This window comes from Embleya sp. NPDC001921 (assembly GCF_053594475.1).
In genome coordinates, this window is record NZ_JBSFEO010000023.1 from 55962 (window position 1) to 113632 (window position 57671).

Here is a 57671-nt window from a genome sequence, read left to right on the forward strand (position 1 = left end):
GTGGGCCGTGATGGCGCTGCTCGTGGTCTGGACGGCGGTGACCGCGTACGGCTTCCGCAGTCCCGCCTTCCGCGAGCCCCCGCTGCTGATCCTGGACCTGTGCGTGGCCGTCGGGTGCCTGGTCGCGACCCGGTGGCTGGACGATCCCGAGCGGGTCGCCCAGGGCACGATGACGCTGCCCACGGTGTGGGCCTCGGCACCGGTGCTGGCGTGCGCGATCAAGGGCGGTTGGCGGACCGGCTCGGCGGCGGCGCTGACGATAGGCGCCGCCGACATCTTCGAACGCAGCGCGCTCACCGCCGACAACCAGCACAACATCGTGCTGTTGCTGCTCGCGGGCGGCGCGGTCGGCTACGTCGTGGAGATCGCCCGGGTGAGCGAACAGGCGTTGACCCGCGCGCTGCAACTGGAGGCGGCCACACGCGAACGCGAGCGGCTGGCCCGGGACATCCACGACAGCGTGCTCCAGGTGCTCGCGCTGGTGCAACGGCGCGGGGCCGAGATCGGCGGGGACGCCGCGGGCCTGGGCAAGTTGGCCGGTGAGCAGGAGGTGGCGCTGCGGCAGTTGATCTCCGCGACGCCCGCCCGGGTCGAGTCGGCCGACCTGCCCGGATCCGGAGAGGACGGCGACCCGGCCCGGCAGGATCTGCGGGTGCTGCTGGGCGGCTTCGCCGGCGCGCGCGTGACGGTGTCCTCGCCGGGTACGCCGGTATTGCTGCCGACCCCGGCGGCGCGCGAGGTGGCCGCGGCGGTCGCGGCGGCGCTGGACAACGTGCGCCGGCACGCCGGCGAGCAGGCCAACGCGTGGATCCTGGTGGAGGACGAGCCGGACGAGATCGTGGTCAGCGTCCGGGACGACGGTTCGGGGATGGCTCCGGGCCGGTTGGAGGCGGCCCGGGCCCAGGGCCGGTTGGGCGTGGCCCAGTCGATCGAGGGCCGGGTGCGTGATCTCGGCGGCAGTGTGGTGTGGTCGTCGGTGACGGGAGAAGGCACCGAGCTGGAGTTCCGGGTGCCGAGGCAGGGGAGCGGATGAGCGAGACGAGTACACCCACACCGGAGGCCGAGTCGGCCCCGACGCCGCTGAAGGTCCTGGTCGTCGACGATCACCCGATGTGGCGCGAGGCGGTGGCCCGCGACCTCGCGGCGGCGGGCCACGACGTGGTCGCCACTGCCGGCGACGGTCCCGAGGCGGTCCGGCGGGCCCGGGCCACCTCGCCGAACGTGGTGATCCTGGACCTGCACCTGCCCAAACTGCCCGGCGTCGAGGTGGCGCGGGAACTGGTCCGGCACGACCCGTCGGTGCGGATCCTGGTGTTGTCCGCCAGCGGCGAGCAGGAGGACGTCCTGGAGGCGGTCAAGGCGGGCGCGACCGGATACCTGGTCAAGTCGGCGAGCCGCGAGGAACTGGTGGACGCGGTGGGCCGGACCGCGATCGGGGACCCGGTGTTCACCCCCGGGCTGGCCGGTCTGGTGCTCGGTGAGTTCCGTCGGATGGCCACCGACCCGCCGCGCAAGGACGCGACCGGCGGCCCGGCGGCGCCGCGGCTGACCGACCGCGAGACCGAGGTGCTGCGGATGGTCGCCAAGGGCCTGTCCTACAAGCAGATCGCCCAGCGCCTGTTCCTGTCCCACCGCACGGTGCAGAACCACGTACAAAACACCTTGAACAAGCTGCAGTTGCACAACCGGGTGGAACTCGTGCGCTACGCCATCGAGAAGGGCCTGGACGACTAGTCGTCGGTCCGGATCCCCATCGACATCCGGCGCTGCTCGATCCGATCAAGTCGGGTACCTCGAACGGGTGGTGGGAAGAGTCGAGGTGGCTTCTCGCACCGGTAGCGTGGGCCGCGAATCGTGCCGGACGGAAGAAATCGGAGATTTCGATGCGTGTCGGAGTACTGACCGGCGGCGGCGACTGCCCGGGCCTGAACGCGGTGATCCGGGCGGTCGTCCGCAAGGGCGTCCAGGACTACGGGTACGACTTCATCGGCTTTCGGGACGGCTGGCGCGGGCCGCTCGAGGGCGACACCATGGCGCTCGACATCAAGGCCGTACGCGGCATCCTGCCGCGCGGCGGGACCATCCTGGGCTCGTCCCGGACCAACCCGATCAAGGTCGACCGCGGCATCGAGCGGATCCGGGAGAACCTGGCCAAGCTCGAGGTGGACGCGCTCGTGGCGATCGGCGGCGAGGACACCCTCGGCGTCGCGACCCGCCTGCACGAGCACGACGTCAAGGTCGTCGGCGTGCCCAAGACCATCGACAACGACCTGAACGCGACCGACTACACGTTCGGCTTCGACACCGCGGTCAACATCGCCACCGAGGCGATCGACCGCCTGCACACCACCGCCGAGTCGCACCGCCGGGTGCTGATCGTCGAGGTGATGGGCCGGCACGCGGGCTGGATCGCGATCCACTCCGGGATGGCCGGCGGCGCGAACGTGATCCTGATCCCGGAGCAGAACTTCGACGTCGAAGAGGTCTGCGCCTGGGTGGACAGCCGTTTCCGCACCAACTACGCGCCGATCATCGTGGTCGCCGAGGGCGCCATCCCGCTGGCCGGTCAGATGGTCACCAAGGACCAGACGCTGGACGCGTTCGGCCACGTCAAGCTGTCCGGCATCGGCGACTGGCTGGCCTCGGAGATCGAGAAGCGCACCGGCCACGAGGCGCGCACCACGGTGCTCGGCCACGTGCAGCGCGGCGGCACTCCCACCGCGTTCGACCGGTGGTTGGCCACCCGGTTCGGCTTCCACGCGATCGACGCGGTGCACGCGGGCGACTGGGGCAAGATGGTCGCGCTGCGCGGGACGGACGTGGTGACCGTGCCGCTGGAGGCGGCGACCCGCGAGCTCAAGACCGTGCCGCCGGCCCTGTACGAGGAGGCCAAGGTGTTGTTCGGCTGATCCCTCGCCGAACCCCCGCGCGTTCTCCGCGGATCCGCCGCCGCACCGCCGCGTGCCACCGCCCGCCCGTCGCCCGCCCGTCGCGCGGGCGTCGCGACGGGCGGGTTTTCGGTCAGGCGCCGGGATCGGGCTCGATTCCGGCGCCCTGCCGGCGGTTCCTGCGGGCGAAGTACACGATCGTCGCCCCGACGCCGGCCAGGACGACCCAGATCGCGACGGTGGCGAGGGTGGACGAGTCGTTCTCGTCCTCCTCGCGCTGCCCGGCCGCCGAGTCCGGTGCGGTCGGCGGCAGTTCCGGGCGCAGCTTGGGCGGGTGCGGCGGCACTCCGGCGTTGGGTACGTGGAACACCCGGAAGTCGCTGCGCGAGGCGAGCGCGCGGTCGGTTCCCTCCGGGGCGCCGCCGCCGACCAGCACCGCGAGGTCGCCGCCCGCCACCGGCGAGCCGGTCGGGATCGACACGCGCACCGTGATCGCGGTGAGCTCGCCCGGCGGCAGCGGCCGGCGGCCGTCCCACGGCTTGGGCGTCAACTCGCCGACCAGGTGCGCGTCGCGTCCGTTGGCGGGGTCGGTGAGCACCGCGAGCGGCACCGGGAACCAGCTCCGGTCGCGGTCGTCGTACGCCTCGACCACCAACTGCTGCGGGGTGATCGGGGACTGCCCGCTGGTGAACACCAGTTCCGGACGCACCGCGGGGATGATCCGGTCGGTGTCGTTGCCGAAGGTGACTCGGAACTCGGCGGCGCCGGCGCCCGCGCGCAGCCAGCCGGGCACGCCCACCAGGTCGAACGTCGGCCCGTCGGAGCGCCGCGCGGTCGGCACCACCTTGGCGGTGCCGCCGAGGTGCTCCGTGCCCGCGTCCGGCACCGACGGGGCGCGGGTCCCACCGGGATCCGGCGGACGCGTGGGCATGGCCCCGTCCGGTCCCAGCAGCGCGGTGTCGGCGATGTAGCCGCTCACGAAGCGCGGCTCGTCGCCGGCGCCCGGGGACACGGGTCGGCCGCCCACCAGCACCTGCACGAACTGCGCGGGCACGTTCGCGGCGATGGTGAAGCGCACCCGGAACTCGACCGAGGCGCCGGGCGCCAGGCGACCGGAGGTCGCGTCGATCGCGCCCGGACCCGGGAAGGGCAGTCGTGCGCCGCCCCGCGGGTCCAGTGGGGTCGGGGTCCAGCCCGCGTGCACGGGATCCGGTATCTCCAGGCGCACCTGCTCGGGGGCCAGGTGCCCGGTGGCGCCGGTGATCTCCACCCGCGGTTCCAGCAGCAGCGGGACCTCGCCGGTGTTGCGCGCGCTCGCGGTGAGTTCGACGGGAGTCGCGGGTCGGATCCGGTCCGGCATCCCGCGCACCTCGACCACCTGCCCGATCGGCGGTTCCGCCACGGGCGTGGGGTCGGGGACCGGCGCCGCGTGCCCGGTCGGCGACCCGAGAAGCACGAGGAGGGCCGTCGAGGCGAGACAGCGGCGCAGGCGCATGCGGGGTACCCGTCGTAGGAAGGAGCTTGCTCGACCGTAGGTTCGAACGGCCGGAGCCTACCGGGCGGTACGGGCCGGGCCACACCGATATAGCGATGCCGGCCGGCCATCGGTTCCCGGCATCGGGGCCGCGGCTCGGGAGCCGTGTGGATCGCGGTTGCGGCGCGGCCGGCTCACCGGTTCGCGGGGCCGGTCGTCGCGCCGGGCTCGGGCGTGCGTGCGCGCGTTGGAGTTCGGGGGATCCGAGTCACTCCGCCGTCCGGTGGGCGGGGGATCGCGCCGTGCGCGGTGGGCACGCGCGCAGGTGGGTGCGGGCCGCGCGGGCCTCGGCCAGCGCGGTCAACCGGGCGTTCCACGGGGCCGCGTGGGCGGCGCCGATCCCGCGCGAGCACTGGTTGGTGGCGGCGAACACGAAGGTCTCCATCGCCTCCCGGGAGACCGTGCGCCAGCAGGCGAACCGATCCGCCCAGGAGGCCGCCTGTTCGGCGGTGTGTCCCTCGTCCATCAGCCGGCTGGCCACCAAGGTGACCTCGATCCAGGCGGGGCCCCGGGCGGGCTGAGCCCAGTCGACCAGGTAGGCCCGGGGGCCGCGATCGTTGATCAGCACGTTGTGCGGGTGCAGATCGGTGTGCAACAGGCTCTCGCCGCGCAGGAGTTCGAGCTGACGACTGGTGAGCAGCGGACGCCAGCGCTCCTCGATCCGCGGCAGCGGCAGATCGCGGACGGCGACCCGGCCGAGTCGGCGCAACGCGTCCGCGACCAGCGGCAGATCCGCCGTGCCCGGTGCGAAGTCGGCGTGTCGGCCGACGATGTGGTCGAAGCCCAGGAGCACCCAGTCGTCGAGCCGGACCTCCCAGCGCAACCTCGGCGACACGGCGCCCACGTGCGGCGCGATCCGGGCCTCGACGCGCTGTTGCGACACCGCGGGGTGATCGCGCGGGACGCCCTTGACGAAGTAGCGGGAGTGTTCGGTGGTCACGGTCGCGGCGAACTCGCAGTTGAATCCGGCCCACACGGTGGCGACGGCCAGCACGCGTCCCGCACACCGTTCGACCGCGGCGCGCGCGTCCGTGGGCAGTTCGTCCCACAAAGTACGCGGCGCCGTATGGAAGTTCGGCGGCGGAAGCGGCGGATCAGCCATCGGCTTCCGGTGGGGACGGTGGCAGCGGGCGCGGCCCGCCGAAGGTCACTCCGCATTTGCGGCAACGTTTGCGACCGCTCCAGTCGACGGGGTCGTGCGGCGGACAATCGGAGCCCACGGGAACCCCCTCCACTGGTAAACCGGTCAACGAACGGGGTCGAGCATCCTCCGTCGTACCGCGGCGAGCAACGCGATTATGGTCGCACGCCGGTGCGACGAAGGGGCCGAGCCCGGTCGGTTGGCGACCCCTCCGAGCGCGTTCCCGACCGACCTCGACCGACCTCGACCCGACCGCCTCGGACCACCTTCGACCGCGGGGCCCGGCCGCGCCCCCGCGCCCGGCCGTCGCGGGCCGGGCGCCTCGGGCGGGCGCGACCGCGCGTGCGGACCGGACCTCACAGCCCGGCGAGCAACTCCCGCACGATGCCCAGGCCGTTGTGGGTGAGCACCGACTCCGGGTGGAACTGCACGCCCGCGAGCCGCATCCGGCTCGACCGCAGCGCGTGCACCTGTCCGCTCTCCGGGTCCGCGGCGAACTCGACGTTGGGTACGCCGCCGGCCGGCCGCACCGCCGCGAACGCGTTGTAGAAGCCGACCCGCTCCGGCCGGCCGAACAGGTCGATCTCGACCTGCTTGCCCTGATACGGCCGCGGCTTGCGGACCAGGTCCAGACCCAGCTCGTGTGCCAGGAGCTGATGCCCCAGGCAGACCGCGAGCAGCGGTCCGCCCGCGTCCAGGCGGGTGCGCAGCAGTGCTCCCATCAGCCGGATCTTGCGGTGTGCGGTGTCCCTGGGGTCGCCCGGGCCCGGGCCGAGCACGACCAGTTCGGCGGCGCGCACCCGGCGCGAGGTGACGTCGTCGTACGAGCGCGGTTCCACGTCCAGGCCGAGGGTGCGCAGCACGTGCGCGAGCATCGCGGTGAAGGTGTCCTCGCCGTCCACCACCAGCACCCGGCGGCCGGCCAGTTCCGGGGCGCGCAGCGCGCGCTCGTCCCGGGGCCGGAGCCAGAACGGCGCGAGCGCGCTGTTGCGCGCGGCCAACAGCGCGCCCACCTCGGGATCGGCCGCGAGCGCCGGGCCCGGCGCCCGCTCGGCGGCCGGCACCACACCGAGCGCGGCCAGCACCCCGGCCGCCTTGGCGTGCGTCTCGGCGACCTCGTCCTCGGGCCTGGAGTGCCGGACCAGGGTGGCGCCGGCGGGCACCCGCAGGCCGCCGTCGGGGGTGATGTACGCGGTCCGGATCAGGATCGGCGCGTCCAGCGTGCGCCGCCCCGCGTCGTCGCGCCCGATCAGCGCGAGCACGCCGGAGTAGTAGCCGCGCCCGGTCGGCTCGTGCCGGCGGATCACCCGGCACGCGTTCTCCAGCGGGCTCCCGGTCACCGTCGGCGCGAACATGGTGCCGCGCAGCACCGCGGCGACGTCGTGCGAGGTGATCCCGCGCAGCAGGTACTCGGTGTGCGTCAGGTGCCCCATCGGCTTGAGGAACGGGCCCTCGACCGCGCCGCCGAGGTCGCACACCGCGCTCATCATCTTGAGTTCCTCGTCGACGACCATGAACAGCTCGTCGATCTCCTTGGGATCGCGCAGGAACGCCATCAGCCCCTCGCGCGAGGGGCCCTCGGCCGGATGCCGGTAGGTCCCGCTGATCGGGTTCATCACCACCTCGCCGCCCACCGAGCTGACGTGCCGCTCGGGACTGGCGCCGAGCAGGGTGAGGTCGCCGGTGTGGATCAGGTAGGTCCAGTACGCGCCGCTCTCCCGGGTCAGCAGCCGGTGCAGCAGGGTGCCCGCGGAGGCCGGCGTGTACCCCTGGATGTGATCGCGGTAGTCGCGCCGGATGACGAAGTTGGCGCCCTCGCCGCGGCCGATCTCGTCCTCGATCACCCGCTTGACGATGGTGGCGTACGTCTCGTCGTCCACGTCGAAGCCGCCGCCGCGCAGTTCGACCGGCACCCGAGGCAGGGCCGCCAGCACCTCGTCCAGGGGGAGCAGGCGCTGCTCGGTGATCTTGAGGCAGCGCAGCGGCGTGCCGTCCTCGTGGTGCTCGAACCCGCGCTCGCGGATCTGCGCGTAGGGCACCAGGGCGAGCAGTTCGTGGCCGGGCCCGCCGGCGGCCGGCAGCGGCAGGTCGTCGAGGTCTCGGACGTCGACGATCTCGCCGGTGAGCAGTTCGACCTCGGCCGAGTGCTCGCGCCGGATCAGCGCGAAGGGCGGCGGGGCGTCGCGGAACAGCGGGGACAGGGCGTCGGCGGTGCGCATGGGTGCTCCTCGGTGGGGAAGAGACGCCCTCCCGACCGGGCGATCCGCCGGTTGTCCGCCCCGGCCGGGGAGGAGGTCCGCCCGGTCCGGGAAAAACGAAGGGCCGCCCTGCCGGGCGGCCGTCGGATCGTCAAGGTGATCGCGAAGTCAGTGGGCCGCCGCAGGGACGGGCCACCAGGAGCTCCGATGGAGATCGATCGTGATCACGGCCTCACCATATCGGGCGGGCCGAGTCGGCGTCTCGCTCTCCGGGCGGTGGAGTCAATCGGGTTGCCTCTCCGCTTAGTCTTGAGCGGTGACCCTGAACGACATCGAATCCTGGCGTACCCTCCCGGCGGCCCAACAGCCCGAGTGGCCGGACAACGAGGCCCTGGGCTCCGCCCTCGCGGACCTCCGCTCCTATCCGCCGCTCGTCTTCGCCGGCGAGTGCGACCAGCTTCGTGGTCGGCTCGCGTCGGTGGCGAAGGGCGAAGCGTTCCTGCTCCAGGGCGGCGACTGCGCGGAGACCTTCGTCGGCAACACCGCCGACGCGATCAAGAACAAGCTCAAGACGCTGCTCCAGATGGCCGTCGTGCTGACCTACGCGGCCTCGGTGCCGGTGGTCAAGGTCGGTCGCATGGCCGGTCAGTACTCCAAGCCGCGCTCCAGCGGCATGGAGACCCGCGACGGGGTGACCCTGCCCTCCTACCGGGGCGACGCGGTCAACGAGCTGGCCTTCACCGAGGCCGCGCGCACGCCGGACCCCGAGCGGCTCAAGCGCATGTACCACTCGTCCTCCGCGACGCTGAACCTGGTCCGCGCGTTCACCACGGGCGGTTACGCGGACCTGCGCCAGGTGCACGCGTGGAACCAGGACTTCGTCGCGCTCTCGCCCTCGGGCGAGCGCTACGAGCGGCTCGCGGCCGAGATCGACGGCGCGATGCGGTTCATGCACGCGTGCGGGACCGACCCCGAGGAATTCCGCACCGTGGAGTTCTACGCCAGCCACGAGGCGCTGATCCTGGACTACGAGGACGCGCTGACCCGGGTGGACTCGCGCACCGGCGACCTGTACGACGTCTCCGGTCACATGGTCTGGATCGGCGAGCGGACCCGGCAGCTCGACGGCGCGCACGTCGAGTTCGCCTCCCGGATCCGCAACCCGATCGGCGTCAAGCTCGGCCCGACCACCTCGCCCGAGGACGCGCTCGCGCTGATCGACAAGCTGGACCCGAACCGCGAGCCGGGCCGACTGACCTTCATCGTGCGGATGGGCGCGGGCAAGGTCCGGGACAACCTCCCGGCCCTGGTGGAGAAGGTGGCCGCGGCCGGCGCCCATCCGGTGTGGGTGTCCGATCCGATGCACGGCAACACGTTCGAGGCGTCCAGCGGGCACAAGACCCGTCGCTTCGACGACGTCCTCGACGAGGTCAAGGGCTTCTTCGAGGTGCACCGGGCGCTCGGTACCCACCCGGGCGGCATCCACGTCGAGCTCACCGGTGACGACGTCACCGAGTGCGTGGGCGGCGGCGACGAGATCTTCGTCGACGACCTGCACCAGCGCTACGAGACGGCGTGCGACCCGCGGCTGAACCGCAGCCAGTCGCTCGACCTGGCGTTCCTGGTCGCGGAGATGTACCGCAAGAGCTGACCGCGCGCGGATCACCACGATCGCCGAAGGGCGGACCCTCCCGGGGGTTCGCCCTTCGGCGCGTCTGTAATGCTGCCGCCATGACCTTCACGGACCTGCGCAGCGACACCGTCACCAAGCCCGGCCCCGCGATGCGCGCGGCGATGGCGAACGCCGAGGTCGGCGACGACGTGTACGCCGAGGACCCGACCGTCCGGGCGCTGGAGGAGTACGTCGCGGACCTGTTCGGGCACTCCTTCGCGCTGTTCGCCCCGACCGGGGTGATGGCCAATCAGCTCGCCGTGCGGCTGGCCGTGCCGCCGGGCGGCGAACTCGTCCTGGACGCCGACGCGCACATCGTCGCGCACGAGGACGCCGCGGCGTCCTGGCACGGCGGCGTGCAGACCCGGACCACGCTCAGCCCGCGCGGCCTGCTGGAGGTCGCCGACCTGGCCCGGCTGATCCGGATGGACAACCTGTACACCGTCGGCACCCGCATGGTCGCGGTCGAGCAGACGCACAACCGGGGCGGCGGCTCGGTGTACCCGCTGGATCGGCTGACCGCGATCCGCGACCTGGTGCGCGGGTACGAGCTGCCGCTGCACTGCGACGGCGCGCGGATCTGGAACGCGCACGTGGCGACCGGTACGCCGCTGCGGGCCTACGGGGCGCTGTTCGACACGCTCAGCGTGTGTCTGTCCAAGGGGTTGGGCGCGCCGGCCGGTTCGGTGGTGCTGCTGCCCGCCGGGTACGAGGCCGAGGCGCGCCGGATGCGGCACCGGATGGGCGGCGGGCTGCGCCAGGCGGGCATCCTGGCGGCGGGCGGCCTGTACGCGCTGAGGCACCACGTCGAGCGGCTGGCCGAGGACCACGAGCACGCGCGGGGGTTGGCCGGTCTGCTGCGGGACGCGGGCTTCGCGGTGGTCGACCCGGAGACCAACATCGTGCTGGTCGAACTGGGGGAGGGGCAGCCGGACGCGGCCGCGGTGGCGGAGCGCTGCCGTGCGGAGGGTGTGCTGGTGTCGGCGTTCGGGCCTCGGCTGCTCCGGCTGGTCACGCACATGGACGTGGACGCGGCCGGTTGCGCGCGTGCCGCGACGGCGATCGCGCAGGCGGCGAAGGGCTGAGCGGGGGGGCCGTCGATCAGGCGGCGGTGTGCCGGCGCAGCGGGACCACGTTGTCCGGCATGGCCGAGGCGGCGACCGTGGGCATCGGCAGGGGGACCGGCTCGGGGGCCGGGCCGGTCGCGCAGGGGGTCGCGCACGTCTCGGTCTCGCCGCACGATTCGCGCCGCCGGCGGCGCGACTCGTCGCGCGGCAACATCGCGGTGATGCTCTTGACGCAACGCCCGCAGTCGGTGCCGGCGCCGCCGCAGGACTGGGCTATCTCACGCATCGTGCGCGCGCCATCGGCAATCCGGTCGTTCACCTGTTTGTCGGTGACACCGAAACACATGCAGACGTACACGGAGATTTCCCCCCAGCGGCGAGGTTACTTAGGTAAGGGTAACCTCAGCGTTCGCCGGGGGGAATACCGGGTGATCGGTAACACAATCCGATCGGTTGCCCGATCGCATCCGGGAATGTCCCGAGCCGCCGGTCAGCTCTCGTTCGGCTGCTTGAGCAGGCCCGCGATGTAGAGCTGTTCGCCCACCTCGGAGAGCAGGGCGAGCTGAGTCTCCAGGTAGTCGACGTGCTCTTCCTCGTCGGCCAGGATGTCCTCGAAGATGTTGGCCGAGGTCACGTCGCCCTTCTCGCGCATCAACGGGATGCCGCGCCGCAGCCGCTCGACGGCCTCCATCTCCACCGCCAGGTCGGCGCGGAACATCTCCTCCAGGTTCTGGCCGATGCGCAGCGCGTTCAGTCGCTGGTAGTTCGGCAGGCCCTCGAGCATCAGGATGCGGTCGGTGAGCTTCTCGGCGTGCTTCATCTCGTCGATGGACTCGTGTCGGGTCCAGGCCGCGAGCTTGATGTAGCCCCGGTGCTCCTGCATCTTCGCGTGCAGGAAGTACTGGTTGATCGCGGTGAGCTCCGCCGTGAGCTGTTCGTTCAGGAGCTCGATGATCTGCGGGTCACTGTGCATCGCGACGCACCTTCCGGTGTGGGTGGGACACGGGGGAACCCCGAGCGCGCATGAGGCGGTTTTCCCTCGAATCCTGTCACTTTTGGTAGCTCATCCGCCACGAAGGGCAGCCTTGCCTTGCAATGTCGAACATGTCCCACCACGATCGGCCGGCCCGGCGTTCCCCCAGCACAGGACCGGATCGCACCCCGCACGCGGGGTGCGGGGCGCGCGGGGGCGGTCGTGAGTTGGTCGGGGCGTCTGGGACCATGTGAGGTATGGGGCATACGGAAGCGGCACAAGGTGGAACCGAGGCTCCGGACCGCGATCCGCGACTTCCGCCGGGCCAGCGAATCCAGCGCGGATGGCCCGTTCTGCACTACGGACCGGTCCCTCGGTTCAAGCCCGAGATATGGGACTTCCGCGTCTTCGGCGCGACCGCCTCGGGGGACAAGCACTGCTGGAACTACGACGAGTTCTCGGCGCTGCCGCACGACACCGTCGTCGCCGACTTCCACTGCGTGACCAAGTTCAGCATGCTCGGCAACGAGTGGAGCGGGCTGACCGTCGCCAAGCTGCTGGAGATCGCCCCGCCGGCGCCCGAGGTCACCCACGCGATGGTGTGGGCGGAGTACGGCTTCAGCTCGAACCTGCGCATGTTCGACTTCACGAACGACCAGACCATCCTGGCCACCCACCACAACGGCGAGCCGCTCACCGCCGAGCACGGGTTCCCGGTCCGGCTGATCGTGCCGCACCTGTACGCCTGGAAGGGCCCCAAGTGGGTGCGCGGGATCGAGTACATGGTGGCCGACAAGCGCGGCTTCTGGGAGGAGCGGGGCTACCACAACATCGGCGACCCGTGGCGGGAGCAGCGCTACTCCTATCAGGAGGAGAGCGGCGAGGGCCCGGCGCTGACCTGAGCCGTGCCCGCGGGCGAACGACCGAAGGCCCCGCTTCCCCGACGACGTGTCGGGGAAGCGGGGCCTTCGCGGTGCCGGGCTAGAAGTTCGAGATGAAGACCTCGCTGTTGCGCTTGACCATCGAACCCGCCGCCGGATCCTGCTTGCCGACGTTGGCCGGGATCAGCGGGATCATCCGGTTGTTCACCCGCAGCCCGACGGCCTGCAGCGCCCGGGCCGCGTCGTCCGGGTTCATCCCGGTCACCGGCGGCACCTGGACCAGGTCCGGCCCCTTGGACAACACCACGGTGATCCGGGTGCCGAAGGGCACGGTCGCGTTCGTACCCGGGGCGAAGGACATGATCCGGCCGACCGGCACGGTGTCCGAGAACTGCTGGGTCGGATCCACCTCGACGCTCACCCCGGTGGCCGGCTGGAACCTGGCCTTGGCCTCGTCCACGCTGAGCCCGGTCAGGTCCGGCACCACGGTGTCCGGGCCGCGACTGACCACCAGGGCCACCACGCTGTCCCGCTGGAGCTGCTCGCCGGCGGCCGGTTGGCTGCTCACCACGGTGCCGGGCGGCTTGCTGCTCGCGGTCTTGGTCTCGGTGCCGGGCTTGAGGCTCGCGTCGGCGAGCGCCTTCTTGGCGTCCTCGAGCTTCAGGTTCGCCAGCGCGGGCACCACGTGCCGCTCCGGGCCCTTGGACAGCTTGACCTTGACCTTCGAGCCGCTGAGCACGTTCTTGCCCGGGGCCGGATCGGTGGACAACACCGAGCCCTTGGCGATGATCTCGCTGAACTCCCCGTCGCCGACGTACTCGACCTTCAGGCCCGCGGACTTGAGTTTGCGCTCGGCGTCGGCCTGGGTCATGTTCAGCACACCCGGCACGTCGGAGTAGCGACCCGAGCCGTACCACCACGCACCGCCGCCGATCGCGGCGGCGACGAGCAGCACCACCGCGAGCACGATCATCCCGCGCGAGGGCCCGCGCCGGCGGCGCCGACCGGGCAGCTTGGGCTGCTGCGGATAGCCGCCGCCGGGAGTCTCGGTCGGGGGCGCGGCGGCCGGGGCGTACTCGTGGTGCTCCGCCGAATAGGGCTCGTCGTACGCGCTGCCGCCGTAGCGCGCCTGCTCGTCCTCCATCGAGTCCACGCTCAGTCCGAGCGGTGCCAGGTGCGGCGGCAACATCACCTCGGCCGCCCGGAACACGCTCGTGGCGTTGTCGTGGATCGGCTCGGGCGGCGGCGGCAGGCGCAGCGCCGCGCCGAAGTCCAGCTCCGCGTCCGGCATCGCGTGCCGGGTCCGGCGGACCAGGCCCAGCAGCGTCTCGGCGTCGTTCGGCCGCTGCTCCGGGTCGCGCACGGTGGCGGTACGCACCAGCGTGTCCAGCGCGTGCGACAGGCCCGGCACCGCGAGCGAGGGTGCCGGCACGTCCGCGTGCACATGCTTGTAGATCACCTCGACCGCCGTGGCGCCGTGGTGCGGCTGCCGGCCGGTGAGCATCTCATAGAGCACCACGCCCGCCGCGTACACGTCCGAGCGCGGGGTGGACTCGCCTCGCTCGACCTGCTCCGGCGCGAGGTAGGCGACCGTGCCGACCAGGACCTTGCCGGTCGCGGCGGTGGCGGTGGTGCTGGTCGCCCGGGCCAGCCCGAAGTCGCCGAGCTTGATCCCGCCGTCGTCGGAGATCAGCACGTTCTCCGGCTTGACGTCGCGGTGCACGAAGCCCGCCCGGTGCGCCGCGGACAGCGCCGCCAGCATCGGCTCCAGCACGCCGAACGCCTCACGCGGCGTCATGTTGCCCAGGTCCTGGAGCAATTCGCGCAGCGTGCGGCCCTCGACGTACTCCATCGCCAGATACGCGATCGCACCGTCGGTGCCCTGGTCGAAGACGTTGACCACGTTGGGATGCGACAACCGCGCCGCGGCCTTCGCCTCCAGGATGAACCGGCGGGTGAACTCCGGGTCCTGGGCAAGCCCGGCGTGCATCACCTTGAGGGCGACGGTGCGGTCGAGACGGGTGTCGAGAGCCCGGTACACAGTGGCCATGCCACCCGCGGCAACTCGGGCATCGACCCGGTATCGACCGTCGAGCAGCCGCCCGACGAGCGGATCGTTCAAGGTCGTGTCCATGTTCAGGAGTGTAGGGTCCACTGCCTTGTGGACGCCGACGGTCTTCCCCATGGTTCCCCGTCCGAGAAAAGCCGCACCGATCGTGCGGCCGGATCAGAAGGCGGGGTGCTCGGGGCTCGCCTCCAGCATGCCGGCCATCGGTGACGACGCGTGCGCGTGGTGTCGCATCGGGATCCGCCCGGCGCGGTACGCGAGCCGGCCGCCGTCCACCGCGTGCCGCATCGCCTCGGCCATCAACCGCGGCGACTGCGCCCGGGTGACCGCCGTGGCGAGCATCACCGCGTCGCAGCCCAGCTCCATCGCGAGCGCCGCGTCGGAGGCGGTGCCCAGGCCCGCGTCCAGCACCACCGGGACCTTGGCCTGCTCGGTGATCAGCCGGATGTTGTGCGGGTTGCGGATGCCCAGACCCGAACCGATCGGCGACCCGAGCGGCATCACCGCCACGCAGCCCACCTGCTCGAGCCGGCGCGCGAGCACCGGATCGTCGTTGGTGTACGCCAGCACCCGGAAGCCGTCGTCGACCAACCGTTCGGCGGCGTCCACGAGTTCCACCCCGTCCGGCAGCAACGTGCGCTCGTCGGCGACCACTTCGAGCTTGACCCAGTCGGTCTCCAGCGCCTCCCGGGCCAACCGCGCGGTCAGCACCGCCTCGCCCGAGGTGAAGCACCCGGCGGTATTCGGCAACACCCGGATTCCCAACCGGCGCAGCACGTCCAGCACCGAGCCCGCGGTGCCCGGATCCACCCGGCGCATCGCCACCGTGGTGATCTCGGTGCCGGACGCGATCAGCGCCTGCTCCAGGATCTCCAGGCTCGGCGCGCCACCGGTCCCGGTGATCAGCCGCGACGTGAAGGACTCGCCGCCGATCACCAGCTTGTCGTCGGCCATGCGGTCATCCTCCCTGGACGGCGGTCAGCACCTCGACGCGGCTGCCCGCGTCGAGCACGGTCTCGGCCCACGCGCCGCGCGGCACCACCGACTCGTCCACCGCGACCGCGACGCCCTTGGCGGCGGTGGTCAGCGTGGCCACGAGGTCGGCGACGGTGGTGCCGTCCGCGACGCGGCGCCGGTCGCCGTTGACGGAGACCTCGATGTCGTTCATGCCATCACCTCTCGGGCGGCGCTCGCGAAGCGGTCGGGCCCGAAGGGCTCGATGAGTTCGGGGGTGGTGCCGTGCGCGAGCGCCTCGGCCACGGTGTCGGCGGTGATCGGGGTGAGCAGGATGCCGTGCCGGTAGTGGCCGGTGGCCACCACCAGGCCGGCCAGCGCGGAGCGGCCCAGGATCGGCGCGTTGTCCGGGCTGCCGGGACGCAGCCCGGCGAGCGTCTCCACCAGCGGCAGTTCGGTGATGCCGGGGACGAGTTCGTGCGCGTCGCGCAGGAGTTCGTACACGCCGCCGGCGGTGACCTCGGTGTCGTGCCCGAGTTCGTGCTCGGTCGCGCCGATCACCAGTTCGCCGTCCGCGCGCGGCACCAGGTACATGCTGCCGCCCTTGACCACGCCCCGGACGTTGCGGGACAGCAGCGGCAGCAGGGCCGGCGGCACCCTCAGCCGCAGGATCTCGCCCTTGACCGGGCGCACCGGCGGGACCGCCTCCGGCGGCAGGCCGGGAATCAGCGCCGAACGGGCGCCCGCCGCGAGCAGCACCTGATCCGCGATCAGGTCGCGCCCGTCGGGCAACCGCACGCCGTACGCGCGCTCGTCGGCGACCAGGACACGCTCGACGCGCTCGCGGACGAAGCCGACGCCGGCCCGCGCGCAGGCCGCGAGCAGCGCCGCGACCAGCAGGCGGTTGTCGATCTGGTGGTCGTCCTCGACGTGCAGGCCGCCGGTGATCGCCGGGGACAACATCGGCTCGAGCCGGCGGCACTCGCGGCTGGTGAGCCAGGACGAGTGCAGGCCCAGCCGCCGCTGGTGGGCGTGCAGGTCCTTGAGGACGGCCCGGTCGTCCGCGTCCAGCGCGACCGCGATCGTGCCGCACGCGCGATAGCCCGAGGGCAGGCCCGCGGCCTCGGCCAGCTCGGCCGCGAACTCGGGGTAGCGCCGGGCCGATTCGATGCTCAGCCGGAGCAGGCTCTCCTCGCCGTACTGGAGTTCGGAGACGGGGGTGAGCATGCCGGCCGCGGCGTGCGAGGCGCCCGCACCGGGGGTCGGGTCGACCACGGTGACGGTCAGCCCGTACCGGGTGCGCGCGCGCCACGCGACGGACAGCCCGGCGACGCCCGCGCCGACCACCACGACGTCGGTGGTGGGGATGGTGGACATGGTGAGGGGAACTCCCTTCGCCGGTATGACCCGGATCAGGTTCGGACGGTCGGGGGCTCGCAGCCCCCCTCTCAGCCCGGTCTCACCGGGCTCCCGTGACCTCTCCACACTACGACACCGGTTTCGCGTGCCCCGGGGTGCCCGAGTGCGCCCGAGATGTCCTTGACTGAGTCAAGACCCTGCTCGTCGGCCGCGCCGGGTCGCGTCGTAGGGTGCCCCGCATGGACAACGTGCTCGTCGTGGGTGCCGGCATGGCCGGCCTGCAAACCGTGGTGGCGCTGCGGGACCAGGGGTACGCCGGGCGCGTCACCCTGCTCGGCGCCGAGGCGCACGCGCCGTACGACCGGCCGCCGTTGTCGAAGGAGGTGCTCGCGGGCAAGACCGACGACACGTCCTTCGAGGCGGACTGGGCCGCGCTGGAGACCGAGGTGCTGTTCGGCCGGACCGCGACGGGACTGCGCCCGGGCGCGGTGGACACCGACGCGGGACCGGTCGCCTTCGACCGGCTGGTGATCGCGACCGGCTCGCGCGTGCTCGACCTGCCCGGCGCGGGCGAGGTGCCCGGCGTGCACGTGCTGCGCACCATCGACGACGCCCGCGCGCTGCGCGCCGCGCTGGTGCCCGGCGCGCACGTGGTGATCGTCGGCGCGGGCTGGATCGGCGCCGAGGTGGCCACCGCCGCGGCCGCCGCCGGCTGCCCGACCACCGTGGTCGAGGCCCTGCACACCCCGCTCGCCGGCCCCTTCCCCGACGCCATCGGCGAACGGTTCGTGCCGTGGTACGCCGAGGCCGGCGTGGAACTGCTGCTGGGCGCGCGGGTGGATCGCCTGGAGCCGGGCGCGGTACACCTGACCGACGGCCGCCGGCTGCGCGCGGACGCGATCGTGGTCGGCATCGGGGTGCGCCCGGCCACCGAGTGGCTGGCCGGCTCCGGCGTGGCCGTCAACGACCGCGGCTTCGTCGAGGTGGACGACCACCTGGCCACCTCGGTGCCCGGGGTGTACGCGGTCGGCGACTGCGTGGACTTCCCGTCCGCCCGCTACGGCACCCGGATGAACGTCGAGCACTGGGACAACGCGCTCCAGGCACCGCGCGTGCTGGTGGCCAACCTGCTCGGCGGCGACCAGGCGTACGACCCGGTCCCGTACTTCTGGTCCGACCAGTTCGGCCGGATGGTCCAGTACGTCGGCCGGCACGGCGCGGGCGACGAGCTGGTCTTCCGCGGCGCGGGCGAGGACGGCAAGTGGGCCGCGGGCTGGTTCGCCGGCGACCGGCTGACGGCGCTGCTCGCCGTCGCCCGGCCGCGTGACCTGGCCCAGGGCCGCAAGCTCGTGCAACTGGGCACACCGGTGGACCGGGAGCGGTTCGCCGACCCCGAGAACCCGCTCAAGTCGGTGGCGCGCTGACCGCGGCCGGGCCACGCGGTGCCGCGCCGGGCCGGGCGCCGGGCGTCCGGCCCGGGCGCGGAACCTAAACTTGGCCGGGTGAGTGAGATCGACGCCAAAACAGAAGCCCTCGTCCCCGCCTGGGTGACACTCCCCGACATCGCCGAGATCCTCGGCGTGGACATCCTGAAGGTCCGGCAGCAACTCAAGGAGCGCAAGTTCCTGGCCGTGCGCCGCGGCGAGCACCGGGCCCTCCAGGTACCCGCCGACTTCTTCCAGGACGGCAACATCGTCAAGGGCCTGGTCGGCACGCTGACCCTGCTCGCGGACTCCGGCTTCACCGACGAGGAGGCGCTGGAGTGGCTGTTCACCGCGGACGACACGCTCCCGGGCACGCCGGTGCAGGCGCTCCAGGAGAACCGGATGACCGAGGTGCGTCGCCGCGCCCAGGCGCTGGCGATCTGAGGCCGGGCCGATGACGAGCCGACAGGAACGGCTGGCCGCCGCACGCCTGTACCTGTGCACCGACGCGCGCGAGCGCCAGGGCGACCTGCCCGAGTTCCTGGACGCGGTCCTGGGCGCGGGCGTGGACATCGTGCAACTGCGGCAGAAGGGTCTGGAGGCCCGACCCGAACTCGAATACCTCCAGGTGTTCGCGGACGCGTGCCGCCGACACGGCACACTGCTCGCGGTCAACGACCGCGCGGACGTCGCGCACGCGATCGGCCCCGACGTGCTGCACCTGGGACAGGACGACCTGCCCGTCCCGGCGGCCCGCGCGATCGTCGGCGGCGACGTGCTGATCGGCCGGTCCACACACGCCGAGGCCGAGGTGGACGCGGCGATCTCCGAGCCCGGGGTGGACTACTTCTGCACCGGGCCGGTCTGGCCCACCCCGACCAAGCCGGGCCGACCCGCGCCGGGCCTGGACCTGGTCCGCTACACCGCCGCGCTGCGCCCGACCCGGCCGTGGTTCGCGATCGGCGGCATCGACCCGGACAACCTGGACGAGGTGCTGGCCGCGGGCGCCGACCGCGTGGTGGTCGTACGCGCGATCACCGAGGCCGCGGACCCGGCGAAGGCGACGGCGGAGTTCGTTCGGCGACTCGCCGAGCGCTGACCCCGGCGCGCGCGAGACGGCGTGACAATATCCGGCTATGTCCGGTTCCCGGCGGCGCGGCCTCGTCGTCGTCACGCTGCTCGCGCTCGTCGCCGCGCTCGCGTTGGCCTTCGCGCTCACCCGGGACGACGGCGACGGCGACGGCGGCACCCGCGCGAGCGCGCCGCCCACCACGGCGACCATCCGCACCGGCGCGACCGCCTTCCCACCGGTCGAGTCCACCTCCGCGCGCCCCGACTGGGTGCCCGCCGGGATGCGCACCGTCGCCGCGGCGCGGCTGCCGGCCGAGGCCCGCGAGACGCTGCGCCTGATCGCGGCGGGCGGGCCGTTCCCGTACAGCCGCGACGGCGTCGTCTTCGGCAACCGGGAGAAACTGCTGCCGGCCGAGCCCGACGGGTACTACCGCGAGTACACGGTCCGCACGCCGGGCGCCGCCGATCGCGGCGCGCGCCGGATCGTCGCGGGCAAGAACACCGAGCGCTTCTACAGCGACGACCACTACGCGAGCTTCGCGGCCGTGCTGCCCTGAGCGGGTGCGCGGCGGCTCGGACGGGTGGGTCGGACGGGTGGGTCGGCTCGGACGGGTGGGCGCCGGCACCGGCCCTGGGCCGATCGGGTGGTTGGCCTCGCGGATGGCGTATTCCGGCCGGACCGGGCGGAGCGAGCGGCCAGACTGCCGAGATGGACACACCCGACGTTCGATGTCGTCCGGGGTCCGCAGAGGATGCCCACGACCACGACCTGCCGCACCCCGCGACGGCGCCGACCACCTCGACGACGCCGGCCACCTCGACGGACCCGGCGAAGCCGTCGGTCCCCGGGCCCAGAGTCGCCGCCGAACACGCGCGGTCGCGCCCGGGCGCGACACCCGACGGCGGCGCCGCGCTGCTGTTCCCGCTGTTCGTGCTCGCCGCGATGATCGGCGGGATCTACCTGCTCGGCCGCAACCCGCCACAGGCACTGCTCGAGGCCGACGAGACGCACGGCCCGCACCCCTCCCGGGGCCGGGCGGCCGAGCCGGAGCGGCCCCGCCCCGCGGCGCTGGGCTCCCCGTTCGCGGTCGGCGCCGCGGCGCACGCCGAACTAGACGCTGCGCACGGTGGCGGCGTCGGCCAGCTCCCGCAGCACTTCGCGCGCGTCGCCGGCGATCGGCGCGACGGCCAGGGCGGCGAGGGCCCGCTCGGTCAGCTCGGTGATCATCGTCTCCACGTCGGCGAGCGCGCCGGTGTCCTCGATCACCGCGCGCAATTCCTTGACCCCGGTGTCGCTCAACGCGGGATCCCCGAGCAGCGCGGTCAATATCTCGGCCTGCGCGGCGTCGGCCCGCTCGCCGGCGAGCGCCAGCAGCACGGTGCGCTTGCCCTCGCGCAGGTCGTCGCCGGCGGGCTTGCCGGTCCGCTCGGGGTCACCGAAGACGCCGAGCACGTCGTCGCGGAGCTGGAACGCCTCACCGAGCGGGAGCCCGTACGCGGAGTAGGCGTCCAGGGCGGCCCGGTCGGCTCCGGCCAGCGCGGCACCCACGTGCAGGGGCCGCTCGATCGTGTACTTGGCGGACTTGAACCGCATCACGCGCCGTGAGCGCTCGACCGAGCCGCCGCCCATCGCCTGCTCCAGCACGTCGAGGTACTGGCCCGCCATCACCTCGGTGCGCATCACGTCGAACAACGGCTTGGCCGCGCGCAGCGCCCGGTCGTCCACGCCGCTCGCGCCGAACATCTCGTCGCACCAGGACAGACACAGGTCGCCGAGCAGGATCGCCGCCGCCGAGCCGAACGACTCGCCCGAGCCGACCCAGCCGCTCGCCGCGTGCAGGCCCTCGAACCGGCGGTGCACCGCGGGCTTGCCGCGCCGGGTGTCGCTGCTGTCCATCAGGTCGTCGTGGATCAGCGCGCTGGCCTGGAGCAGTTCCAGCGCGGTGGCCGCGCGCACGATCGCGGCGTCCTCCGCGTCCGGTCCCGCGATACCGCGCCAGCCCCAGTAGCAAAAGCCCGGCCGCAGCCGCTTGCCGCCGTCGAGCACGAAGTCGCTCAGCGCCGCGGTGACCGGGACCATGCCCTCGCCCACGTCGGCGAGCACCTCGGCCTGACGGTCCATGAACTCGCCCAGCGCGGCATTGACGCGCTGCCGCAGGCCGTCCCGGTCCAGGGGGTGTACGGGGAAGGAATCGGCAGCCATGGAGTCTTCCGTCGAGGGCGATGAAACGGTGGGGAAGTACGGGGCAGCCTAACTTGCGCCCGGTCCGGCCATCCGGAGCAGCCCGGCCGTCTCGCGGAGTGGGAAGCCGTTCTCGCCCGCGGGACCGCCGGATAACCTGCGTACATGTCTCTCGGTGCCGCATCCACTCGGATCAGTCGAACCCCCGCCATTCGCGATCTGCTCGCGAGCGGCACCCGGTCCTTCTCGTTCGAGTTCATGCCACCCAGGAGCGAGAAGGGCACCCGCACACTGTGGGAGGCCATCCGTCGGGTCGAGGCGCTGGCGCCGACCTTCGTCTCGGTCACCTACGGCGCGGGCGGCTCCAGCCGGGGCATGACCGTGGACACCACCGAGCGGATCGCCACCGAGACCACGCTCACCCCCGTGGGCCACCTGACCGCGGTCGGGCACACCCGCGCCGAGCTGCGCAACATCATCGGGCAGTACGCCGACGCGGGCGTGCGCAACGTGCTCGCGCTGCGCGGCGACCCGCCCGGCGACCCGAAGGGCGAGTGGGTCGCCCACCCGGACGGCTTCACCTACGCGATCGAGCTGGTCGAGCTGCTGCGCGCGTCCGGCGACTTCTGCGTGGGCGTCGCGGCTTTCCCGGAGATGCACCCGCGTTCGACGAACTGGGAAGAGGACATCCGGCACTTCGTGGCCAAGTGCCGGGCCGGCGCCGACTACGCGATCACCCAGATGTTCTTCTCGGTCGAGGACTACCTGCGGCTGCGCGACCGGGTCGCGGCGGCCGGCTGCGAGATCCCGATCATTCCCGAGGTGATGCCGGTCACCAGCCCGACCACGCTGGTGCGGGCGGACGAGCTGAGCGGCTGCAGGGTGCCGGCCGAGCTGGCGGCGGCGGTCGAGGCGGTCGCCGACGACCGGGCCGCGGTGCGCGCGATCGGCGTGGAGTACGCGACCCGGATGTCCGAGCGGCTGCTCGCCGAGGGCGCGCCGGGACTGCACTTCATCACCCTCAACCGATCCACGGCGACCACCGAGATCTACCAGAACCTCGGGCTTCACGAAGGCGGCTGATCCGGTTCGGCCCCAACGACCGGTTCACCCTTTAGGGTGAGACAACGCGCCGGTAACGAAGGGATCTACCGTGCAGCTCGGCCTGGTGGTGCTCTACATCCTGTTCGTGCCGATCGGGCTGTGGTTGCTGACCGAGGTGCTGTGGCAGCACGGCGCGCCGTTCCGCTACCGCGTGCTCGCCTTCGTCGGCTTCGTCGGCGTGGCCGCGGGCGTGGGGATCAAGAACCCGGTGCTGGTCGGCATCGGCGTGTTCTGCTTCGCCGTCGGCCAGTTCCTGACCACGCGCTACGTGCGCAAGGCCTACCACCACGGCTGGACGGTCAGCGGCCGGCGCCCGAAGGGTCGCCGCGCCAAGGCCCGCTGACGCCTCACGCGCGCCCGATCAGCTCCGCCACCAGTGCCGCGGACATGCCGACCCGGGTCAGACCGCCGCCCGGGTGGGCGCTCGCGCCGACCGAGAACAGTCCCGGTACGGCCGACCGGTTCGGTACCCGGCGCGGCGCGTTGCGCGGACCGTCGGCGCCCGCGCCCGGCACCTCGCCGCCCGGGGCGCCGGTCTGCTCCGCCAGGTCGGCGGGCGTGCGCAGCTCGGACCACAACACCCGGTCGCGGACGTCCAGACCGCGACGGGCCATCAGGTCGAGCACGGTCGCCGGGTAGGCGTCCCGGACGGCGGCCGAGTCCCAGTCCACCACACCGTGCCGGGGCACCCGCAGTTGTACCGTCCACGCGCTGTGCCCCTCGGGGGCCAGCGCCGGGTCGTCGGGGGCCAGCACGCACAGCGTGGGATCGACCGGCGGCGCCGCGCGGTGCGCGAACAGCGCGTCCGGCTCGTGCCCGGGGTCGTCCGCGAACAGGTAGGTGCGGTGCGGCGTCCCGGCGGCGCCGCCGCGCAGCGCGAGATGCAGTTCGAGCATCGCCGAGGAGGCCGGCACCCGGCCCACCCGGCCGGTCCTCGCGGCCGGCAGCAGCCCGGCGCTTTTGGGGTCGATGGGCAGGTCGGTGATCACGACGTCGGCGTCGAGCCGGCCGCCGTCGGCCAGCAGTACGCCGGCGACCCGCCCGCCCGCGCGTTCGATCGAGACCACCTCGGTGTCGGTGCGCACCTTCACCTTCCGCTGCACGCAGCGCGCGTGCAGCGCCTGGGTCATCCGGTGCAGACCGCCGCGCACCCACCACACCCCGAAGGTCTCCTCCAGGTACGGCAGCGTCGCCAGCGTCGCGGGCGCCTTGCCGGGATGGCAGCCCGCCTCGGCGGCGAAGCGCTCCAGGTGGGCGCGCAGTCGCAGGTCGCCCAGGTGGGTCCGGCCGAGCGAGCGCAGCGAGCGCCACGGCGCGGTCACCCGCAGGTCGGCCCGCCCGCCCGCGCTGCGCAGCCGCTCGGCGCGCCGCGCGGGATCGGCCAGGAGCGGCGCCTCGAAGAAGCTCTTGCGCGTGACGCCCCACATCTCGCCGGCCCGGTGCAGCAGCCGCTGCCAGTCCGCGCCCGCGCCCGGCCCGAACCCGGACTCGAACGCCTCGTGGGTCCCGGACCGGGACGCGTTGGGGATGTCCACGACGGTGCGCGCGCCGCTCGCGGCGGCGAACGACTCGCGGGTGGGTGTGGCGATCGGGACCAGATCCACGACTTCCTCGATCGCGGCGCCGGTTTTGAGGAACAGGTCGCGGTAGACGGCCGGCAGCGTGAGCAGCCCGGGACCGGTGGTGAAGGTGAAGCCGTCCCGGACGATCGAGCCGGAGAGTCCGCCGGTCGCCGACGACCGTTCGCAGATCGTCACCTCGTGCCGAAGCGTGGCCAGCCGAGCGGCCACCGCCAACCCACCCATACCTGCGCCGACAACCACAATGCGAGCCACGGTGGCACAGCGTATATGCGAGTGAGGGGGATCAGGCCCGCCCCCCGGGCCTGATCCCCCTCACCGTCCCGCGACCGCTCCCCACGGTCCACGGGCCCACCCCCCAGCGGGTCACGATTGGTAAGACTCGCGACCCGGGCAGAGGGTTGTACGCGTGGGGAAGATTTCTTTCCACCGCAAGCGACCCGGGTCGAAAGTCGTGATCAAGGCGGATATGGGCGGTGATACTCATGCCCGCCACTGAGTATTCGTACGGATGTTCCGCCGCCGGGCCGACCGGCACAGTGGTCGGCACGGGGAAGCGCCCATACCAACCTCGGGGGAGGGCCGTTCGGGGGGACGGCGGGGCGCGGCGAGATCGGGACGGACGACGGGGGCGTCGGTCGGTCCCGGTGGGTGACGGCCGGCACGGGGGCGCCGGGTCGTTCGAGGCGTCGGTACCGCCGCGGGGGGCGGCGGGACCGACGCCTTTCGCATGCGCGCGTCGCGGGGCCGGGCCGCGGATCGGGGCCGCCGGCGGTTCGGGCCTGCGGTTCGGGCTCAGCCGGTTCGGGCTCAGCCGGTGACCACCGCGACCAGTCGGGTGCCCGGGGCGAACGTGCCGCGCTCGGCGAGGGCGAACAGGCCGAACAACATCTTGCCGACGTAGATCGGCTCGGGCGCGAAGTCGTGTCGGGCCGCGAAGTCGGCGAGGAAGGCGTCCAGCTCCGGGCCGCGCCGCGCGTAGCCGCCGTGGTGGAAGTCGTGCTCCACGTGCCAGTTGTCGGTCGGCGCCCCGTACGTTCGGCGCTGGAGGTCGGCCACCTCGTCGGCGAGGAAGCCGCCCCCCAGCGCCGCGAAGCCGATCGCGCGCCGCCCGGGCGGCAGGCCCGCCGCGATGCCGGCCAGCGTGCCGCCGGTGCCCACCGCGACGCAGACCGTGCCGAAGTCGTCGCCGAGCTCGGCCGGGAGTTCCGCGCAGCCGCGCACGGCGGCCTCGTTGCTGCCGCCTTCCGGGAGCACGTACGCGGGGCCGTGTGCGGCGAGCAGCCGATCGAGCACGCGCGGCGTGTGCTTGGCGCGGTAGGTCGCACGGTCGATGAACACCAGCCGCATGCCGTGTTCGACGGCGAAGGCGAGGGACGGGTTGAGCGGGCGGTCGGCGAGTTCCTCGCCGCGCACCACGCCCACCGTGGCCAGTCCGTACGCGCGGCCGGCGGCGGCGGTGGCCCGCAGGTGGTTGGAGTAGGCGCCGCCGAAGGTCAACAACGCGCGCTGCCCCTGCTCGCGGGCCGCCGCCAGGTTGTACTTCAGCTTTCGCCACTTGTTGCCCGGTACCTCGGGATGGATCAGGTCGTCCCGTTTGAGCGCGAGCCGCAGGCCGCGGGCGGTCAGCCGGGGATCGGACAGTTCGCACAGCGGCGAGGGCAGACGTGGGCGCACCCGGACAAGGGTGGCACGCCGGGTCGGTCCGCCGGGGCTGTCGGTGTCGCCTGTCACGGTGGAGGACGTGGGGGCGAGCGCTCTCGACGGCGGATCACGCGGACTCGAACATGCTCGAACATCGCTCGAACGCGACGGTTCGCCCGGGACTGCGGCAATGACGTTGACGTGGGTGGGGGAGCGAGCTTTACTGGCAAACGAGATCGAACTTTTGTTCGAAAGAAGAGTTCGACTCGAACGGCACGGGGCAACCGGATGGGTAGCCCGGGTCGGCGGTGCGTGGGGAAGCGCATCGCCGATCCCCCGGCAGAGGAGGAGCTGTATGACGCGTCTGCACACCGACCCGGTGGAGGTGCTGCGCAGTGGTGGGGACCCCGCGCGGTTCCTGTGGCACGACCGGCTCTACGTGGTCCGGGAGGTGCTCGGGCACTGGGTCGAGACCGGCGAGTGGTGGCAGCACGCGCGCTCGCGCACCGCCGTCGTGGCGACGGGGGAGCGCGAGGTGTGGCGCGTGGAGGCCGGTGCCGGTCGCAGTGCGCCGTTGGGTGTGTACGACCTCAGCCTGGACGCCGGCGCCGGGACCTGGACGCTGGCGCGGACCGCCGATTGAGGAGGTGGCTTCGTGAGCCCGAGCGCGAGTCTGAACCAGTCCGCCCACATACCCGAGCCGCCGCCGATCCGACGGGCGCCCGTGCGCTGGTCGTCCGCCCCGCGCGGCGCGCTCGATCTGCTGGCCCAGGCTCGGCGCGGGCTCACCGAGGCCGCCGTCAACCGCGACGCCGCGGAGCGGTACGCCACCGCCCACCTGGCCGCGCTGCGCGTGGCCGCGGCCGTGCTGGCCGCTCGGGCACAGGCCGACGACGAGCGCCCGGGCCGGCGCCGGCGGGCCCCGCGCAGCGCGTGGGAACTGCTGCCGAAGGTGGCGCCCGAGCTGACCGAATGGGCCGCCTTCTTCGCGTCCGGCGCCCGCAAGCGCGCCGCCGCCGAGGCGGGGCTGCCCGGCGCGGTCACCGGCCGCGAGGCGGACGACCTGATCCGCGACGTGGAGACCTTCTTCCGCCTGGTGGTGCGACTGCTCGCGCTGCCCCCGATCCCGGCCCCACCCCCTCCTACCGATTGAACGCACCACCCATGAACCGACCGAGCCGTGCGCACGAGCGGCTTCCGGATCTCCCCGTACGCCGACCCGCGCCCGGCCGGCGACCCCGCCGAGCAGCCCCCGCGCAAGCTCCGGAACGCCGGCCCCAAGAGCGCGGGACGACTTCGCTCGACGCCCTAAGGTGGAACCCGACCAGTTCCGGAGGAGGGTGTCCGTGTCCGACCAGACGCGCAGGCGCAGCTCGATGCGTACCGCCGTCGTGTGGCAGGTGCTGCGCGAGGCGTTGGACCGACGGGCCCGGGCGGCCGGACGGGACGTCCTGGACGTGCTCGACGCCGGTGGCGGAACCGGCAACCTCGCCGTGCCCATCGCCCGACTCGGCCACCGGGTCACCGTCGTCGACCCCAGCCCGGACGCGCTCGCCGCGTTCGAACGCCGGGCCGCCGAGGCCGGGGTCACCGACCTGGTCCGGGCCTACCAGGGCGACACGCACGGCCTGTTCGACGTGGTCGAGCCGGACGCCGCCGACGTGGTGTTGTGCCACGGCGTGCTCGAGGTGGTCGACGACCCCTCGGCCGACCTCGCGCACATCGTCCGCGCCCTGCGCGCCGGCGGCACGCTCAGCCTGCTCGCGGCCAACCGCACCGGCGCGGTCCTGGCACGCGCCCTCGCCGGGCACTTCGACCAGGCCCGCGACCTGCTCGTCGACCCCGCGGGCCGGTACGGCCCGACCGATCCGCTGCCGCGCCGGTTCACCGTCGCCGACCTCACCGGCCTGGTCGCCAAGGCCGGCCTCGAAGCCGGCCCCGTGCACGCGATCCGGGTCTTCGCCGACCTGGTCCCGGGTGTCCTGGTCGACGACCCGGGCTCCTTCGACGCCCTCCTGGACCTGGAGCGGGCCGCGGCCGAACAGCCCGAGTACCGCGCACTGGCCACCCAACTGCACCTGCTGGCGAGCAAGCCGACGGGCTGACCCCAGGCACCCCGGTCGGGTCCACCCCGACCGGGCCCCCGGTCCGGGCGGTGCCGGATGAGCACCGCCCGACCCGCCTCGCCGGCGATCATGCACGTGGACATGGACGCCTTCTACGCGTCCGTCGAGATCCGCCGCAACCCCGCGCTGCGGGACACCCCCCTGGTGGTGGCCGGCCAGGGCCCGCGCGGCGTGGTGCTCTCCGCCACCTACGACGTGCGCGCGCTGGGCGTACACGCCGGCCAGGCCACCTCCCGGGCCCGCCGGCTCGCCCCGCACGCGGTGTTCCTGTCGCCGGACCACGACGACTACGGGCTGATCTCCGGCGGCGTCATGGAGGTGCTCCGCTCGATCACCTCGCGGGTGGAGCCGCTGTCCCTGGACGAGGCGTTCCTGGACCTGACCGGCGTCACCCGCCGACTGGGCCCGCCGGAGACGGTCGGCGAGAGCGTCCGCGCCCGGATCCTGGACGAACAGGGCATCACCTGCTCGGTCGGGATCGCCGACAACAAGTTCACCGCCAAGCTGGCCGGCGCCCTGGCCAAGCCGAACGGCCTGCGCGTGGTCCGCCCCGAGGAGGTGGTGGACTTCCTGCACCCGCTCCCGGTGGACCGACTGTGGGGCGTCGGCGAACGCACCGGCGCGCTGCTCACCGATCTGGGCCTGACCACCATCGGTGACGTCGCACACACCCCGGTCGAGACGTTGAGCCGCGCGCTCGGTCCGGCCGCCGGTCGCGGACTGCACGAACTCGCGTGGGGGCGGGACCGGCGTCCGGTGATCCCGTCCGAACCCGAACGCAGTATCGGCGCCGAGGAGACTTTCCCCACCGACGTGGACGATCCGGTGGTGATCCGCCGCACACTGCTGGACCTGGCGCACCGCACCGCGAGCCGGCTGCGCCGGGCGAAGGCGGCCGGGCGGACCGTCACGATCAAGATCCGATTCGCCGACTTCACCACGCTCACCCGGGCCAGGACGCTGCGCGAGGCCACCGACGTGGGCCACGAGATCTACGGCGTGGCCTGCGTGCTGCACGGCGCGCTGGGCCTGGAACGGGCCCGGCTGCGGCTGGTGGGCATCCGGGTGGAGGGCTTGGTCGGCGGCGCCCATCCGCGCCAACTGGTGCTCGGGGAAAGGGTTCTGGGCCGACGCGAGGCGGAGCGCGCGGCCGACGCGGTGCGCGGCCGTTTCGGCGACGCGGCGCTCACCTCGGCCGCGCTGCTGGCCCCCGGACCCCGCTCCCGGGGGCGTTCGGGGCGCTGAGCCCGACTCCCGGCAACGGCCTCGGCGACCGGGCGCGACCCGCGCGGCCCCGCCCCTCAGCGCGAACCCGCTCCGGCCGCATATCATCGAAGCCCTGACCGGGGGACATGAGCGTGCGCCGGACAGGGCAGGAGTGTCGACAGGGGCGGGAATCGACGTGGTGACCCATCATCCGGAAGCGGGCTTCGAGCCGGTGCCGAGGGTGGCTTTCACGACAGCGATTACCTGCCTATCCTGAAAGGGCCGCAAGGTCGCGTCGCGGCCGACGAAGGAGGACGCCGTGCCGCTCTCAGAGCACGAGCAGCGCATGCTTGAGCAGATGGAGCGAGCGCTCTACGCCGAAGATCCCAAATTCGCGACAGCGCTCGAAGCAGCCGGCATGCGCCGGCACACCCGGCGACGCACCGTTCAGGCGATCCTCGGATTCCTGCTCGGCATCGTCTTGTTGATGACCGGCATGATGGTCCAACAGATCTGGGTGAGCGTCATCGGCTTTCTGGCGATGCTCGGTGGGGCGCTCCTCGCGGTCACCGGCTGGCGCCGGGGACCCGCGACGGCCAACGCGGGCGAAGGCGGCGGCGCTCCCGGGCGCGCACCGCGCCGGCGCAAGGCCAAGGTGATGAACCGCATCGAGGACCGCTGGCGCCGGCGGCGCGAGGAGAACGGCGGCTGAGCGGAGTACGGCGGCCGACTCGTCCGATGCCCGCGGGCACGGTGCGGGACTCGGCCACCGTCCGGTCGGGGCCGACCCGAGCCGACGATTGTCGGTACGGGCGCGTCGATACATACGCGTGAACGCCGGTGGCGGTGACCCCTTCGAAGGGGCCACCGCCACCGGCGTTTTCGCTTCCCGGTCCGGACTTCGCTTCCCGGTCCGGACCGCGTCTCCCGGTCCGGACCGCCGTCGGTCCGACCGCCGCCCTCAGCCGACGTCGGCCGGCTTGGGCGCGGGTCCCGGGCCGTCGCCCCGACGCCGGCGCAGCCGATCGGTGAGCGCGTACCGGCGTTCGGCCAGGCTCGGCCGGCCGCTCGGGCGGCGCAACGACGACGGGAGCAGCGTCGCGCGCAGTCGGCGGCCGCGGCCGGCCCGGGCCAGCAGACCCTTGCGGACCGCCCGGACGTCCTCGCCCAGGCCCGATTCCGGGGTCGGCGGGGTCTGCGCGTAGAGCAGCCGTTCGGTGGCGAGCGCGACACGCGGCAGCGCCTCGCGGGCCGCGAGCACGGCGGCGTCCACCACGACGGGATCGGCCTTCGGGTCGTCGGTGTCCGACGCCGCTCGGTCCGACAACACGCCCAGCAGCCGCGCGACCGCCTGGCGCGGGGTCTCCGCGCCGGGTGCCGGATGGCCCAGGTCGCGCGCGGTGTCCAGCACCTCGGCCCAGCCGCCGAGCACGGGCCCGGCGCGATCGCCGGGCTCGGGGACGTCCCCCCGCGCCGCCGCGTTCCGGCTCAGCGCCGCGAGTCGGCGGCCCCGGACCCGGCCCCGGGTCAACATCGGCGCCGCCGCGAGCAGCACGACCAGCGCGATCGCGGTGCCGATCAGCAGCGTCCGGCCGGAGAGCCAGGGCCCGTTCGAGGAACCCGCGGCGGTGACCGGCGCGGCGGACGCGGACGCCGACGGCGTGGCGCCCGGCGACGCCTGCGGCTGCTTGGTGGGCAGTTCGCCGGCGCTGTCGGGGGACGCGGAGGGCAGCACCGGCGCGACGTCCTGCTGGGCGTAGGAGGGCGAGTTGCCCCGCGAGGGGGTCGGTTCGAACCGGATCCAGCCCGCGCCGGAGAAGTACAACTCGGGCCACGCGTGCGCGTCGTGGCTGCTCACCTTGTAGGTCAGGTCGGTCTGCAGCGTGCCGGGGATGAAGCCGACCGCGACCCGCGCCGGGATGCCGAGCGTGCGGGCCATCACCGCCATCGCCGACGAGAACTGCTCGCAGTAGCCGACCTTCTGCTCCAGGAAGTTCTCCAGGGCGGAGGCTCCGTTGCCCTGCGGGACCTTGGTGTCGTAGCGGAACTGGCTCGACCGGGCGAACCACTCCTCCAGGTTGCGGGCCCGGTCGTAGGAGGTGCCGTTCCCGCCGATCTTGAGCGCCTGCCGGCGGACCCGGTCGACCATGTCGGGCGGCAGCGGCAGCGCCACGTACGGCGCGAGCGAGGGCGGCGGCGGTGGGGCGGCCTTGAGCTGGGCGGGGGTCGGTTCGACGTCCAGGCTGGTCACCGTCCAACCCAGGCCCCGGGTGTCCTGCTTGTTGTCGGCGAGCAGCAGCCGCCCCTCGGCCTCGTAGCGCCAGGTGCCCTTCACCTGGACCTGCGTCGCCGGGTAGGGCATCGGCAGCGACAACTGCTTGTAGTTGTCGTCGGCCTCGATCCGGGTGGTCACCTCGGTGGTCCGCACCGCCGGATCCAGGCCCGCGGGCTTGGGGAACTCGCGCGGGACGTCGGTCAGCGGCCGTTCGGAGGGCTGCCAGCTCCGACCGTCGAAGCGGTCCAGGGAGGAGAGCCGCAGGTAGATGGAGCCCGGTGTGGCCGCGTTGGTGCGGTAGCGCATGAGCTCGGTGTTCTCGGCCCGGTTCAGCTCGTCGGAGAGCTTGACCACGGGGTTGATCGTGGTCAGTCGGCGCGACTTGGGCCCGTTGTCGTTCCTGTCGATCAGCCGGTTCGCGCTGAGCGGGATCAGCGCCGGGACCACGACGGCCACCGCGAGCGCGGCCACGCCGATCCGGCCGCCGCCGCGCGCGGGCGGGCGGTACTGCCGCATCGTCGGATGGCCCGCCGGCGGCGGCGGGGTCAGCGGGCGGCCCCAGCGCAGCAGCCGCTCGCGGCCCTCGGCGAGCAGCAGCAGGACGTACGCCAGCGCCGCGATCAGGAAGATCGCCCAGCCCAGTCCGGACCGGGACAGCGCCGCGGGGACGCTGTAGAGCGCGAGCAGCGGCAGGCCCGCCGGGGCGGCCTGGGCGTAGGTCACCGCGATCAGGTCCACGAGCACGGCCATGCCGCCCATGACCAGCAGCAGGATCGCGATGATCCCGGGCGAGGCGGGCGCGGGGGCGGTGAACTCCCGGATGTCCTGCCCGCCCACCCGCAGCAGGTCCACGAACGCGTCGATGCTGCTCGGGGTGGGGATCGGGCCGCTGGCGTCGGGTACGCAGACCAGCAGCAGGTAGGGCACCAGCGCGGCGAGTTGGGTCAGTCCCACGACCGGGCGCGGCACCCGGATCCGCCGGGCGCCCTCGCCGACCAGGGCGACCAGGAGGATCGCGCCCAGTCCCTGCGCGATCCAGCCGCCCGCGTCGACCAGCGGGAGCAGTGAGGACGACGTCAGCGCGGTCGCGAGTCCCGCGACCAGGGCCAGGCGGAGCCGACCGGTCATGACCGTTCCCCTTCATCGACGGTGCCGCCCCCGACCGTGGGCGCCGCACGCGGGCGCGGGGGCGGGGTCGAGCCGCCGGCCTCCGTCGCGGGCGCCGCGGGGGCGCTCGCGCGGGAGGTGCCGGCGAAGGACATCGAACCGGCGGCGGCCGGGTCGCCGACCCGCCCGGCCGAGCGCCAGAGTTCGGACAACCTGGTACCGGCCCGGGCGGACAACACCGACCAGCCGGCCTGGCGCAGCAGGGCCACCGCGCCGTCGTGCGGCAGCGCGCCGGGCACCCGGCCCCACGTGCTCACGTCCAGGACCACCGCGACGCCCCGACCGGACCGGTGGCGGGCCCGGCCGAGCCGCTTGATGTCGTCCTCGGTCAGCGCGCCGAGCACGACGACGGTCAGCCCGCCGCCGTTCGGGTCGCGCAGCGCGGGTTCGGCCTGGTCCAGCCCGGTCACCGGGACGGTCTCGACCACGGCCAGCGCGTCCAGCAGGAAACCCTCCAGGTCGCCGGGCGCGGCCCGGATCCCCTCCAGGTCGCCGGCGAGCGCGTCGCCCTCGGAGTCGAGCAGCCGGGTGGTGTAGCCGCGCCGGCACAGGTGCACGCCCACGGACGCGGCGGCCGAGACGACCCACTCGAAGGACGAGGCCGGGCCGTCGCCCACGTGCGCGTCCGCGCGGGTGTCGATCAGTACGGTGGCCCGGTTCTGCCAGGCCTGTTCCTCGCGGCGCACCATCAGTTCGCCGCGGCGGGCGGTGGAGCGCCAGTGCACCCGGCGTACGTCGTCGCCGTGTCGGTACTCGCGCGGGACCACGTCCTCCTCGCCGGACGCGGACACGTTGCGGGCGTGGCTGTCGCCGTACCCGGTCCATTCGCCGCCCAGATCCACCGCGGGCAGCGGCTGGACCGCCGGGGTGACCACCAGCGTGTCGCGCGCGGCGAAGGACCGGGTCAGCTCGCACATCCCGAACGGGTCGGCCATCCGCAGCCGCAGCGGTCCGACCGGGAAGCGCCCGCGCAGGTCCGAGCGGACCCGGTAGGACACGTGCCGATTGCCGTGCGGCTCGATCCGGTCGAGGACGAACCGGGGCCGCGAGCCGAGCACGTAGGGCACGTGGTCCTCGAGCATCAGCAGGCCGGTGGGGATGCGCGAGACGTTGTCCACGCGCAGCCGCACCTGGGACTCGTGACCGGCCGCGACCCGGGGCGGCTCCAGCGCGCGGGCGCTGGTGACCAGGTGCCGGGTGCGCGCGACGATCAGCACCGAGACCAGGGGTAGCGCGGTGAGCAGGAATCCGACCCGCAACAGGTCGCGTTGGCCCAGGATCACCGCGCAGATGCTCGCGGCGACCCCCGCCGCGAGGAAGGACCGCCCCCGCGTCGTCAGGCCGGACAGGGCGGTACGCACGTCAGCGCGCCGCCCCGGAGCCCGTGCCGCCGAGGCGGCCGTCGGAGGTCACCGGGGCGTAGCCCTGGTGCGCGGTGGGTGCCTGGTTCGGGTAGGGGCGACCGCCGTTGTGCTGCGGGACCGCGCCCGGATAGGGCATGTGGGCGGGCGGCGCGGGCGGCGCCGGGACGATCTGCGGCGCGCCGGTCCGCCCCTGTACCGGGGCCTGGCCGGGAGACCCGGGGACCGGGACCTGGCGCACGATGTCGACGACGATCTGCTCGGGGGTGCGTCGGGCCATCTGGGCGTCGGCGGTGGGCAGCAGCCGGTGGGCGAGCACCGCGACGGCCAGTGTCTGCAGGTCGTCCGGGAGGACGTAGTCGCGGTTGTCCAGCGCGGCGGCCGCGCGGGACGCGCGGACCAGGTGCAGCGTGGCGCGCGGCGAGGCGCCCAGGCGCAGTTCGGGCGAGCGGCGGGTGGCGTTGACCAGGTCGACCGCGTAGCGCGCGACGGCCGGGGACACGTGCACCCGGCGCACCGCGTCGGCGAGCCGGACCAGGTCCTCGGCGCGCGCGACCGGGGTCAGGTCGCTCAGCGGCGAGCCCGCGCTGTGGCCGCCGATCATCCGCAACTCGGCGTCCGCGGCCGGGTAGCCCATCGAGACCCGGGCCATGAACCGGTCCCGCTGCGCCTCGGGGAGAGGATACGTTCCCTCCATCTCCACCGGGTTCTGCGTCGCGATCACCATGAACGGCGCCTGGAGTTCGTAGGTGGTGCCGTCGACGGTGACCTGACGCTCGGCCATGCACTCCAGGAGCGCGGACTGGGTCTTGGGCGAGGCCCGGTTGATCTCGTCGCCGACCACGATGTTGGCGAAGATCGCGCCCGGCTTGAACTCGAACTCGCGCTTCTCCTGGTCGAACACGCTCACGCCGGTGATGTCCGACGGCAGCAGGTCCGGGGTGAACTGCACCCGGCGCATCTCGCAATCGACCGAACGCGCGAGGGCCTTCGCGAGCATCGTCTTGCCGACTCCCGGAACGTCCTCGACGAGCAGGTGGCCCTCGGCCAGCAGCACGGTCAAGGCGAGGCGGACGACCTCGGGCTTGCCCTCGATCACGGTCTCCATGGCCCCGCGGATCCGATCGGCGGTGACCGTCAGATCCCCCAGACCGGCCTGATCGTTGAACGTCGACACCCGTGCCCCTCCCTGGAACCGCGTTGTGCACGCCCTGGGTCAGGGCCACAGGCCGATTCTCCCGGTCGCGTGCGCTGCCGTCACCCCGTTGGACGGCCCGGACGACGCGTCGTGCGACTCCGGAGGGTAGTCGACGCGGCGTGGGGGCGATCCGGTCGGCAGAAAAGGCTCGGCCGAGACGGGTCCGTCTCCTCGATGGTGCCGTGCCGAGCCGGAATCCGGGTCGGAATCCGGCTCGGCAAGATCGGGGCGACGGACCCTAGGACTGCGCCGGGCCGCCTTCCGGTTGCACGTCGGGGAGGGGGAAAACCTCGCGCAACAGGCCGGTGGTGACGTCGTATACGAATCCGCGCACGGTGTCGTTGTGCAACAGGAACGGTGACCTGCGGACCCGGTTCATCGACTGGCGGACGTCACCGTCGAGATCGACGAAAGCCTCCACCGCCCATTGCGGGCGCAGGCCGGTGTCCGCCTCCAACTCGCGGCGGAAGTCCTCGGTGACGGTGAGCATGCCGCACTGGGTGTGATGGATCAGTACGACCTGCGTGGTGCCCAGGTGCCGCTGACTGATCGTCAGCGAACGCACCACGTCGTCGGTGACCACGCCGCCCGCGTTGCGGATCACGTGCGTGTCTCCGAGCTCCAATCCGAGCATGGCGTGCACGTCCAGACGTGCGTCCATGCAGGTGACGATCGCGGTGTGGCGTACCGGCATTGCCGACATGCCGGGGTTGCGGTACCCCTCCGCGTAGTGCCGGTTCGCTGCGACAAGACGATCGACCATGGTCAGGACGTTAGCGACCTCGGCCGCGTTTCGCCTCGTGGGGGGAGTCACACCGGTGAAGTACGGATGACTCGTCACCATTTCCGTTCTATGGGTGCTAATCCCTGAATGAGAGATTCGTACCGGGAGCCCAATGGTGCGGAGGTGGAAACCCGCGCCCGACGTGGGGGAGTGGCGTGCGGGGGGCGCGCAATCGGGTGGTTCTTCCGAGGCACCCCTTCTGACCTGGGCTTTTGTCAAGAGTGGGAACAGAGTGACGCGCCCGAAAAGGGTTGACCGTGGGGTTTGGTGGAGTAGAGTGGCGGGAAATGGAGCTGAGAAGCTCCACGCGGCGGCCGGAGGTGCTCGGTGTTTCTGGGCACATACGAGCCCCGGTTGGACGAAAAAGGTCGGCTGATCCTGCCGGCCCGGTTCCGGGACGAGCTGGCGGAGGGCCTTGTGATCACAAAGGGGCAGGAACGCTGCCTCTATGTGTGGCCCATCGCGGAGTTCACCCGGATCGCCGAACAACTGGGCAAGGCGCCGGTGACCTCGAAAGCCGCCCGGGACTACATGCGCGTGTTCTACGCGGGTGCCTCCGACGCGGTGCCGGACAAGCAGGGGCGGGTGCTGGTGCCGCAACCGCTGCGCGACTACGCCGGGCTCGACCGGGACAGTCGCGACTGTGTCGTCATCGGCACGAACACCCGGGTCGAGCTGTGGGCGACCGAGACCTGGCACGACTACCTCGCGGAGCAGGAGCAGTCCTTCGCGGAGTTGTCCGAGGAGGTGCTGCCCGGCCTGCTGTGACCGGGGCGGCGACACCCCGTGCCTCATCCTCTCCCGACTCTCCCGAACGCGATCTCGCCCGTGACGCACCTGCGGCGAGGTCTCCACCCGCTCCGAGCTTTCTGGCACTCCTTCCCCGGTGCCAGAGGTCACTTCCCCAGACGAGCGGGCGGGGACCTGGCGGCATGTTCTCCCGGCCGGTCGCGACTCAGCCTCTAGACTGCGGGTTTCCGCACGACGAAGGGCCCGGAGTGAACGCGACGATGGTGGAGGGGCCGTGACGGCGCCCGCCCACATTCCGGTCCTGCTGGAACGGTGCGTCGAATTGCTCGCTCCCGCGCTGCGGGCGCCCGGGGCGATCGTGGTGGACGCGACGCTCGGGATGGGCGGGCACAGCGAAGCCCTGTTGACGGCCTTCCCCCAGGCGCGGCTGATCGGCCTGGACCGCGATCCCGAGGCGCTGGAGCGCTCCGGGGCCCGGTTGGCGGGCTTCGGCGAGCGGGCCACGCTCGTGCACGCGGTCTACGACGAACTGCCGCAGGTGCTGGACCGGCTCGGCATCGACCGGATCGACGGCATCCTGTTCGACCTCGGGGTCTCCTCGCTGCAACTGGACCGGGCCGACCGCGGCTTCGCCTACGCGCAGGACGCGCCGCTGGACATGCGGATGGACCCGACCGTGGGCATCACCGCGGCCGACATCCTGAACAGCTACACCGCGGGCGATCTGGCCCGGATCCTGCGCGACTTCGGCGAGGAGCGGTTCGCCCGCCGGGTCGCCGACGCGATCGTGCGCGAGCGGGAGAAGGAACCCTTCACCAACAGCGCGCGCCTGGTCGACATCGTGCGCACCGCGATCCCGGCCGCCACCCGGCGCACCGGCGGCAACCCGTCCAAGCGCACGTTCCAGGCGCTGCGGATCGAGGTCAACGGCGAACTCGCGGTCTTGGAGCGCGCGTTGCCCGCGGCGGTGCGGGCGCTGGCGCTGCACGGCCGGATCGTGGTGATGTCCTACCACTCGCTGGAGGACCGGATGACCAAGCGCGTGCTCGCGGCCGGCGCCGAGAGCAAGGCGCCGCCGGACCTGCCGGTGGTCCCGGAGGACCTCCAGCCCAGGTTCAGGCTGCTCACGCGCGGCTCGGAGAAGGCGAGCGAGCAGGAGAACGCGCAGAACCCGCGCGCGGCCTCGGTACGGCTGCGAGCGGCGGAGCGGGTGCGGGAAGACCTGTGAATCGACGCGGCGGACGGGGGAGCCGGGGATGAGCGGCGCGGCGAGGACGATGACCCGCATCCGGCTGGCCGCGCACCAGGCGAAGGGCTCGACCCGGACGCCGTTCGTGGTGCTCGTGGTCGGCCTGCTCGGCGGCGGCCTGCTGTCGCTGCTCCTGCTCAACACCGCGCTCAACCAGGGCTCGTTCGAACTGAGCCGGCTGCAAAAGCGCCAGGAGCAGCTCACCGACGACCGCGAGGCGCTCCAGCGCGAACTGGACGCCAAGGCCGCGCCGGGCGAACTCGCGCGACGTGCTCAGGAGTTGGGCCTGGTCCCGGGTGGCAGCCCGGTGTTCATCGACCCGGCGACCGGGCAGGTGCTCGGCGTGCCGAAGCCGGCCACGTCCAAGCCGCCGCTGGTCCCCGAGGCCCCGGCGACCGCCGCACCACTCCCGCCGGCGGGCGGCGGAGGCCCGGGCGCACCGGTCGCCGCCGGGTCGGACCCGGCGGGAGCGGCGGCCGGCACCGGGACGCCTGCCGTGGCCGCCCCGCCCGGCGACCCCGCCGCGCCCGGTGCCCCCGCCGCGCCCGACGGCGCCGCCTCGGCCGTCCCCGTCCCGGCGGCGGTGCCGCCGGCCTCCGACGCGCCGGCCGCCTCGGCCGGCCCCGCGTCGCCGGAAGCGACCCCTTGACGCAGGTCTTCGCCGACCGGTTCGCCCACCCCGGCGACCGGTCCACTCGGCTCGGCGGGTCGGCCCGCGCCCGGGACCGTTCGGTCGATCCCGACGCGCCGGGCCGCCGGCGGCCGATCCGGCGTCGCGGGGCGGCCCGCGGCGGGACCGCCCGGGGGATGTCGACCGTCGGGCGGGTGGACGCCGAGCGGTCCGCCGAGGGCGCTCGGGTCGGCCCCGAACGCCGCTCCGGTCGTTGTACGTACACGTCGCCGCGCGCGGCGCGCCGCCGAATCCAGGTGAAGGGACCTCGCGTTGACCGACGGACGCCGTGACCCCCGTGATCCGCGTGATCCCGACGAGCCGCGTTCGGCCGGGCGGGCCCGCCAAGAGCGCGGCGCCGACCCGGCCGCGTCCTCGGAGCGCCGACCCCGCCCGACGGCCCGCCCCCGGGCGGCCGACGGCTCCGGGGCGGCGGAGGGTCGACGCCCGCGCCCGGGAGCGGGCGAGGAACCGGCCGCGCCGCGCGGCCCGCGCCGCCCGCGTGCGGGCGACGAGGAGCGGGCCGAGCCCGGTGCGGGTCGCCCCCGGGCGGGTGCCGGGCAGCGGGACGAGCCCGGTGCGCGGACCCCGCGTCCGGGTCGTCCGCGTCGGTCGAGCGGTGGGGAGGAGCCCCCGGCACGCCGGAGTGCCCGACCCGCGGATCCCGACGCGCCCCGGTCGGCTCGCCAGGGCACGGCCGGCGGCCCGTCCGGTGAGCGCCCGGCCCGGCCCCGCGGCGACGCGGCGGCCGGCGGGCGCCCGGCTCGGCCCCGGTCCGGTGACGCCGCGTCGGGCGGCGAGGGCTCGGCCCGGTCGGGTGCCTCCGACGGGCGGTGGGGCCGCTCGCGTGGCGGTGCCGCGCCGTCCGGTGAGCGGCCGAGCCGGCCGCGTCCCGACGGCGGCACCTCGGGTGGGCTCTGGTCCCGGTTGCGGGCGGGGGACGCCGGCTCGGGTGAGCGTTCGGCCCGCGCCGGTGACGCGGGCCCCGACGGGCGCCCGGCGCGCCCACGTGGCGACGCCGCGTCGTCCGCCGGCCGGCCGGGTCGGCCGGCCGGCGGGGGCGGCGGGTCCGGTGCGGGTTCGGCCGGGTCCGGGCGGCGCTCGGGTGAGGGCACGCGGTCCCGCGAGGAGCGTTCGGGCGCGCGTCGGCCGCGGCCGAGGTCGGCGGAGGCATCGGTCGAGGGCGCCGCGAGTGCGCGCCCCGGTGTACGCCCGCGTCCGCGGCCGGACGCGCGGGGCGTCGATGTGCCCGGCCGTCCGGAGCGGACCCGGCGTCCGCGCCCGGGCACCGGTGACGGTTTCGCGCGCGGCGCCCGGGACGCCGCGCGGGCCGACCATGCCGGCGCACGCCCGGCGCGCCCGGCCCGACCGCGTCCGGGTGCGGCCCGGCCCGGGCGTACCCGCGACGCGCACGCGGCCGGGCGTCCCCGGCCCGTCCGGCGGCCCCGGAGCGCCCCCCGGATGGGCGACCCGCGCAGGCGGCTGCGGATCGGGCTGATCGCGCTCGGCGTGGTGCTGACCCTGTTCGCCGGCCGACTGCTCCAGTTGCAGGCGCTGGACGCCCCCGCGTACGCCGCGCAGGCCGCCGCCAAGCGCACCCAGACCGTCAACGTGCCGGCCGAGCGCGGCGCGCTCACCGACGCGTTCGGGGTGAGCCTGGCCAAGTCGGTGGACGCGTACGACGTCACCGCCGACCCGACCCAGGTGCAGAAGTACGATCCGCGCGCCACCGCGCTGGTGCTGGCCCCGCTGGTGAACGGCGACCCGGTCGCCATCGAGGCGAAGCTGCGCACCCCCAAGTCCCGCTACGTGGTGCTCGCCCAGCAGGTCGAGCCCGCGGTGTGGAACAACATCCGCCAGGTGCAGAAGGATCTGGGCAAGGTGCGCCGCGACGACCTGGTCGGCATCTACTCGACCAAGCACAGCAAGCGGGTCTACCCGGCCGGGCCGGTCGGCGCGAACCTGGTCGGCTTCGTCAACGCCACCGGACACGGCGGCGGCGGCCTGGAGATGACCCTGGACGGCCAACTGGCGGGCAAGGACGGCCGGACCACCCAGGAGATGGTCTACGGCCGTCGGGTGCCCACCTCCGACCTCACCGGCAGGGAGGCGGTGCCCGGTGCCGACGTGCAACTGACCGTCTCGCGCGACCTCCAGTGGTACGCCGAGCAGTTGATCGGCGCCAAGGTCGCCGAGACCAAGTCCGAGTCGGGCACCGTGGTGGTCCAGGACGTGCGCAGCGGACAGATACTGGCGATGGCCACCGCGCCCGGCTACGACCCCAACCGGATCGGTCCCGGCGACGTGCACAACCTGGGCAACCGGGCCGTCGAGGAGGCCTACGAGCCGGGCAGCACCGGCAAGGTGATGACCATGGCCGCGGTCATCCAGGAGGGCAAGGCCGCCCCGGGCACGCACGTGACGGTGCCGAACCGGCTCGCCCGCGCCGACCAGATGTTCAAGGACGAGCACGACCACGCCACCCAGCAGCTCACCCTGGCCGGCGTACTGGCCAAGTCCAGCAACATCGGCACGATCCTGGCCTCGGAACAACTCTCGCCCAACCGCGCCGAGGCCAACGCCAAGCTGCACGACTACCTGACCCGGTTCGGCGTCGGACAACCCACCGGGCTGAAGTTCCCGGGCGAGACGCCCGGCATCCTGGCCCCGGCGCCGAAGTGGAACGGCTCCCAGCAGTACACGATCCCCTTCGGTCAGGGCCTGTCGGTCAACTCGGTGCAGGCCACCTCGGTGTTCCAGACCATCGCCAACGGCGGCGTGCGGATCGAGCCGAGCCTGGTCAAGGGCAGCACCGGCCCGGACGGGAAGTTCAAGCCCGCCGCGGCGCCCAAGTCGAACGTCGTGGTCAGCCCGGAGACCGCCCGCCAGGTGGCCGACATGCTGGAGACGGTCGTCGCCGACGACGGCGGCACCGGCAAGAACGGCCGGATCCCCGGCTACCGGGTCGCGGGCAAGACCGGCACCGCCAACCGGGTCGACCCCAAGACCGGCCGCTACAACGGCTACACGACCTCGTTCATCGGCTTCGCCCCGGCGGACAACCCGCAGGTCGTGGTGTCGGTCACGCTCCAGGCCCCGGGCATCGACGGCGGCGGCGGCAGCCTGTGCGCGCCGGTGTTCCAGCAGGTGATGACATTCGCGTTGCAGAGCCGCCGGATCGCCCCGAGCGGCACCGCCCCGCTGGACCTGCCGATCGAGTGGTGACCGGCGCGGTGACCGGCCGCGTCCGCTGCTTCGCGGCCGGTCGCGGCACCGGGGCGAGGACGAGCCGACGGCCCAAAGCGCGGTAGCCTGCCCGCCGTGCCCAACCGTGATCTGCGCCGCCCAGCCGAGGTGCGCCCCCAACCGCTGACCGGCCTGGCCGGGTTCGTCCGTGTTCCGCTGACCGGGGCCCCGAGCGACCCGGAGGCGACGCTGACGGGCGTCACCCACGACTCGCGGGCCGTGCGCCCGGGGGATCTGTACGCCGGGCTGCCCGGTGAGAACTTCCACGGTGCCGCGTTCGCCGGGCAGGCCGCCGCGGCCGGCGCGGTGGCCCTGCTCACCGACTCGGCGGGCGCCGAACTCGCCGCCGACAGCGGCCTGCCGACCCTGGTGGTCGAGGATCCGCGCGGCCGACTGGGTGAGATCGCGGCCTGGGTCTACGGGCTGCCCGCGCAGGACCTGGTGATGTTCGGCATCACCGGCACCAACGGCAAGACCACCACCGCCTACCTGCTCGACGGCGGGCTGCGCGCCGGCGGCGGCACGACCGGGGTGATCGGCACCGTCGAGACCCGGATCGGCGAGGAGGTGGTGCCCAGCGTGCGCACCACGCCCGAGGCCACCGACGTCCAGGCGCTGCTCGCCTCGATGCTGGAGAACGGCGTCACCGCCGCGGTGATGGAGGTCTCCAGCCACGCGCTCGCGCTGGGCCGGGTCGACGGCACCGTGTACGACGTCGCGTTGTTCACCAACCTGTCGCAGGACCACCTGGACTTCCACGGGTCCATGGAGGAGTACTTCGCCACCAAGGCGGACCTGTTCACCCCGCGGCGCTCGCGGATCGGCGTGATCGACGTGGACGACGCCTACGGTCGCCGGCTGGCGGCGCTGGCGAGCGTGCCGGTGCTGACCGTGTCGGCGACGGGGGCTCCGGACGCCGACTGGCGGGCCGAGAACGTCGAGTTCGGCCCGGACGGCAGCCGCTTCACCGTGGTGGGCCCGGACGGGCACAAGGCGGACGCGAGCGTGCGGCTGGCCGGTCCGTTCAACGTGTGCAACGCGCTGTTGGCGATCGTCGCGCTGACCGCGGGCGGCGTCTCGCTCGCGGACGCGGTCGAGGGTGTGGGCCGGACCCCGGGCGTGCCCGGGCGGATGGAGCGGGTGGACGCGGGCCAGCCGTTCCTGGCCCTGGTCGACTTCGCGCACACCCCGGACGCGGTCCAGACGCTGCTCGAGGCACTGCGTCCGGTGACCACCGGCACGCTGACCATCGTGCTGGGCGCGGGCGGCGACCGGGACCGGGCCAAGCGCCCGCTGATGGCCGGTGCCGCCGCCCGACTCGCCGACCGGGTCGTGCTCACCAGCGACAACCCGCGTTCGGAGGACCCGCTCGCGATCCTGGACGACATGCTCGCGGGCACCCGGGGCCCGGCCGAACCGCACGGCACCGTGCTGGTCGAGCCGGACCGGGCCGCGGCCATCGCGCTCGCGGTCGAGCGGGCCCGCGCGGGCGACACGGTCGTGATCGCCGGCAAAGGGCACGAACAGGGCCAGGAGTTCGCGAACGAGGTCAAACACCCCTTCGACGACCGTGTCGAGCTGCGTCGCGCGCTGACCAGAACCATGCGAGGCGGCCCCGCGTCCCCGGAGCAGTCCGACGATGCGAGGATCGTGACTCCCGCACCATCAACGCACACCCCGACGTCCGAGACCCCGACCCCAGGCGTCCCGGCGACCGGCACCTCGCGTGCCGAGGAGACGAACCAGTGATTTCCACCACTCTTGCCGAGATCGCCACCGCTCTCGGAGGGCGGCTTTCGGGCGGCGCGGATCCGCACGCGCGCATCACCGCCGAGGTGGTCGTGGACTCCCGCAAGGTCGGCCCCGGCACGCTGTTCGTGGCCGTGCGCGGCGAGCGCGTCGACGGGCACGACTACGCGCGCGCCGCGATCGAGGCGGGCGCCGTCGCGGTCCTCGCGGAGCGCGACACCGACACCCCGGCGATCCTCGTCGAGGACGTGGTCGCGGCGCTCGGCCGACTCGCCCGGTCGATCACCGAGCGGCATCCCGACACGACGGTGATCGCGCTGACCGGGTCCTCCGGCAAGACGAGCACCAAGGACCTGATCGGCCAGGTGCTCGCCACCGCCGGCCCCACGATCGCCCCGAGCGGCAACTTCAACACCGAGATCGGCCTGCCGCTGACCGTCCTGGGCGTGACCGAGGAAACCCGGTACCTGGTCGCCGAGATGGGCGCGCGCCACGTCGGCGACATCGCCTACCTGTGCGAGATCACCCCGCCCCGGATCGGCCTGGTGCTCAACGTCGGCTCCGCGCACATGGGCGAGTTCGGCGGACGCGAGGGCATCGCCCGGGCCAAGGGCGAACTCGTCGAGGCGCTGCCCGCCGACGGCGTGGCCGTGCTCAACCAGGACGACCCGTTGGTGCGGGCGATGGCCGAGCGCACCAAGGCCCGCGTGGTGACCTTCGGCGAGAGCGCGAAGGCCGACGTACGGGCCGAGAACGTGACACTCGACGAGCAGGGCCGGGCCTCCTTCACGCTGTGCGTGCCCGAGGGCAGTGCGCCGGTGATCTTGCGCCTGTACGGTGAGCACCACGTGGCCAACGCACTCGCGTGCGCCGCGGTGGCACGCGAAGTGGGCATGACCGTCGAGGACATCGCGGCGGCCCTCGGCGCGGCCGGTACGATCTCCCGCTGGCGGATGGAAGTGACCCGCAGGGGCGACGGGGTGACCGTCGTGAACGACGCGTACAACGCCAACCCGGAGTCGATGCGAGCCGCGCTCAAGGCGCTCGCCGCGATGGCGGGCGGCAATCGTACGTTCGCCGTGCTGGGTGCCATGCGGGAGTTGGGCGAGGAGTCGCTGACCGAGCACGACGCGATCGGGCGGCTCGCGGTACGCCTGAACATCCACCGGCTGGTGGCCGTGGGCGGCAGGGAGGCCGCCTGGATCGACATGGGCGCGAAGAACGAGGGTTCGTGGGGTGAGGAGTCGGTGCTGGTGCCCGACGTAGAGGCGGCCGTCGAACTACTCCGGGGCGAACTGGCCCCGGGCGACGTCGTACTGGTGAAGGCTTCCCGAGGGGTGGCCCTGGAACGGCTCGCGGACGCGCTGTTGGCGGACGCGGCCGGGGACGACGTGAGCAACTCGGAGGTGCACGGGTGAGGGCCATCCTCATCGCCGGCGGCATCGCCCTGGTGCTGTCGCTGATCGGTACGCCGCTCGCGATCCGAATCCTGGTCAAGCGTGGCTACGGCCAGCTCATCCGGGACGACGGTCCGGCCGGACACCACAGCAAGCGCGGTACGCCCACCATGGGCGGCGCGGTGATCATCCTGGCGGCGCTCGCGGGCTACGGCGGTGCCAAGGCGATCACGCTGGAGACACCGAGCGCGTCCGCGCTGCTGGTGCTGTATCTGATGGCGGGCCTGGGCCTGGTCGGCTTCGTCGACGACTTCATCAAGATCGTCAAGCAGCGCAGCCTGGGTCTGCGGGCCAAGGCCAAGCTGGCCGGCCAGTCCTTCGTGGGCATCTCGTTCGCGCTGCTGGCCATCCAGTTCAAGGACGCGCGCGGGTTCACCCCGGCGTCCACCCACCTGTCCTTCGTGCAGGACACCGCGCTGGACCTGACGCCGGTGTTCTTCGTGATCTGGGCCTACATCCTGATCGCCGGGCACTCCAACGGCGTCAACCTCACCGACGGTCTGGACGGCCTCGCCACCGGCGCCTCGGTGATCGTCTTCGGTGCCTACACCTTCATCGGGGTCTGGCAGTACGGCCAGTCCTGCCTGAACGCCCCCGGCGTGGGCTGCTACGACGTACGCGATCCGCTGGACCTGGCGATCGTGTCCGCGGCGATGATGGGCTCGTGTTTCGGCTTCCTGTGGTGGAACACGTCACCGGCGAAGATCTTCATGGGCGACACCGGATCGCTCGCGCTCGGCGGCGCGCTCGCGGGCCTGGCCATCCTGACCCGCACCGAGCTGCTGTCCGCGCTCATCGGCGGCCTGTTCCTGATCATCTCGCTGTCGGTGATCATCCAGGTGGGCTACTTCAAGATGACCGGCAAACGGGTGTTCAAAATGGCTCCGCTCCAGCACCATTTCGAACTCAAGGGGTGGACCGAAGTACTCATCGTGGTTCGGTTCTGGATCATCGCCGGCCTGTGCGCCATTCTCGGGATCGGCATCTTCTACGCGGGCTGGGTTACGGGACAGTAAGAGACGTGAGTACGAAAGACCTGAGCACCTTCACCCATCACGGTGCGCCGTGGGCCGAGTTGTCGTTCTGTGTCGCGGGCACCGGGGTCACCGGCGCGTCCGCGGTGCGGGCGCTGCACGGCCTCGGCGCGCGCGTCGTGGCGATCGACGGCTCCGCCGACGACAACGCGCGGCGGCGCGCCGAGGAGTTGGGCGCGCTGGGCGTCGACGTGCGCCTGGGCGACGACGAGAGCCTGCCGGAGCGGGTGGACGTGCTGATCGCCTCGCCCGGACTGCGGCCCACCAAGCCGCTGTTCGCCGCCGCGCGCGCGGCCGGCGTGCCGGTGTGGGGCGATGTGGAGCTGGCGTGGCGGCTGCGCCCGCGGGAGAACCCCGCGCCGTGGCTGGCGATCACCGGCACCAACGGCAAGACCACGACCGTGCGCATGCTCGCCTCGATCCTGGAGGCGTCCGGCAAGCGGGTCGCGGCGGCCGGCAACGTGGGCACGCCGGTGGTGGACGCGGTGCTCGCCCGCGACGGTGACGGGGAACCGGCCTACGACGTCCTCGCGTTGGAGCTGTCCAGCTTCCAACTGCACTGGTTGCCGACCTGGGAGGAAAGCCCCAAGGACGACGCCGGCGCGCCGCGGATGCTGGCCGCGGCGGTGCTCAACATCGCGCCGGACCACCTGGACTGGCACGGCTCGCCGGAGGCGTACGCGGCGGACAAGGGCCGGATCTACGGCGGTTGCCAGATCGCCTGCGTGTACAACCTCGCCGACCCGCAGACCGAGCAGCTCGTGCACGAGGCCGAGGTCGAGGAAGGCTGCCGCGCGGTCGGCTTCGGGCTCGGCCCGCCGGGGCTGTCCGACTTCGGGGTGGTCGACGACCTGCTCGTGGACCGGGCGTTCGTGCCCGACCGGCACAGCACCGCGGCCGAACTGGCCGGCGTGGGCGACGTGAACCCGCCCGCGCCGCACAACGTGGCGAACGCGCTGGCCGCCGCCGCGCTGGCGCGCGCCTACGGCGTGCGGCCGGTGGCGGTGCGCGACGGGCTGCGCGCGTTCCGGCCGGACGCGCACCGCATCGCGCATGTGGCCACCGTGGCGGGCGTCGACTACGTGGACGACTCCAAGGCCACCAACGGGCACGCCGCGGCGGCCTCGCTGGCCGCCTACCGGGACATCGTGTGGATCGCCGGCGGCCTGGCCAAGGGCGCCTCCTTCGACGACCTGGTCTCCGGCGCGAAGAACCGGCTGCGCGCGGTGGTGCTGATGGGCGCCGACCGCGCGGTGATCAGGGACGCGCTCGCGCGACACGCACCCGATGTCCCCGTGGTGGAGGTCGCCGCGACCGACACTGGGGCCATGGAACAGGTCGTGGGGGAGGCGGCGGCACTGGCGCGGCCGGGGGACACCGTGCTGCTCGCGCCCGCGTGCGCGTCGATGGACATGTTCGCCAACTACGGCAAACGTGGCGACGCGTTCGCCGACGCGGTCCGCGGGCTCGACACAGCGGCCGGCTGACCGGGCGAGCGATGGCCGCCGGTCCGCAGACGCGCGAGGCACGCCCCACGCCCGCCGCCGACAAGCGGCGGCCGTGGGGCGGTTCCCGGTTGCCCAAACCTCGCGCGAGGCCCGCGCCGCGTCCGGCCGGCTCGGCCCGTCGCGAACTGCGCCGGGTCCTGGACAGCCCGCTGACCGCCTACTACCTGCTGCTCGGCTCGGGCCTGCTGCTGACCGTGCTGGGCCTGGTGATGGTGCTCTCCGCGTCGCAGATCACCTCCCGGACGCTCTACGGCTCCTTCGACGAGATCTTCACCAAGCAGTTGATCGCGGTCGCCATGGGCTTCCCGCTGATGTGGATCGCGTCACGTCTGCCGCTGCGCTGGTATCGCCGGCTGGCGTACCCGTTCCTGATCGGCTGCGTCGGCGCGTTGTGCCTGGTCCTGGTGCCCGGCCTGGGCATCGAGGTGAACGGCAACCGGAACTGGATCGGCTTCGGCTCGTTCCAGATCCAGCCCTCCGAGTTCGCCAAGCTGGGCCTGGTGTTGTGGGGGGCCGACGTGCTCACCCGCAAGCGCCGGCTGCTCGGCCGGTGGCGGCACATGTTCGTCCCGCTGCTGCCCGGCGCCCTGGTGATCCTGTTCCTGGTGCTGCTCGGCGGCGACATGGGCACCGCGATGATCATCACCGTGCTGGTGCTGGCGCTGTTGTGGATCGCCGGCGCGCCGGGCCGGTTGTTCGCCATGGCGATCGCCGTGGTGGCCGTGCTGGCCACCGTGTTGATCGTGCTCAAGCCGCACCGGGCCGCCCGCTTCGCGGGTTTCCTGGACCCGTTCTCCGACCCCAACGGCAGCACGCTGCAGGCCGCGCAGGGCATCTACTCGCTGGCCACGGGCGGCTGGTTCGGCAGTGGAATCGGGACGAGCTATGGCAAATGGGGCACTTTGCCCGAGGCGCATACAGACTTCATCTTCGCCGTCATCGGCGAGGAATTGGGTCTCGTGGGGACGCTGTCCGTACTCACCCTCTTCGCGGCCCTAGGCTATGCAGGTATCCGCGTCGCGAGTCGGACGAAAGACCAGTTCGTACGGCTCGCCGCGGGTGGCGCGACCGCGTGGATCATGGCCCAGGTCATGATCAACGTCGGAGCGGTGCTCGGCCTGCTGCCGATCGCCGGAGTGCCGTTGCCATTGGTGTCCTACGGAGGTTCCGCCCTGCTTCCGACCATGTTCGCCGTGGGCATGCTGTTGTCCTTCGCCCGAGGTGAGCCAAAGGCCGAGGCGGCGCTCGCCGCACGCGGGCCCGGGGCGGTTCGTCGAGCGTTCGCGCGGATCCTGCCGCGCAGGGATGGGTGAATCAGGTGCATGTCGTCCTTGCCGGCGGAGGAACCGCCGGGCACATCGAGCCCGCTCTGGCATTGGCGGACGCGCTGCGCCGCCAGAACCCCAATGTGGGTATCACGGCGCTCGGCACGGCCAAGGGCCTGGAGACCAAGCTCGTTCCCGCTCGCGGCTACGAACTCGCTCTGATCCCGGCCGTGCCGTTGCCGCGCAAGCCCACGCCCGAGCTGATGACCGTCCCCGGTCGACTGCGCGGCACCATCCGCGAGGCCGCGGCCGTCCTGGAGCGGACCAACGCGTCCTGCCTGGTCGGCTTCGGCGGCTACGTCGCGCTGCCCGGCTACCTCGCGGCCAAGCGCCAAGGCGTGCCCACGGTGGTGCACGAGGCGAACGCCCGGCCGGGCCTGGCCAACAAGATCGGCGCCCGGTACACCCGATTCGTCGCGGTGAGCACGCCGGACAGCAAGCTGCGCGGCGCCCGCTACATCGGCATCCCGCTGCGCCGCGCGATCGCCACGCTGGACCGCAACGCGCTGCGCGACGAGGCCCGGGCGATGTTCGGCCTGGACCCGATGCGGCCCACGCTGCTGGTGTTCGGCGGCTCGCAGGGCGCCCGGCGGCTGAACGAGACGCTCGCCGCCACCGCGCAACAACTGCTCGCCGAGGGCGTCCAGGTGCTGCACGCGGCCGGCCCCAACAACGAGTTGAAGATCACCTCGCCGCCCGGCGGACCGGCCTATGTCGTGGTGCCCTACCTGGACCGGATGGACCTGGCCTACGCGGCGGCCGACATGGTGCTGTGCCGGGCCGGCGCGATGACCTGCGCCGAACTGGCCGCGGTCGGCCTGCCCGCGGCCTACGTACCGCTGCCGATCGGCAACGGCGAGCAGCGTCTGAACGCGCAGCCCGTGGTCAAGGCGGGCGGCGGCCTGCTGGTCGACGACGCGGACCTGACCCCGGACTGGATCCGCTCCTCCGTGCTGCCGGTGCTCACCGACGCGCGCAGGCTGCACGACATGGGGAAGGCGGCGGCCGAGTTCGGCCGGCGCGACGCGGACGAGGAGTTGGTCCGGATGGTCCACGAGGCGATCGCCGCCGCGCGGTTGCCCCAGTAGCGCGGGCCGGGGGAGCGTTCTTGCCCAAGACGAGGGAGCGCGCGCCGGGGCGTCCGGCGAAGGCCGGGCGGCCGCCGCGCCGGCGCTGGACCAACCTGCGCCCGCTCCTGGTCCTGGTGCTGCTCGTGCTGGTCGCGGCCACCGGCTGGGCGGTCGTCTACCACTCGCCGCTGCTGGACACCCGCGAGGTGGCCGTCGGCGGCCTGGGCGCGCTGCCCCGGGACCAGGTCGCGCACGTCGCGGCGGTGCCGATCGGCGAGCCGCTGGCCTCTCTCGACCTGGACGCGATCCGGGCCCGGGTGGCCGCGATCCCGCGAGTGGCCTCGGTCCGCGTCGAGCGGGACTGGCCGCACACGGTGCGGATCTCGGTGCGCGAGCGGGTGACCGCGCTGGTGATGCCGGACGCGGGCCGCTACGCGGAGATCGACAAGGACGGCGTACGGTTCGGTACGGTGGACGCCGCGCCGCCGGGGGTGCCGGTCGTCAAGGCCGACGCCAACACGGTGAGTCCGCAAACGCTACGGGGGGTGGTACAGGTGGTATCGGCTTTGCCGCCGCCGGTCGCCCAACGTGTGCGCGACATCACCGCTCGAACGCGCGACGACATCGTGCTCGTGCTCGACAAGGGCGAGACCGTGTTGTGGGGCGGGGCCGACGCGTCCGACCGCAAGGCCCTCGTACTCGCGGCGCTGTTGCCGCGACCCGCCAAGTTCTACGACGTCAGCGCGCCCGACGCGCCGGTGACCCGAACCCAGCCGTTTCCCTCGCTCGCGCCGCCGGCGCCCGCGCAGTCGTTACCCCCGGTCGCACCCGCCGCGGCGGTTTCGACCTCGGCCGCCGTGTGACGTGGAGCAACAGCACCCCGTCACTGCGATAAAACAATAGGGACAGGTTCGGCGTGTTCGTTGAACCGTGTCCGATGGGGACCTAGTGTCGGCCTAGCCCCAGGTTGACAAAGCAGTAATCCGCACCGTTCGCATCGGCGGCGTTCGACGCGAATCGGTGTAACTCTATACCTGAGGGTGAGGGTTTTGGTGGCTCGCGGAAATCGCGTCCCGACCTCCCCAAGTCGGCAAATGTCGGCATGCCGGAACCACGGCGTGCCGACCGGAACTCGAGGCGAGAGGCCTTCGACGTGGCAGCACCCCAGAACTACCTCGCAGTCATCAAGGTGGTCGGTATCGGCGGTGGCGGTGTCAACGCCATCAACCGGATGATCGAGGTCGGTCTCAAGGGCGTCGAGTTCATCGCGATCAACACCGACGCCCAAGCCCTCCTCATGAGCGACGCCGACGTCAAGCTCGACGTCGGCCGGGAATTGACCCGCGGCCTCGGGGCCGGCGCCAACCCCGACGTCGGCCGCAAGGCCGCCGAGGACCACCGCGAGGAGATCGAGGAGGTCCTCAAGGGGGCCGACATGGTCTTCGTCACGGCGGGCGAGGGCGGCGGCACCGGCACCGGTGGCGCCCCCGTGGTGGCCAACATCGCCCGTTCGCTCGGCGCGCTCACCATCGGCGTGGTCACGCGCCCGTTCACCTTCGAGGGACGGCGCCGCGCGAACCAGGCCGAGGACGGCATCGCGCAGTTGCGCGACGAGGTCGACACCCTGATCGTCATCCCCAACGACCGACTGCTCTCCATCTCCGACCGGCAGGTCAGCGTCCTGGACGCGTTCCGCTCGGCCGATCAGGTGCTTTTGTCCGGTGTGCAGGGCATCACCGATCTGATCACCACGCCCGGCCTGATCAACCTGGACTTCGCCGACGTCAAGTCGGTGATGTCCGAGGCGGGTTCGGCACTGATGGGGATCGGCTCGGCGCGCGGCGACGACCGTGCGGTGGCGGCGGCCGAGATGGCCATCTCCAGCCCGCTCCTGGAGGCGTCCATCGACGGCGCCCGGGGCGTGCTGCTGTCCATCTCCGGCGGCTCCGACCTCGGTCTGTTCGAGATCAACGAGGCCGCGCAACTGGTCAGCGAGGCCGCGCACCCCGAGGCCAACATCATCTTCGGCGCGGTCATCGACGACGCGCTCGGCGACGAGGTGCGGGTCACCGTGATCGCGGCCGGCTTCGACGGCGGGCAGCCGCCGTCCAAGAGCGAGTTGGGCAAGCCGGCGACCACGACCCAGGCGTCGCGGCCCGAGCCGGTGGGGCGGCCCGCGGCCAACCCGGGCCCGGGTGTGCTGCACGACCCGACCCCGGCGCCGACGAGCTACCCGGCGCCGACCACGCCGGGCCCGCGCACGCCGCTGGTACCGGAACCGATCAAGGACGATCTGGATCTCGACATCCCGCCGTTCATGAAGTAGAAGACAATCGGCAGGTCGCAGCAGTAGCGAAAAAATTCGGACAAGGGGTGGGCCCGACGTGTTCACGCGAAGGGCCGCCTCCGGCGGCGCCCGTTTCGCCTTCACCGACCGGTGGGGCGGCACGGGCGCCGCGCCGTATGACGAACTCAACCTCGGCGACCATGTGGGCGACGACCCGCGCGTGGTCGCCGCGAACCGCGCCCGCACCGCCGAGGCGCTGGGCCTGGCGCCCGAACGGGTGGTGTGGATGAACCAGGTGCACGGCAACACCGTCACCGTCGTCGACGGTCCCTCGGCCCGGCCGCTGCCCGCCACCGACGCCGTGGTCACCGCGACCCCGGGCCTGGCGCTCGTAGTCCTGGTCGCCGACTGCACCCCGGTACTGCTCGCCGATCCGCACGCCGGCGTCGTGGCCGCCGCGCACGCCGGGCGGCCCGGACTGGCCGCGGGCGTCGTGCCCGCCGCGATCGAGGCGATGCGCGCGCTCGGCGCCGACCCCGCCCGGATCGTCGCGGAGACCGGTCCGGCCGTCTGTGGCGCGTGCTACGAGGTTCCCGAGGCGATGTGCGAGGAAGTGTCCGCAGTTGTCCCGGCGGCTCGCGCACGTACCCGTGAGGGCACTCCGGGGCTCGATATCCCGGCCGGTGTGTGGGCGCAACTCGCCGCGCAGGGGGTCGCGTCGGGTGAGAAATCGCACATCTGCACGCGCGAGTCGGCGGACCATTTCTCCTACCGGCGGGACCGGGCCACGGGTCGGATCGCCGGCTACGTGTGGCTCGCCGAGGGCTGACCCCGCCCGGGCGCGTTCGGCCCCCGTCGGCGACGATGGGCGGATGGAAACGCACGTTCATCCGAGCGCAGACCCCGCCGGGCGGGGCGCCGAACTCGCCGCCAACCTGGCCGCCGTCCGCGATCGCATCGCCGCCGCGTGCGCGGCCGCCGGCCGCCCGCGCGAGGACGTCACCCTCGTCGTGGTGACCAAGACCCACCCGGCGAGCGACGTGCGACTGCTCGCCGGACTCGGCGTCCGCGACGTGGGCGAGAACCGCGACCAGGAGGCCGCGCCCAAGGCGGAGGCCACCAAGGATCTCGACCTGACGTGGCACTACGTCGGGCAACTCCAGACCAACAAGGCCAAATCGGTGGCCGGTTACGCCGATGTGGTGCACTCGCTGGACCGGGTCCGACTCGCCCACGCGCTGTCCGCCGCGGCGGTGCGACAACACCGCACGATCACCGCGCTGTTGCAGGTCAGCCTGGACGAAGACCCGGCCCGCGGCGGGGTGTCGCCGACCGATGTGGCGGAACTGGCGGACGTGGTGGCCAAAGCGCCGAACCTGACCCTGGGCGGGGTGATGGCGGTGGCCCCGCTGGGCGTCGAACCCGCCCGCGCGTTCGCCGGGTTGCGAGAAATCGCAACCCGCCTACGCGAAGCCCATCCGACTGCGAACATGGTTTCCGCGGGGATGAGCAACGACCTCGAAGCGGCCATCGAGGCCGGAGCGACACATGTACGCATCGGTACTGCGGTGCTCGGAGTCCGGCCTTCCCTCCGGTAGCGTCGCCGTGAAGTGGATCGCACGACCCACGGTGACCTCAGCCGATCCACCGTGAGACCGGAGGAAGCGGAACATGGCCGGCGCAATGCGCAAGATGGCGGTCTACCTCGGCCTCGTGGAGGACGATGTCTACGAGTATGACGATTACGATGAGGACGACATCGGCCAGGACGGCCGCGACCGGGTCGAGCGCACCGATCGTCGCGAGGAGCGGCGGGACGAGCGTCGTGAGGAGCCACGTGAAGTACGCGAACCGCGCGGGGAATCGCGGGAACGTCGCGAGGATCTCGTTCGTGGAGCTACTGCCCTTCGCGAAGCGGGGGCCCTTCGCGACGAAGGCCGCCTTGAAGAACACCGCGCAACAGTGTCCGCCATGCCCGAACGCCGTCCCGAGAGCAGCACACCGGTGACCGTACACAAAGTCGTCAGCGAACGTGAGCCCTACCGCATCACGACGCTGCACCCGCGTACCTACAACGAAGCCCGCACGATCGGCGAGCACTTTCGCGAGAGCACGCCCGTGATCATGAACCTGACCGAAATGGAGGACACCGACGCCAAGCGCCTGGTGGACTTCGCCGCCGGTCTCGTGTTCGGTCTGCACGGCAGCATCGAGCGGGTCACCCAAAAAGTCTTCCTCCTGTCGCCTGCTAACGTCGATGTGACAGCCGAGGACAAGGCCCGCATCGCCGAGGGCGGGTTCTTCAATCAGAGCTGAGGTGTGCGAAAACTGAGGCTAGGTGCGGTCCTGACCAGAAGGACGGCACACGAGGGGGCAGGTAAATGAGCATCGCGCTGGAGATCATCCGCATCGTGCTCTACTGCTTTTTGATCGTGTTGTTCTTCCGCTTGGTGATGGACTACGTGTTCCAGTTCGCGCGGTCGTACGAGCCGCGCGGGGCCATGGTGGTATTGCTGGAGGCGACGTACTCCATCACCGATCCACCGTTGAAGTTGCTGCGCAGGTTCATTCCTCCGCTGCGCCTCGGGGGTGTAGCACTCGACCTGTCCTTCTTCGTACTGATGATCATCGTCTACATCCTGATCTCCGTCGTGGGCAGGCTGTAAGCGGTACCGTCTGTCCGATGCCGACGATCACGCTGAGGTGAAGAGATGCCGTTGACCCCCGAAGACGTGCGTAACAAGCAGTTCACGACCGTCCGTCTCCGTGAGGGCTATGACGAGGACGAGGTCGATGCGTTCCTCGATGAGGTCGAGGGCGAACTGACCCGACTTCTCCGGGAAAACGAGGACCTGCGAGCGAAACTCGCGGCGGCGACCCGTGCCGCCGCGCAGAGTCAGCAGCAGGCTCAACAGCGCAAGGAGCGCGAGCGCCCCGACGCACCCGTCCCGGCAGCCATATCCGGGCCGACCCCGGTTCCCCCGCCGCCCCAGATGGGTGGACCGCAGGGGATGCAGGGCGGCCAGCACCAGATGCAGGGCGGCCCGCAGCAGCTCGGTCCCGGTGGACCGCAGCAGCACCCCATGGGGGGACCGCAGCAGCTCGGTCCCGGCATGAGCGGTCAGCACCAGCTCCAGGGCCCGCCGCAGCACCAGCTCCAGGGCGGCCCCGGTATGCAGAGCGGTCAGCACCAGCTGCCCGGTCAGCAGCAGCACCAGCTCCAGGGCGGCCAGCACCAGCTTCAGGGCGGCCCCGGGATGGGCAATTCCGGCATGAGCGGGCAACACCAGCTCCAGGGCCCGCCGCAGCACCAACAGCAGCTTCAGCAGCACCAGTTGCAGGGCGGCCCGCCGCAGCTCGGTCCGGGTGGACCGCAGCAGCAGATGGGCAACCCCGGTGGCGACAGCGCCGCCCGGGTGCTCGCGCTGGCGCAGCAGACGGCGGACCAGGCGATCGCCGAGGCCCGCTCCGAGGCGAACAAGATAGTGGGCGAGGCGCGCACCCGCGCCGAGGGCATGGAGCGCGACGCGCGTTCCAAGGCGGACGCCCTCGAGCGGGACGCGCAGGAGAAGCACCGCGTCGCGATGGGCTCGCTGGAGAGCGCCCGCGCCACGCTCGAGCGCAAGGTCGACGACCTGCGCGCGTTCGAGCGCGAGTACCGCACGCGCCTGAAGTCGTACCTGGAGAGCCAGCTTCGCCAGCTGGAGTCGCAGGCCGACGACTCGCTCGCGCCGCCGCGTACGCCGGCCACGGCCTCGTTGCCGCCGGCCATGTCGTCCGCGCCGGTACCGATGTCGCAGTCGATGCCGCCGTCGATGTCCCAGCCGTCGTCGATGTCGCCGGCCATGACGCCGTCGATCGGGCAGCAGATGAGCCCGGCGATGACGCAGCAGATGTCGCCGGTGCGTCCGCAGGCCCCGCAGCCGCAGCAGATGCAGCAGCCGTCGCCGATGCGCGGGTTCCTGATCGACGAGGACCCCGACAACTGACCGGCCACTGAGCGTCGGTCGGCACATCCGAGAAGCGCCCGCCCCCTTCGGGGGGACGGGCGCTTCTCGGGTTTTCGGGGCGTTTCGGGTGACTCCGGACGGTTCGGGCGAGATGGTGTTCGGGCGGGGCGACCGGGGCCGCCCCGCCCGTCGGTTCACACCTTGCGCAGCCAGAACCGCAGGCCGAGCGCGGGGTCGCCGTGCTCGAACAACTCCTCGTCCTCCGGCGAGCCCTGGGTGAACTGCGTCGCCAGCACCTCGTCGGCGACCTGGACGCCGTGCGCGAGCAGCGCCGACGTGGTCTCCTCCGACTCGTCCGCGGCCCACCACACCAGGATCCGGTCGGACACCTCCAGGCCGCTGTTCTTGCGCGCCTCCTGGATCAGCCGGACCACGTCGCGGGCCAGGCCCGCGAGCCGCAGTTCGGGCGTGATGGTCAGGTCGAGCGCGACGGTGGCGCCGTCCTGGCCGGCCACCGTCCAGCCCTCGCGCGGGGTCTCGGTGACGATGACCTCCTCGGCCACCACCTCGACCTCCTCGCCCTCGACCACGACGACGGCGCTGCCGGACGCGCGCAGCGCCGCGGCCAGCGTCCCGGCGTCGGCGGCGGCGATCGCCGCGGCCACCACCGGGGTGCGCTTGGCGAACCGCTTGCCCAGCGCGCGGAAGTTGCCCTTGGCGCTGTACTCGACCAGGTCGCCGCCCGCCTCGGACAGCGCCGCGACGGACACCACGTTGAGCTCCTCGGCGATCTGCTCGCGCAGCTCCCCGGACAACTCCTCCCAGCCCGCCGCGCCGATCAGCGCGCGGCCCAGCGGCTGCCGGGTCTTGACGCCGGAGTCCGCGCGGGTGGCCCGGCCCAACTCGACCAGTCGGCGTACCAGCGTCATCTGCCGGCCCAACTCCGGGTGCACCAGCGCCGGATCCGCCGTCGGCCACGCGGCCATGTGCACCGACTCGGGCGCGTCCGCGGTGACCGGACGCACCACGTCCTGCCAGACCCGCTCGGTGATGAACGGCACCAGCGGCGCCATCAGGCGGGTGACCGTCTCCAGCGCCTCGTGCAGCGTGGCCAGGGCGGCCGGTTCCGCGTTCCAGAACCGCCGCCGGGACCGGCGCACGTACCAGTTCGACAGGTCGTCCACGAACGCGGTGAGCGCCTTGCCCGCGCGCTGCGTGTCGTAGGCCTCCAGGGCCGCGTCCACGTCGCCCACGAGGGTGTTCAGCTCGGAGAGCAACCATCGGTCCAGCAACGGGCGCTCGGCCGGGGCCGGGTCGCTCGCGCTCGGCGTCCAGCCGCCGGTGCGCGCGTACAGGGCCTGGAAGCTGACCGTGTTCCAGTAGGTCAGCAGCGTCTTGCGGACCACCTCCTGGATGGCGCCGTGCCCGACCCGGCGGGCCGACCAGGGCGAGCCGCCGGCGGCCATGAACCAGCGCACCGCGTCCGCGCCGTGCCGGTCCATCAGCGGGATCGGTTCGA

At 72.9% G+C, this 57671-nt stretch carries 51 protein-coding genes and 1 riboswitch (2 of these 52 cut by a window edge); of the genes, 34 read left to right on the forward strand and 17 right to left on the reverse strand.

The window, feature by feature from the left end; all coding sequences use genetic code 11:
- The 3 genes from macS to ACWCPW_RS25855 all read left to right on the forward strand — a co-directional run.
- Positions 1-1033 carry the 3' portion of a MacS family sensor histidine kinase gene (gene macS / locus ACWCPW_RS25845; RefSeq protein ID WP_449763976.1) on the forward strand. It extends 116 nt beyond the left edge of the window, so only the last 1033 of its 1149 coding nucleotides appear in the window; its start codon lies beyond the left edge, outside the window; its stop codon occupies positions 1031-1033.
- Positions 1030-1734, forward strand: a complete 705-nt coding sequence (locus ACWCPW_RS25850; protein ID WP_449763977.1) for a response regulator transcription factor — start codon at positions 1030-1032, stop codon at positions 1732-1734. Before macS ends, ACWCPW_RS25850 begins: the two co-directional genes overlap by 4 nt.
- Positions 1735-1883: 149 nt before the next feature.
- On the forward strand, positions 1884-2909 hold the full coding sequence (locus tag ACWCPW_RS25855) for a 6-phosphofructokinase (RefSeq protein ID WP_449763978.1): 1026 nt from the start codon (positions 1884-1886) through the stop codon (positions 2907-2909).
- A 112-nt stretch (positions 2910-3021) separates the two neighbouring features.
- Here ACWCPW_RS25855 and ACWCPW_RS25860 read toward each other — a convergent pair whose 3' ends face one another.
- From ACWCPW_RS25860 to ACWCPW_RS25870, 3 genes are all read right to left on the reverse strand, one after another.
- The gene (locus tag ACWCPW_RS25860; protein ID WP_449763979.1) at positions 3022-4290 is read right to left on the reverse strand and encodes a hypothetical protein; all 1269 of its coding nucleotides are present in this window, start codon (positions 4288-4290) and stop codon (positions 3022-3024) included.
- A 340-nt stretch (positions 4291-4630) separates the two neighbouring features.
- Complete coding sequence (locus ACWCPW_RS25865) at positions 4631-5524, reverse strand: phosphotransferase (RefSeq protein ID WP_449763980.1); 894 nt, start codon at positions 5522-5524, stop codon at positions 4631-4633.
- 395 nt (positions 5525-5919) lie between these two features.
- Complete coding sequence (locus ACWCPW_RS25870; RefSeq protein WP_449763981.1) at positions 5920-7782, reverse strand: anthranilate synthase family protein; 1863 nt, start codon at positions 7780-7782, stop codon at positions 5920-5922.
- Between the two features lie 295 nt (positions 7783-8077).
- Between ACWCPW_RS25870 and ACWCPW_RS25875 the strand changes: the two genes are divergently transcribed.
- Entirely contained in the window at positions 8078-9412 is a 1335-nt protein-coding gene (locus ACWCPW_RS25875) for a class II 3-deoxy-7-phosphoheptulonate synthase (protein ID WP_449763982.1), read from the forward strand.
- Between the two features lie 80 nt (positions 9413-9492).
- Positions 9493-10518 carry a threonine aldolase family protein gene (locus ACWCPW_RS25880; RefSeq protein WP_449763983.1) on the forward strand — a complete coding sequence of 342 codons (1026 nt, stop codon included), beginning with the start codon at positions 9493-9495 and terminating at the stop codon, positions 10516-10518.
- Between the two features lie 16 nt (positions 10519-10534).
- Here ACWCPW_RS25880 and ACWCPW_RS25885 read toward each other — a convergent pair whose 3' ends face one another.
- Together ACWCPW_RS25885 and bfr are read right to left on the reverse strand one after the other, a co-directional pair.
- Positions 10535-10846, reverse strand: coding sequence for a (2Fe-2S)-binding protein (locus ACWCPW_RS25885; protein WP_449764061.1), 312 nt, complete (start codon positions 10844-10846; stop codon positions 10535-10537).
- A 144-nt stretch (positions 10847-10990) separates the two neighbouring features.
- Positions 10991-11473 (reverse strand): bacterioferritin, encoded by a 483-nt coding sequence (bfr, locus tag ACWCPW_RS25890; RefSeq protein ID WP_449763984.1) that lies wholly within the window; start codon positions 11471-11473, stop codon positions 10991-10993.
- A gap of 257 nt (positions 11474-11730) precedes the next feature.
- Between bfr and ACWCPW_RS25895 the strand changes: the two genes are divergently transcribed.
- The gene (locus ACWCPW_RS25895; protein ID WP_449763985.1) at positions 11731-12375 is read left to right on the forward strand and encodes a sulfite oxidase-like oxidoreductase; all 645 of its coding nucleotides are present in this window, start codon (positions 11731-11733) and stop codon (positions 12373-12375) included.
- Between the two features lie 79 nt (positions 12376-12454).
- Here the strand turns inward: ACWCPW_RS25895 and pknB are convergent, their stop codons facing one another.
- The 4 genes from pknB to thiO all read right to left on the reverse strand — a co-directional run bounded on the left by pknB (position 12455) and on the right by thiO (position 16753).
- Positions 12455-14488: a Stk1 family PASTA domain-containing Ser/Thr kinase gene (pknB, locus tag ACWCPW_RS25900; RefSeq protein ID WP_449763986.1), complete on the reverse strand. Its 2034-nt coding sequence runs from the start codon at positions 14486-14488 to the stop codon at positions 12455-12457.
- Positions 14489-14581: 93 nt separating this feature from the next.
- Entirely contained in the window at positions 14582-15376 is a 795-nt protein-coding gene (locus ACWCPW_RS25905) for a thiazole synthase (RefSeq protein WP_449763987.1), read from the reverse strand.
- 4 nt (positions 15377-15380) lie between these two features.
- Positions 15381-15590 (reverse strand): sulfur carrier protein ThiS, encoded by a 210-nt coding sequence (gene thiS / locus ACWCPW_RS25910; protein WP_406295800.1) that lies wholly within the window; start codon positions 15588-15590, stop codon positions 15381-15383.
- The gene (thiO, locus tag ACWCPW_RS25915; protein WP_449763988.1) at positions 15587-16753 is read right to left on the reverse strand and encodes a glycine oxidase ThiO; all 1167 of its coding nucleotides are present in this window, start codon (positions 16751-16753) and stop codon (positions 15587-15589) included. Before thiO ends, thiS begins: the two co-directional genes overlap by 4 nt.
- Positions 16749-16860: riboswitch (TPP riboswitch) on the reverse strand. Its footprint overlaps the gene before it by 5 nt.
- A 114-nt stretch (positions 16861-16974) precedes the next feature.
- Between thiO and ACWCPW_RS25920 the strand changes: the two genes are divergently transcribed.
- The 4 genes from ACWCPW_RS25920 (at position 16975) to ACWCPW_RS25935 (ending at position 19787) form a co-directional block, all read left to right on the forward strand.
- Positions 16975-18159: an NAD(P)/FAD-dependent oxidoreductase gene (locus ACWCPW_RS25920; RefSeq protein ID WP_449763989.1), complete on the forward strand. Its 1185-nt coding sequence runs from the start codon at positions 16975-16977 to the stop codon at positions 18157-18159.
- A gap of 78 nt (positions 18160-18237) precedes the next feature.
- On the forward strand, positions 18238-18603 hold the full coding sequence (locus tag ACWCPW_RS25925; protein WP_395862385.1) for an Rv2175c family DNA-binding protein: 366 nt from the start codon (positions 18238-18240) through the stop codon (positions 18601-18603).
- Positions 18604-18613: 10 nt separating this feature from the next.
- Positions 18614-19258 carry a thiamine phosphate synthase gene (thiE, locus tag ACWCPW_RS25930; RefSeq protein WP_449763990.1) on the forward strand — a complete coding sequence of 215 codons (645 nt, stop codon included), beginning with the start codon at positions 18614-18616 and terminating at the stop codon, positions 19256-19258.
- Between the two features lie 37 nt (positions 19259-19295).
- Positions 19296-19787, forward strand: a complete 492-nt coding sequence (locus tag ACWCPW_RS25935; RefSeq protein WP_449763991.1) for a ribonuclease domain-containing protein — start codon at positions 19296-19298, stop codon at positions 19785-19787.
- Between the two features lie 554 nt (positions 19788-20341).
- On the opposite strand, the gene ACWCPW_RS25940 is transcribed toward ACWCPW_RS25935, so the two are convergent.
- Positions 20342-21433: a polyprenyl synthetase family protein gene (locus ACWCPW_RS25940; RefSeq protein WP_449763992.1), complete on the reverse strand. Its 1092-nt coding sequence runs from the start codon at positions 21431-21433 to the stop codon at positions 20342-20344.
- A gap of 144 nt (positions 21434-21577) precedes the next feature.
- On the opposite strand from ACWCPW_RS25940, the gene metF reads away from it, so the two are divergent.
- Complete coding sequence (gene metF / locus ACWCPW_RS25945) at positions 21578-22495, forward strand: methylenetetrahydrofolate reductase [NAD(P)H] (RefSeq protein WP_449763993.1); 918 nt, start codon at positions 21578-21580, stop codon at positions 22493-22495.
- Positions 22496-22565: 70 nt separating this feature from the next.
- The gene (locus ACWCPW_RS25950) at positions 22566-22859 is read left to right on the forward strand and encodes a hypothetical protein (protein ID WP_395862395.1); all 294 of its coding nucleotides are present in this window, start codon (positions 22566-22568) and stop codon (positions 22857-22859) included.
- A 4-nt stretch (positions 22860-22863) separates the two neighbouring features.
- Here the strand turns inward: ACWCPW_RS25950 and ACWCPW_RS25955 are convergent, their stop codons facing one another.
- Entirely contained in the window at positions 22864-24351 is a 1488-nt protein-coding gene (locus tag ACWCPW_RS25955; RefSeq protein ID WP_449763994.1) for a phytoene desaturase family protein, read from the reverse strand.
- Between the two features lie 555 nt (positions 24352-24906).
- Positions 24907-25773, reverse strand: coding sequence for a 1-aminocyclopropane-1-carboxylate deaminase/D-cysteine desulfhydrase (locus ACWCPW_RS25960; protein WP_449763995.1), 867 nt, complete (start codon positions 25771-25773; stop codon positions 24907-24909).
- A 322-nt stretch (positions 25774-26095) separates the two neighbouring features.
- On the opposite strand from ACWCPW_RS25960, the gene ACWCPW_RS25965 reads away from it, so the two are divergent.
- From ACWCPW_RS25965 to ACWCPW_RS25985, 5 genes are all read left to right on the forward strand, one after another.
- On the forward strand, positions 26096-26383 hold the full coding sequence (locus ACWCPW_RS25965) for a DUF6504 family protein (protein WP_355534641.1): 288 nt from the start codon (positions 26096-26098) through the stop codon (positions 26381-26383).
- Between the two features lie 12 nt (positions 26384-26395).
- Positions 26396-26893: an SAV_6107 family HEPN domain-containing protein gene (locus ACWCPW_RS25970; protein WP_449763996.1), complete on the forward strand. Its 498-nt coding sequence runs from the start codon at positions 26396-26398 to the stop codon at positions 26891-26893.
- Between the two features lie 193 nt (positions 26894-27086).
- Positions 27087-27845, forward strand: a complete 759-nt coding sequence (locus ACWCPW_RS25975; protein WP_449763997.1) for a methyltransferase domain-containing protein — start codon at positions 27087-27089, stop codon at positions 27843-27845.
- A 57-nt stretch (positions 27846-27902) separates the two neighbouring features.
- Positions 27903-29111, forward strand: coding sequence for a DNA polymerase IV (gene dinB, locus ACWCPW_RS25980; protein WP_449763998.1), 1209 nt, complete (start codon positions 27903-27905; stop codon positions 29109-29111).
- A 280-nt stretch (positions 29112-29391) separates the two neighbouring features.
- Positions 29392-29784, forward strand: a complete 393-nt coding sequence (locus ACWCPW_RS25985; protein ID WP_026218737.1) for a DUF3040 domain-containing protein — start codon at positions 29392-29394, stop codon at positions 29782-29784.
- Between the two features lie 249 nt (positions 29785-30033).
- Here the strand turns inward: ACWCPW_RS25985 and ACWCPW_RS25990 are convergent, their stop codons facing one another.
- The 4 genes from ACWCPW_RS25990 to ACWCPW_RS26005 all read right to left on the reverse strand — a co-directional run bounded on the left by ACWCPW_RS25990 (position 30034) and on the right by ACWCPW_RS26005 (position 35836).
- Positions 30034-32475, reverse strand: coding sequence for a transglutaminase family protein (locus ACWCPW_RS25990; protein ID WP_449763999.1), 2442 nt, complete (start codon positions 32473-32475; stop codon positions 30034-30036).
- Positions 32472-33875, reverse strand: a complete 1404-nt coding sequence (locus ACWCPW_RS25995; RefSeq protein ID WP_449764000.1) for a DUF58 domain-containing protein — start codon at positions 33873-33875, stop codon at positions 32472-32474. Before ACWCPW_RS25995 ends, ACWCPW_RS25990 begins: the two co-directional genes overlap by 4 nt.
- A 1-nt stretch (position 33876) precedes the next feature.
- A complete protein-coding gene (locus ACWCPW_RS26000; RefSeq protein WP_449764001.1) occupies positions 33877-35052 on the reverse strand; it encodes an AAA family ATPase in 1176 nt (391 codons plus the stop codon).
- Positions 35053-35311: 259 nt separating this feature from the next.
- Positions 35312-35836 (reverse strand): beta-class carbonic anhydrase, encoded by a 525-nt coding sequence (locus ACWCPW_RS26005; protein ID WP_406295765.1) that lies wholly within the window; start codon positions 35834-35836, stop codon positions 35312-35314.
- Positions 35837-36184: 348 nt separating this feature from the next.
- On the opposite strand from ACWCPW_RS26005, the gene mraZ reads away from it, so the two are divergent.
- From mraZ to ACWCPW_RS26090, 17 genes are all read left to right on the forward strand, one after another.
- On the forward strand, positions 36185-36625 hold the full coding sequence (mraZ, locus tag ACWCPW_RS26010; RefSeq protein ID WP_449764002.1) for a division/cell wall cluster transcriptional repressor MraZ: 441 nt from the start codon (positions 36185-36187) through the stop codon (positions 36623-36625).
- A 256-nt stretch (positions 36626-36881) separates the two neighbouring features.
- A complete protein-coding gene (rsmH, locus tag ACWCPW_RS26015; RefSeq protein ID WP_449764003.1) occupies positions 36882-37835 on the forward strand; it encodes a 16S rRNA (cytosine(1402)-N(4))-methyltransferase RsmH in 954 nt (317 codons plus the stop codon).
- Between the two features lie 28 nt (positions 37836-37863).
- Positions 37864-38505 (forward strand): hypothetical protein, encoded by a 642-nt coding sequence (locus ACWCPW_RS26020; protein WP_449764004.1) that lies wholly within the window; start codon positions 37864-37866, stop codon positions 38503-38505.
- Between the two features lie 1482 nt (positions 38506-39987).
- Positions 39988-41751, forward strand: coding sequence for a peptidoglycan D,D-transpeptidase FtsI family protein (locus ACWCPW_RS26025; RefSeq protein ID WP_449764005.1), 1764 nt, complete (start codon positions 39988-39990; stop codon positions 41749-41751).
- 96 nt (positions 41752-41847) lie between these two features.
- Positions 41848-43521: a UDP-N-acetylmuramoyl-L-alanyl-D-glutamate--2,6-diaminopimelate ligase gene (locus ACWCPW_RS26030; protein ID WP_449764006.1), complete on the forward strand. Its 1674-nt coding sequence runs from the start codon at positions 41848-41850 to the stop codon at positions 43519-43521.
- The gene (locus tag ACWCPW_RS26035; protein WP_449764007.1) at positions 43518-44939 is read left to right on the forward strand and encodes a UDP-N-acetylmuramoyl-tripeptide--D-alanyl-D-alanine ligase; all 1422 of its coding nucleotides are present in this window, start codon (positions 43518-43520) and stop codon (positions 44937-44939) included. Before ACWCPW_RS26030 ends, ACWCPW_RS26035 begins: the two co-directional genes overlap by 4 nt.
- Positions 44936-45994: a phospho-N-acetylmuramoyl-pentapeptide-transferase gene (gene mraY / locus ACWCPW_RS26040; RefSeq protein WP_395862430.1), complete on the forward strand. Its 1059-nt coding sequence runs from the start codon at positions 44936-44938 to the stop codon at positions 45992-45994. The genes ACWCPW_RS26035 and mraY overlap by 4 nt, the downstream gene beginning before the upstream one ends.
- A 5-nt stretch (positions 45995-45999) precedes the next feature.
- Positions 46000-47499, forward strand: a complete 1500-nt coding sequence (murD, locus tag ACWCPW_RS26045) for a UDP-N-acetylmuramoyl-L-alanine--D-glutamate ligase (RefSeq protein ID WP_449764008.1) — start codon at positions 46000-46002, stop codon at positions 47497-47499.
- 11 nt (positions 47500-47510) lie between these two features.
- Positions 47511-48833 carry a putative lipid II flippase FtsW gene (gene ftsW, locus ACWCPW_RS26050; RefSeq protein WP_449764009.1) on the forward strand — a complete coding sequence of 441 codons (1323 nt, stop codon included), beginning with the start codon at positions 47511-47513 and terminating at the stop codon, positions 48831-48833.
- A gap of 5 nt (positions 48834-48838) precedes the next feature.
- Positions 48839-49933: an undecaprenyldiphospho-muramoylpentapeptide beta-N-acetylglucosaminyltransferase gene (gene murG, locus ACWCPW_RS26055; protein WP_395862436.1), complete on the forward strand. Its 1095-nt coding sequence runs from the start codon at positions 48839-48841 to the stop codon at positions 49931-49933.
- 20 nt (positions 49934-49953) lie between these two features.
- Complete coding sequence (locus ACWCPW_RS26060) at positions 49954-50778, forward strand: cell division protein FtsQ/DivIB (RefSeq protein WP_449764010.1); 825 nt, start codon at positions 49954-49956, stop codon at positions 50776-50778.
- A gap of 290 nt (positions 50779-51068) precedes the next feature.
- Positions 51069-52241, forward strand: coding sequence for a cell division protein FtsZ (ftsZ, locus tag ACWCPW_RS26065; protein ID WP_449764011.1), 1173 nt, complete (start codon positions 51069-51071; stop codon positions 52239-52241).
- 58 nt (positions 52242-52299) lie between these two features.
- Positions 52300-53031 (forward strand): peptidoglycan editing factor PgeF, encoded by a 732-nt coding sequence (pgeF, locus tag ACWCPW_RS26070; RefSeq protein WP_449764012.1) that lies wholly within the window; start codon positions 52300-52302, stop codon positions 53029-53031.
- A gap of 43 nt (positions 53032-53074) precedes the next feature.
- Entirely contained in the window at positions 53075-53800 is a 726-nt protein-coding gene (locus tag ACWCPW_RS26075) for a YggS family pyridoxal phosphate-dependent enzyme (protein ID WP_449764013.1), read from the forward strand.
- Between the two features lie 73 nt (positions 53801-53873).
- Entirely contained in the window at positions 53874-54518 is a 645-nt protein-coding gene (locus ACWCPW_RS26080; protein WP_026218733.1) for a cell division protein SepF, read from the forward strand.
- Positions 54519-54583: 65 nt separating this feature from the next.
- Positions 54584-54868 carry a YggT family protein gene (locus ACWCPW_RS26085; RefSeq protein ID WP_020552920.1) on the forward strand — a complete coding sequence of 95 codons (285 nt, stop codon included), beginning with the start codon at positions 54584-54586 and terminating at the stop codon, positions 54866-54868.
- 45 nt (positions 54869-54913) lie between these two features.
- Entirely contained in the window at positions 54914-56191 is a 1278-nt protein-coding gene (locus tag ACWCPW_RS26090; RefSeq protein ID WP_449764014.1) for a DivIVA domain-containing protein, read from the forward strand.
- Positions 56192-56346: 155 nt separating this feature from the next.
- On the opposite strand, the gene ileS is transcribed toward ACWCPW_RS26090, so the two are convergent.
- Positions 56347-57671, reverse strand: the final stretch of a protein-coding gene (gene ileS / locus ACWCPW_RS26095) for an isoleucine--tRNA ligase (RefSeq protein WP_449764015.1). 1825 nt of this gene lie beyond the right edge of the window; the window shows 1325 of its 3150 coding nt (coding positions 1826-3150); its start codon lies off the right edge, out of view; it ends in the stop codon at positions 56347-56349.

Bases quoted from the DNA above. Each gene is read 5' to 3' on its own strand.
- ACWCPW_RS25850 (WP_449763977.1), top strand. From the start codon at position 1,030: ATGAGCGAGACGAGTACACCCACACCGGAGGCCGAGTCGGCCCCGACG.
- ACWCPW_RS25855 (WP_449763978.1), top strand. From the start codon at position 1,884: ATGCGTGTCGGAGTACTGACCGGCGGCGGCGACTGCCCGGGCCTGAAC.
- ACWCPW_RS25865 (WP_449763980.1), bottom strand. From the start codon at position 5,524: ATGGCTGATCCGCCGCTTCCGCCGCCGAACTTCCATACGGCGCCGCGT.
- ACWCPW_RS25870 (WP_449763981.1), bottom strand. From the start codon at position 7,782: ATGCGCACCGCCGACGCCCTGTCCCCGCTGTTCCGCGACGCCCCGCCG.
- ACWCPW_RS25880 (WP_449763983.1), top strand. From the start codon at position 9,493: ATGACCTTCACGGACCTGCGCAGCGACACCGTCACCAAGCCCGGCCCC.
- ACWCPW_RS25885 (WP_449764061.1), bottom strand. From the start codon at position 10,846: ATGTGTTTCGGTGTCACCGACAAACAGGTGAACGACCGGATTGCCGAT.
- bfr (WP_449763984.1), bottom strand. From the start codon at position 11,473: ATGCACAGTGACCCGCAGATCATCGAGCTCCTGAACGAACAGCTCACG.
- ACWCPW_RS25895 (WP_449763985.1), top strand. From the start codon at position 11,731: ATGGGGCATACGGAAGCGGCACAAGGTGGAACCGAGGCTCCGGACCGC.
- pknB (WP_449763986.1), bottom strand. From the start codon at position 14,488: ATGGACACGACCTTGAACGATCCGCTCGTCGGGCGGCTGCTCGACGGT.
- ACWCPW_RS25905 (WP_449763987.1), bottom strand. From the start codon at position 15,376: ATGGCCGACGACAAGCTGGTGATCGGCGGCGAGTCCTTCACGTCGCGG.
- thiS (WP_406295800.1), bottom strand. From the start codon at position 15,590: ATGAACGACATCGAGGTCTCCGTCAACGGCGACCGGCGCCGCGTCGCG.
- thiO (WP_449763988.1), bottom strand. From the start codon at position 16,753: ATGTCCACCATCCCCACCACCGACGTCGTGGTGGTCGGCGCGGGCGTC.
- ACWCPW_RS25920 (WP_449763989.1), top strand. From the start codon at position 16,975: ATGGACAACGTGCTCGTCGTGGGTGCCGGCATGGCCGGCCTGCAAACC.
- thiE (WP_449763990.1), top strand. From the start codon at position 18,614: ATGACGAGCCGACAGGAACGGCTGGCCGCCGCACGCCTGTACCTGTGC.
- ACWCPW_RS25935 (WP_449763991.1), top strand. From the start codon at position 19,296: ATGTCCGGTTCCCGGCGGCGCGGCCTCGTCGTCGTCACGCTGCTCGCG.
- ACWCPW_RS25940 (WP_449763992.1), bottom strand. From the start codon at position 21,433: ATGGCTGCCGATTCCTTCCCCGTACACCCCCTGGACCGGGACGGCCTG.
- metF (WP_449763993.1), top strand. From the start codon at position 21,578: ATGTCTCTCGGTGCCGCATCCACTCGGATCAGTCGAACCCCCGCCATT.
- ACWCPW_RS25965 (WP_355534641.1), top strand. From the start codon at position 26,096: ATGACGCGTCTGCACACCGACCCGGTGGAGGTGCTGCGCAGTGGTGGG.
- dinB (WP_449763998.1), top strand. From the start codon at position 27,903: ATGAGCACCGCCCGACCCGCCTCGCCGGCGATCATGCACGTGGACATG.
- ACWCPW_RS25990 (WP_449763999.1), bottom strand. From the start codon at position 32,475: ATGACCGGTCGGCTCCGCCTGGCCCTGGTCGCGGGACTCGCGACCGCG.
- ACWCPW_RS26005 (WP_406295765.1), bottom strand. From the start codon at position 35,836: ATGGTCGATCGTCTTGTCGCAGCGAACCGGCACTACGCGGAGGGGTAC.
- ACWCPW_RS26020 (WP_449764004.1), top strand. From the start codon at position 37,864: ATGAGCGGCGCGGCGAGGACGATGACCCGCATCCGGCTGGCCGCGCAC.
- ACWCPW_RS26025 (WP_449764005.1), top strand. From the start codon at position 39,988: ATGGGCGACCCGCGCAGGCGGCTGCGGATCGGGCTGATCGCGCTCGGC.
- ftsW (WP_449764009.1), top strand. From the start codon at position 47,511: ATGGCCGCCGGTCCGCAGACGCGCGAGGCACGCCCCACGCCCGCCGCC.
- ACWCPW_RS26075 (WP_449764013.1), top strand. From the start codon at position 53,075: ATGGAAACGCACGTTCATCCGAGCGCAGACCCCGCCGGGCGGGGCGCC.
- ACWCPW_RS26080 (WP_026218733.1), top strand. From the start codon at position 53,874: ATGGCCGGCGCAATGCGCAAGATGGCGGTCTACCTCGGCCTCGTGGAG.
- ACWCPW_RS26085 (WP_020552920.1), top strand. From the start codon at position 54,584: ATGAGCATCGCGCTGGAGATCATCCGCATCGTGCTCTACTGCTTTTTG.
- ACWCPW_RS26090 (WP_449764014.1), top strand. From the start codon at position 54,914: ATGCCGTTGACCCCCGAAGACGTGCGTAACAAGCAGTTCACGACCGTC.